The sequence below is a fragment of the Catenibacterium sp. AM22-6LB genome (genome assembly GCF_003435615.1).
Lineage (GTDB): Bacteria > Bacillota_I > Bacilli_A > Erysipelotrichales > Coprobacillaceae > Catenibacterium > Catenibacterium mitsuoka_A.
Genome location: NZ_QTUM01000009.1, coordinates 1 through 50,755, shown reverse-complemented (window position 1 = coordinate 50,755; position 50,755 = coordinate 1). Strand labels below are relative to the sequence as shown.

Genomic DNA, 50,755 nt, shown 5'->3' with positions numbered 1-50,755 from the left:
AGAGCGCCTGCTTTGCACGCAGGAGGTCAGGAGTTCGATCCTCCTAGGCTCCACCAATTTAATTAATCATATACATGGCGGGATAGCTCAATTGGCTAGAGCATTCGGTTCATACCCGGAGTGTCGGGGGTTCAAATCCCTCTCCCGCTACCATTTGATTAAAAAGTACTCTGATAGATGAGGACCCTTAGCTCAGTTGGTTAGAGCCACCGGCTCATAACCGGTTGGTCGCTGGTTCGAGTCCAGCAGGGTCCACCAAATTACATATCGCGGGATGGAGCAGTCTGGTAGCTCGTCGGGCTCATAACCCGAAGGTCGTTGGTTCAAATCCTTCTCCCGCAACCAAGATGGTCTGGTAGTTCAGTTGGTTTAGAATGCCGCCCTGTCACGGCGGAGGTCGCGGGTTCGAGCCCCGTCCAGACCGCCATTTTGGTTCCGTAGCTCAGTCGGTAGAGCAGAGGACTGAAAATCCTCGTGTCGCTGGTTCGATTCCGGCCGGAACCACCATTAGAATGATGCAGGTTTACCCAAGCCCGGCTGAAGGGATCGGTCTTGAAAACCGACAGAGGATTAACGTCCTGCGGGGGTTCGAATCCCTCAACCTGCGCCATTGAATGTTACTCAGGAGAAATCCTGAGTTTTTTATTTTCAGAATATGTAAGAGATTACAGTATTGTTTCTGTTCTGTTATAATATTGTTATCACATGTAAGGGAGATTATATAATGGATCAGTCAAAAAGTATTAATGTTAGATACTCGATGTTGCAGGGCATTTACTTTGTAGGTTTCTGTACAGTTATGGGTTATGCTGCAGTATATCTAGGGTCAATTGGCATGAGCTCATCTTTAATTGGGATTGTACTTGCAATCGCAAATATTCTAACAAGTATTGCACAACCTGTACTTGGAGGATTTGTAGATAAGTCAAACATTTCTATGAAGAAAGTCTTAATGATCATGTTTGGTCTTTGTAGTATTCTATCTGTATTACTTATGTTTGCAAGCAGGGTTACATTCTTAGCTGCTGCTTTGTTTGTTGCAGTCTCTACAATACTCTATACAACAATGCCTTTAGTTAACTCACTTGCTTTTGCATTCCAAAAGCAGGGCATTGACGTTAAATTTGGTGTAGCACGTGGTATTGGATCAGTCGCTTATGCTCTTGCGTCTCTTGTATTAGGAAACGTTGTAAAGGCAGTAAGTCCTACTTTAATGCCTCTTGCTTATATTGTCATCTTCTTAGGTATTTTACCTCTTATTCGCTCATTTAAGATGCCAGAAGCTGAAGTAGATGAAGTTATTGAAGAAAAAGTAGTAGAAAAAGAAAGTACAGGTGCTTTTATTAAGAAGCATCTTAAATTCATGATTTTCTTAGCTGGTTTTATATTAGTTTATTTTGATCATACAATCATCAACAATTTCTTTATTAATGTAATTAAAAACGTTGGTGGTAATACTGGAGATATGGGAAATGCAGTATTCTTGGCTGCAATGTTAGAACTTCCTACTATGGCTTTATTTGAAAAGTATAAGAATAAAATCAATATCAAAAATACAATCATCATTTCCGCAATATTCTTCTCACTTAAACATACTTTAACTTATTTTGCGACAAATATGGTCATGATCTATTTAGCTCAGGCAACTCAAATGCTGGCTTATGCATTATTTATTCCTGCATCTGTTTATTATGTAGATAAATTATTTGATGCAAAGGATGCAGTTAAAGGACAGGCACTCGTTACTACAAGTATGACCGTATCTGGTGTACTAGCCAGTTTCTTAGGTGGTATTTTACTAGATAGTATGGGTGTTTATGAAACATTATTTTTAGGTTTAGTATTAAGTGCAGTAGGTACAATTGTAATGATTGTGACTGTTGAGAACGTAAATAAGAAGGGGGCTTAAATGTGTTAGATGTTTTAAAAACAAGAAGAAGTATTAGAAAATATACAGATGAAATGCCTAGAGATGAAGATCTTGAAAGAATTGTAGAAGCTGGTTTATATGCTCCTACTGGTATGGGCAGACAGGGCGTTAAGTTTGTAGTAGTAAAGAATAAAGAAATGAGAGATCATTTATCAAAGTTGAATGCTGGTGTTATGGGGAGTGATAAAGATCCTTTCTATGGTGCACCTGTTGTTATTGTTGTTTTATCAAAGAAAGAATATCCTACATATATCTATGATGGATCACTTGCGATTGGTAATATGCTCAATGAAGCGCATGGCTTAGGACTTGGTTCTTGCTGGATTCATCGTGCGAAAGAAGTATTTGAAGGTGAAGAAGGAAGAAGACTCCTTAAAGAATGGGGCATTGCAGAAGACTATGAAGGCATTGGAAATGTTATTATAGGATTTGCAGATGGTAAGGCTCCAGAAGCAGCGCCTTGTCTTGATCATCGTGTGATTATAATCGAATAATGAAATAATCCTCCTTGCGGAGGATTATTTTTTTATCGGAAACAGTGAAAGGATACCGGCTGCACCGACACCAAAACTGATGCCAATGGGTAAATAATATGGAAATTTGTTGTTGTCTTTTTTCATGACAATCACCTCAAAAAGAGTATATCATATTGATGTAAAATCAGATGTTTATTGTGGAAATAATGCCTTAAGAATATCCTCTAATCCATTTTTATCGATAGATTTACAGATGATATCGGCTTGTGCCTTTAATTCATCTACGGCATTACCCATAGCTACACCTATCTGACATAACTGAATCATTTCAATATCATTAAGACCATCACCAAATGCATAGGTATCATTGATATCTAAACCATAATGTTCGATAACCTTCTTAATGCCCACTGCCTTACTCATTGTAGGAGAAAAGAACTCAAATGAATTATCACTGCCATGCTGGTCATAACTAATAGTAGTACCAAACTTGCCATCTAAATAGTCGCTTACTTTTTGTTTGTCTTTATTTGTGACATTGGCTTCTATCTTAATGGCACGTTTTAAGACATCATCACGGTCAAAATCCATAGAGAACATCTCTTCCATGCCGAGGTTCTTAAAGAACGTATAAAGCTCTTTATAACGCTTATCAATATAAATATGATGTGCTGTTTCAATCATATAATCACAATTCAGTTCTTCAAGCATATCAACTGTCTGAGTCGCAAGTTCTGTATCCATTCTCTCTTCAAAGATAGATTCACCATCGATTTCGATATAACCGCCGTTATATAAGACATAACCATTAAAACCCAAATCAAGGAACTGCTGGTTAATCATGGCTTTAGGACGACCACTGCAGATAAAAAGCTTATGCCCATCATTTTGAATTCTTTTAAGTTCTCTTTTTACACCTTCAGGTACTTCGTGAACTCCATAAGTGTTATCTACAAGCGTACCATCAATATCAAAAAATAATACTTTCTCTTTCATATGTATCTACTTTACCTCTGGTCTTAATATTTCTACAAATTCAAACTCATTGTTGTCATATGTATAATGAAGAATACAGCAATTAGTAAAACCTCCAGAGTTAAAAATAATGTTTGGATCATTAAAAGCACTAAAGAAACACATGGAAGCCCCTGCATGACTGACTGCAAGAACAACATCATGATCTTCTTTATTCATCACTTCAGTTAATGTCTTTACAACTCTTTGCCTTACTTCTTCTGTTGTTTCACCACCATAATGGGGAAATAAGTCATCATATTTAAAATCATCAAAATGAGGATTTAAATCTTCACTTTCCCCTTCAAAAAGTCCAAAACCTCTTTCTTTAAGCCCTTTAAGTCTTGTATAAGGTACTTTACCCTCTGTTACTATTTCTAGCGTGTCAGAGGCTCTTTCAGCTGTACTAGAATAATAATGATCAAAAGGAATGTCCTTAATCAACTCTCTTGCAGCTTCTGCCTGCTTAATACCTAGTTCAGTAAGTGGAGAATCACATGAACCCTGGATTCTTCTTCGTACATTAAATAAAGTTTGTCCATGGCGCATCATATATAAATGTTTCATAATAAATATAACCCCTTTCATTGGAAGATAAGTTAATTATATCTATTATTTAAGAAAAAATTAAGGTGAAAGTACACAAATAATACACTTTTCTTTGTTAAGATAGTGCAATAGATTAAGGAGTGGTGGATATGAATGAATTAAAAGGCCTCTCACAACAAGAGGTACAAGAAAGAATAGAACAAGGACAGGTGAACTATACAGGTCAGTCTATTTCTAAAACTAAAAAGGAAATTGTGAGACAACATACTCTTACATATTTCAACTTTCTAAATATATTTTTAGCTGTTTTGATTGTGATTTCAGGACAGCTGCAGAACTTAACTTTTATTGGAGTTATGGTAGCTAATACAATATTAGGTATCATTCAGGAGTTCAAGGTTAAGAAAACTATTGATAAGCTAAGTGTTGTTACAGTAGAAAAAGTTAAAACACTTCGTAATGGTCAGCTGATTGATGTACCTGTAGAAGAACTTGTTATGGATGATATTATTTTCTTGACAGCTGGCAATCAGATTGGCACAGACTGTAAGGTTGTAGAAAATCATGCATTAGAAATCAATGAATCTCTTTTGACTGGGGAATCAGTACCTGTTAAAAAGAAGGAGAACGATGAAATCTATGCAGGAACCTTCGTTGTGGCAGGAAGTGGTTATGCAAAAGTAATCCGTGTAGGGAATGCGAACTATTCTACAAAGCTAGTGAACCAAGCAAAACATAAGAATCTTGCGTCTAGTGAGATGAGAGATTCTATTGAGAAGATTATTAAGGTTATGAGTATTATTATTGTGCCAGTCGGTCTATTACTCTTTAGAGCACAATATAAGGCCATGCCAAATGACTTTAATACCGCATTAGTTAAAACAGTAGGTGGTGTTATAGGTATGATCCCTGAAGGACTTGTCCTTCTTACTTCTTTATCTTTTGTATTAGGTGTTGGTCGTCTTGCAAAAAAGAAAGCTCTTGTTCAACAGATGGAATCTATTGAAGCATTAAGCAGAGTAGATGTACTATGTCTTGATAAGACAGGAACTATCACAACAGGTGAACTTAAAGTTAAACATATTGTTCCTATTAGTAATCAATATACGCGTGAGATGATTTGCGATATTATGGGTTCATTTGCTTTCTTAGTAGATGATATCAACCCAACTCAGAAAGCTTTAATGAATTACTTCACTAAAAATGATAAATATCATAAGAAATCAGAAGTACCATTTTCTTCAGAACGTAAATATCGAGCAATAACTTTTGATGATAATCGTTCTTTTGTATTAGGTGCTCCTGAATTCTTGACTGATAATAAAGAAATCTTAGATCAGGTCAGTGGTTACTCTGAATTTGGATTACGTGTATTACTGTTAGGAGAAGCAGATTATTTAGAAGAGGGACATTATCATTCTCTTACTCCAGTTTGTCTTATTACTATTAGTGATATCATTAAAGAAGATGCACATGATACATTTGATTATTTCAAATCTCAGGGTGTTTCTATTAAAGTCCTTTCAGGAGATAACCCTCTTACAGTTTCTCGTGTGTGCACCCTTGCGGGGCTTGATAACGCAAATAATTATATGGATGCTTCGACTCTCCCTGATACTGTAGAAGAAATGAAACAAGTATTAGGAGAAACATGTGTCTTTGGACGTGTTAAACCAGAACAGAAACAATTGATTATCAAAGCTTTCCAAGAAAATGGTCATGTTGTTGGTATGGTGGGTGATGGTGTCAATGATGTCCTTGCAATTAAAGATGCAGATTGTGGTATCGCGATGGCCAATGGAGCAGATGCGGCTAAGCAGGCAGCACATATTGTATTATTAGATTCTAACTTCAGTTCAATGAAGGAAATTGTAAACGAAGGTCGTGTCATCATTGCGAATATTGAAAAGGTCAGCTCACTATATCTAACTAAGACTATTTATTCTACAATTCTTAGTCTGATCTTTGGATTCTTCTGCTTAACTTATCCATTTACGCCTTTCCAGCTCTCTTTAGTAAGTGGTATGGCAATTGGATTACCATCATTCATTATTACTCTTGAACACGATACAACAATGAGTTCTAAGGGCTTCTTAACACATGTGATTCATACAGCACTTCCATGTGCTTTAAGTGTTGTAGTGCTTGTATTATTTAATTTCTTATTAAAATGGATGTTCTTCTTAAATGCGAAATACTTTTCTACATATAGTTTCTTAGTGACTATATTTATTAGCTTTATTGTATTATTTAAGGTTTCTAAACCACTCAATTTTTTAAGAAAGTTTAATATTGGTTTAAACATCCTGCTTACTATTGGCTGTCTTTACGCAATACCAACTTATTTTTATATGTATCCTATCACGGACTTACGTGTTATTATAGTAGTGGTTTTTGAATGTGTTGTTGCTTATTATTTAGTGAAACTCATTACAAAAGCATTAGATAACATAACTGAATATAGACGTTGGAAGAGGGAGAAGCATGGATAAAAAATATTTTTTCTTTGATATTGATGGCACTTTGACAGATATTAAAACAGGTATTCCGGTACCGAGTGCATTAGAAACAATTAAAAAATTACAGGATAAAGGACATTTTGTCGCAATTGCAACAGGACGTGCCTATTATAAAACAAAAGAAACTGCTAAGATGCTTGGTATTCATAATCTTGTATCTAATGGTGGGGCAGCACTTATTTATAATGATGAACTTGTTACTAATAGTCCATTAGATAGAGAAAAGGCTTTAGCTCTAATTCATGAAGCAGATGAAAAAGGCTTTGGAATATTAGTTGCTGTTAATGATAGTATTGATGTAGTGATGAAGGATGAACGCTTTATTGAACAGGTAGGAGAAAGACAGGAACCAACTCGTTATATTCTTGATAAGTCATTAAACTATGATGATTTGAAGGATATCTATAAGATTTATATTGCGATTCCAGAAGACAAAGAAGAAGAACTTACTTTAAGAGATACAGTGGGGCATATCCGCTTTGTACCGCCTTATCTTACTTATCAGCATGATGCAAAAGAAAAAGGCATTATCAAGATGATGGAATACTTAAAGGCTGATATTAAGGATGTTGTAGTTTTTGGGGATGGTGAGAATGATCTTGTTATGTTCAAGAAGGAATGGACATCTATTGCGATGGGCAATGGTGTAGAAGACTTAAAGAAAAAAGCAGATTTTGTCACAAAAGATTCTACAGATGATGGTATAGAATATGCATGTCGTCATTTTGGATGGATTGATTAAGAAGGAGTAATCCTTCTTTTTTTATATATAACACAAATACATGTATAGATAATTATAAAACAACTAAATAAACTTCTGATATTAATAAGAATACTTGTATACAATCTATGAATAATGTGATAGAATAGATTCAACCTTCAAAAAAGGAGTTGATGATATGGATCAGAATATAAAGGATTGTTTTAAGAAATCATTGGATGAAACAGCTATTCCTGGTGAACTTTATAAGAAGTATTCTGTAAAGAAAGGCTTACGTAATGAAGATGGTACTGGTGTATTAGTTGGTTTGACAAATATATCAGATGTAGTGGGGTACAAGAAGGTTGATGGTGAAAAAGTTGATGACTATGGTACATTGTATTATCGTGGTATCAATGTAAAGGATATTATCGAGAATGGAAAAGGTCGTCGTTTCTTATATGAAGAAGTCTGCTTCTTGATTCTATTTGGTTATTTACCAAATAGAGAGGAATTAGAGCACTTTAAGAAGATGATTAGCGATCGTTACACCTTGCCTGAAAGATACCTAGAATTAAATATTTTGGGTTATCCAGAGAAGAATCTAATGAACAAGCTACAAAGAGAAGTATTGATGCTTTATAGCTATGATGATGATCCAGATAATGTAGGTGTATTAGAAACATTAGATAAGGGAATTGATTTGATTGCGAAGATTCCTGTTATTGTCAGCTATACATATCAATCAAAAGTACATCATTTTGATAAGGGATCTATGATTATTCATCATCAGAATTATGATTATTCTATTGCTGAACAGATTTTATATTTATTAAGAAGAGATGGTACTTTCTCTAATAAGGAAGCAGAAGTACTTAATACTGCACTTATTCTACATGCTGATCATGGTGGAGGTAACAACTCTACATTCACAAATGTTGTTATATCTTCTACTGGTACAGATATCTATTCAGCTATTTCAGGGGCCATTGGTTCATTGAAGGGTCCAAAACATGGTGGGGCCAACTTAGCGGTTAAGAAGCAGATGGAACTTGTTATTAACGAAATTGGTATACAAGCTTCAGAACTTCGTATTAGACAAATAGTCCAGGACATCTTAGATGGGGACTTTAATGACCATACAGGACTTATTTATGGTATTGGACATGCTGTATATACATTAAGTGATCCACGTAGTGAAATCTTAGCTAAACAGTGTGAAGAATTATCATATGAAAAATTCAGACATGATGAATATGAATTTTATAGAAAATTCTCTGCTATTGCGATTGAGGAAATCTATAAGAGAAAAGGTATCCATGTCTGTACAAATGTCGATTTCTATAGTGGTCTAGTTTATGATATGCTAGGTATTCCTGAAGACCTTTATACATTACTCTTTGTAATTGGTAGAACAGTTGGATGGGTTGCTCATAATATTGAATCTAAGCTTTATAGTGGACGAATTGTTAGACCTGCCACTAAATTCGTGGGAGAACTTAAAGACTATAAGAATATTGAAGATAGATAGGGAAAATGCGACGAAAACCGCATTTTTTCTTTTGCTTTCAATAAAAAACACTACACTTTTGAACCAATAAATGTTACTATCTTTATAAGGATGTTGTCCTCTTAAGGAGAAATATATGGTTGTTTCCTATTTATTGACAATATGTGGTTCTTTAATCATAATTATTGGAGCTGCTGTATTTATTATTGGAAAACACAGCAAGTGAACTACTCCGGCTTAATTTTAAAATTAAGTCGGAGTTTTTAGTTTCTTAGTATTTAAGTTTTTACCTAATACTAGTTGATCCCTATTGTTATTGCGTGTCTACTTCGCCTCTATCGTATAGGATACTTGTATCCACAACCATTTATATCTGCATTTAGTACATTCTCATCAGCAATTCTATACTGTCCACGATTTATTCTCTTTCTACTGAAATGGTCTTATCCCAAAAGCTGGCCTTTGAGGTGTACGATTCTTCCTATGTTGCAAGTATGATGCCATTTGATTTACAGAGATATTCAAGCTTATCTTGAAGTATCTTATAGGGGATATCATATTACTTTTACCTATATTGGAATACTTCTGAAATGTTTCGTTATAGCCCACGATAAGTGTTCCTATATCATTATCAAGACAGTAATTAATCACAATGTGTGCTGTAGTCTTTGATTCTATTGTTGTGCTTACGCACTATTTTTTTGGTCATCTTATTGTCATAGTTCTGTTTTTCCTTGATGGACTCTAATCGTGCATTCTCCTGTCAATTTTATATATCTTATACTCTCTTTCATTCTAGACTACTTAATTATAAGCACAAAAAAAAGCGCCGAAGCGCTTTTTGATTATTTTACTTTATGAATCCAGTTGAACTTATCTGGAAGTTTACCCCATTGGATACCTGTTAAAGTATCATATAATTTCTGAGTTAATTCACCAGTCTTGAAGTCATTGATAAGAACTTCTTCACCCTTATAACATAATTCACCAACTGGAGAAATAACTGCTGCAGTACCTGTACCCCAAGCTTCTTTTAAAGCACCAGTACGTCCTGCTTCCATTAATTCATCAACACTTAGATGACGTTCTTCTACTTTATAGCCCCAGTCACGAAGAATTGTAAGCATAGAATCTCTTGTAACACCTGGAAGTACTGAACCTTCAAGAGGTGCAGTCACTACTGTATCGTTGATTAAGAACATGATGTTCATAGAACCAACTTCTTCAACATACTTTCTTTCCTGACCATCTAGCCATAATACCTGAGTATAACCATGTTCTTCAGCTTTTACCTGAGCAGCAAGTGAACCGGCATAGTTACCACCACATTTAGTGAAACCAGTACCACCCTTAACAGCTCTTACAAATTCATCTTCAATCCAAATCTTAACTGGTGCAACACCTTCAGGATAATAGTTTCCAACTGGTGTTAAGATAATAACGAATTTATATTTATTTGCTGGATGAACACCAACACCTGGTTCAGTCGCAAACATGAATGGACGAATATATAAAGAAGTTTCAGGTGCAGTAGGAATCCAATCCTGTTCATACTTAACAAGAGTTTCTACAGCTTCTACGAAGTCTTCTTCTGGTAATTCAGCCATACATAAACGTTTGTTTGAGTTTCTCATACGTTTCGCATTCATTTCTGGACGGAATAACTGAACATTTCCTTCTGGATCACGATAAGCCTTTAAGCCTTCAAAAGTTTCCTGTGCATAGTGAAGGACCATTGTAGCTGGATCCATCTGAATTGGAGCATATGGTACAATACGTGCATCATGCCATCCTTTTTCAGAATCCCAATCATATACAAACATATGATCTGTAAAATATTTACCGAAGCCAAGATTTGACTGATCTGGCTTTTCTTTAAGAGTCTTTGCTCTTTCTACTTTGATTTCCATTATTAAAATCCCCCTTTAGAATTGTTCTCATTATAGTACTATCATTTGCTAGATGCAATACAAAATGAGGAAATAATACAAAACAATTTATATTATTTATGGAAAACGGAAAAATAACACTAAATCACTTTAACTTGCAAACTCTTTTCTAATACTGTAAGAGCTGCTTTTTCTAGGTTTTCATCAAAAGAAGCACATCCTTTTGTATCTACTTCAATTAAAGCCTCAGGAAGAGCACTCTTAATCATAATACAATTAGAAATGACACAAATATCAGTCACTACTCCTACTACTCTTACTTCTTCGTAAGCTGTATCCTTTAATAAGTTCGCAAGCATTAAAGATGGGAAAGTATTCTTTTCAATCACTGTATGATTTCTACTTAAAGACTGCAATTCTCCATAAAGTTCATGTCCTTTTGTCTGTGAGATACAATGAGGTACAGGTAAATTCTTACCTTCCTGTGTCTCTAGATAGTTATTAAAGTGTGTATCTTTAGTAAACCAGACATCTTCACCTTCTTCTTCATATTTCTTTACTAATGAAATGATATAAGGGGCAATCTTGGTTGCTTTTTCAAATCCAAGTGCACCATCCACAAAATCATTCTGATAATCTACAACAACTAGTAGTTTCTTGCTCATGGTTAAACCTCCTTTTTTAATTATTATAACGCACTTTGATATGTTATAATAGAGCACAGAGAGGTGTTTTTATGGATAAGAATTTATTGGGTATGTATGATTTAAAAATTGAAAGATTAAAGAAAGCATTAGAAAGAAATAACATGACTTGTAATGTATTTAATACAGAAGAAGAACTGCATGATTATTTTAAGACAATTTTCAAGGACCAAAAGGTAGTGGCAGTAGGTGGTTCTATGTCACTTGATGAAATGCATGTATTAGATTTAGTACGTGCAAGTGATGTGAAGTTCCTTGATCGTTATGCTAAAGGATTAACTAAAGAAGAAATCAACGCAATACATCATGAAGCATTTAATGCGGATATTTATTTAACGAGTACCAATGCAATGACAACAGATGGCTGTTTATATAATATTGATGGCAATGGTAATAGAGTGGCTGCAATGATCTATGGGCCTAAGGATGTTTATGTAGTTGCAGGTGTCAATAAGATCTTTGAATCAGAAGAAGAAGCTATTGACCATATTAAAAACGTGTCAGCACCGGCAAATGCGATTAGATTACACCGTCAAACAGGATGTGCTGTTGCTGGTAAGTGTGTCAATTGCATGTCAGATCAAAGAATTTGTGCATCTTATGTCAAACTTGCACACCAGGGAAACAAGGATAGAATCCATGTAATTATTATGAGACAGGAGTTAGGTTATTAATATGAAGGCAGGAATACTATGTCCTATCTCTGCACTACCATCATCTTATGGTGTAGGAGATTTTGGAAAGAACGCATATACATTTGTAGATCAGCTAAAGAAATCAGATGTAAAGATCTGGCAGATCTTACCACTTAATCCTTTAGCATATGGGAATTCACCTTATCAGCCATATTCATCTTATGCGGGTGATGAACTTTATATTGATTTAGAAGATTTAGTTAATGATGGTTTACTTGAAAAAGGTGAATTAAAAACATTTAATAAACAGGCTGAAACAGTGGAATATGAAGCTGTACGTGCACATAAAGAAGACTTATTAAGACTCGCTTATAAAAGATTTGAATTTAATGATGATTTTAAGCAGTTTGTGGAAAACAATAAATGGGTTGAGGGTTATGCATTATTTCGTACTTTTAAATTAACAAATGAGGGAAAGCCATGGACAGAGTGGCATGAGGAATATAAGGAGTTCCCTAAACATCAATCTTTTGAACTATTACCTTTTGAGAAAGAAATCAATTATCAGGAGTTCTTACAGTATTATTTCTTCAAACAATGGTATGCATTAAAGAAATATGCGAATGATCAGGGTATTATGATTATAGGGGATATGCCTATCTATGTAGGATTAGATAGTGCTGATTGCTGGTTAGATCAGGAAGACTTCTTATTAGAGGAAGATGGCACACCTTCATTTGTAGCAGGTGTACCACCTGATTATTTTAGTGAATTTGGACAGAGATGGGGTAACCCTATTTATGACTGGGATCATCTAGAAAAGACAAATTTCAAGTTTTGGATTGATAGAATTCATAGTGCGAATAAGCTTTATGATGAAGTACGTATTGATCATTTCCGTGGATTTGATACTTATTGGAAGATTCCAGCATCAGAACCTACTGCAGTAGTAGGGGAATGGGTCGAAGCACCAGGCTATGCACTATTTGACAAATTATTTGAAGAATATCCAGATACACATATTCTTGCAGAAGATTTAGGCTTATTAAGAGATGAAGTGTATGAACTAAGAGATCATTATAATTTCAAGGGAATGTATATCTTCCAGTTCCATTACAAAGATGAATTTGATTTTGATAAGGTTGTTGTTTATAGCGGTACACATGATAATGATACATTAATGGGATGGTATGATAATCTTGATAAAGATAGCTTAAAGGATGTAGAACTCTTATTAGATGGTTATAAGGAACGTAAATTACATCGTCAGATGATTCATTATTGTATGGATTTACCTGCTGAATCTGTCATTATTCCAGTATGGGATCTTTTAGGAGAACCAGAAACATCACGCTTTAATACTCCAGGTACTATTGGATCTCCTAACTGGGAATGGAAGATGTCACGCTTTACAGAATTCAATAAAGAAATGAAATTCATGAAGAAAATCATTCATGATACGAATCGAGATGAAACTCTATGAAAAGAGCCATTGTATTAAGTGGTGGAGGATCTAAAGGAGCCTATGAAGCAGGTTTCTTACTTGCTGCAAAAGAATTAAACCAACATTTTGATATTGTGACAGGAACTTCTATTGGTGCGCTCAATGGTGCATTAGTTGCTATGGGAGACTATGAAGGATTAGAGTATACATGGAATATATTAGATATGGATCATGTCTTTAATAATGCACCTGATTTGACTGATTTAAAAGATGACTTTATGACAACTTCTTTATTTAATAAGGAAGAGGGAAGTAACTTGTCAGAACTTAAAGAATCCATTGCGCAGCAGACATCTCTTGCACAATCTTTTTTGAAATACTATTTCAAAAACAAAGGGGCTGATAATACCCCTTTTGTAGAACACTGCCGTGGACTTATGGATGAAGAACGCTTATTATCTTCACCTATTGATTTTGGTATATGTACAGTGCAGTTTCCAAGCATGAAAGCATGTTATAAGACTAAATCAGAAATGGAAAGAGGTCATATGCTTGACTATTTACTTGCAAGTAGTGCCTGTTTTCCAGTCTTTCCAATGACAGAAATAAATGGTAATAAGTATATTGATGGGGGATTTAGTGATAACCTTCCTATTGATCTTGCTTTAGATATGGGAGCTGATGAAATAGTCGTAGTGGATATGCATCTTATTCCAGTTCATCCACAATATATCAATCGTCCTTCTATTCTTTATTCATGTCCACCAGTTGATTTAGGTGGTTTTATGGACTTTAATAAGGATGCACTAGAAAGAAATAAGCGTTTGGGCTACTTAATGGCTTATAAGTTATTTGGAAATTATGAAGGCAATCAGTATACTTTTCTTCCTTCAAATCAGACAGTATTTCATGATTACTATAAACAATTATTGATGATGGAAAAAGAAATGAGAGGATTCTTTAATAGTAATTCTTCAGAACTGACATCTTTATTATTAGAAGCCAATCATCAAATGATCTTAAATCTCAAAGATTATACATATATTACTTTAGATTTTATTGGAGAATTAATGGGTTTTGATGATTTAAAGGTTTATGCGTTTGAAGAATACAAAAATATGATTCGTAATGCATTTGAGAAATATATGGAGAAGGATTATTTCCCTCAGGAACTAAGTCTGACAAAGGTGAATCTATCTTTCTTACAAAATCATCTCAATAGAGAATCGATTGTGGGATTCTTTCTACACCAAATGAAATACAAGGAAGCAATGGATATGAAGTCGTATTATACGTTCTGTAGAAAGGAATTAATGATGGCTTCATTGATTTATATATTAATGGGAGGTGGATCAAATGAACATCATTAAAAGGAAATGCCAGAAAGAAGATATAAAAGAAGTTGTTTCTCTTTTTAATGAAGTGATTGAAACAGGACTTTATCTTGAAGAAGACACACCTGTTCTTGATGATTTTATTGAATCAGCATCATATTGTGGTGTGATGCTTGATGATCATCTATTAGTAGGTGCGTATTTGATTAAATCTTTGGGAACCGGACATTGTAAGCATATTGCAACTTGTTCTTATGCAATTAAAGCTGACTATAAGAAAGAACTAGATAGTCTGATTAAGGACTCTTTAGAACAAGCATTTAAAGCTGGATATGCAATTATGCAATTAAATACAGTCACTAAAACATTAAAGACAGTTTTAGATGCAGTAGGCTTTAAGAGTTTAGGAATGATTCGTGATGGCTTTAAAACGTCTAAAGGTGATTATGAGAACACTTATGTTTTATATCGTACTCTAGATGAATCTATTTTAGAATGTAAGGAAAAACAGGACCCTATGTCTATTGAAATCAGTCATATTTCTAAGAAGATTCAAAACAGAGGAATTTATTGGATTGTATCAGAAGTCAAACATTGTCGTATACAAACAAAAAGAGAATACTCTACCTTCGATTATCGTGATCTTCATTATCAATCAGAAGAAGATATTAAAAAATTTGTAGAAAATATTTTCCATAAGTATTATATTGAAAATGAAAAAAATCATGATACTGTGCATGTTTTATCCGTTCATACATCTAAGGATGATGCAGTGGCTGAATGGATCAAGAGAGATGATCTAGAATTACAGAAGCAGATGACAAGCATGCATGGTTTTTCAAAGGGAGTTAAATAATGACGGAACTGAATTATAAAAGAATTGGAATTTATCTTCTTGGATTATTAATTTTAGGCTGTGGTATTGATCTCAATACAAAGACACAATTAGGTGTGTCACCCATCATCTCTGTAGCCTATAATATCGCCTATCTCACTCATATTCCTATTGGTGTAATGACTTTTATCTATTATGTTTTACTTGTCATTATTCAATGGATTTTACTAGGTAAGAAGTTTGATTATTTTCAATTCTTACAGATTCCAGCCAGTCTTGTCACAAGCTTTATTTATTCAATTATTTGATGGAGTTATTCCCGTCGCTTCTCGCTTTCCAGCTCGTATAGTTATGCTTATTCTTGCAATTGCAATTACGGGTATTGGTGCATCACTCACTGTAGGTATGAAAATAGTACCTAATCCTGCAGATGGCTTAGCAAGTGTTATTGGAGAAAAGTGTCATAAGGGATTTGGGTTTGGTAAGAATCTCTTTGATGGGATTTCCATTGTAATATCTCTTATTATTGGCTTTGTCTTTACAGGTGGTATTTTGGGTATTGGTCTAGGAACCGTGATTTCTATGATTTTTACAGGTCGCGTTATTGCTTTGCTTGAAACAAGTATTTCTAAACTCTACTCTTCTGTCACAGAAATAGAATTTGTTGAATAAAGAAGACTTTATAGGCAAATATGCTCATCTATGCATATCTGCCTTTTTTTGTACTGAGCAGGGCACTAATTCAGTCGCAGATAGTCCGATCACAGGTAATTATCGCCAAGCGCAGTGAACTACAAGCCGATACCATAAAGGTTGAAGTGAAGGAAATACGTATCATACCTTAGGTAGATGTAAATGGCGCATTAAATATCATGCGTAAAAGTAGCGTTGTGGATGTAAATATTCTATACAGTAGAGGCGAAGTAGACACGCAATAAGAATAAGGATTGCCTAGCAATAGGTGGTCAATCTTCTTAAACGGATGCGTAAGCATCCTAGAAGCCTTGACTTCAAATACGGAGTATTAAGTCGAGGTAGTTCACTATTAATCCTAAATTTTGGGTAAAAGAATAGGGGGTAGACCTGGCTTGGTCAATCCCCTTAATTACTATCAAAGTTAGTTTGAAATTATCACGTAAATGTAGCGCCGTATACGAGACTTGTTACATACGGTGGAATGGGAGACGCAGTAATATTGATTAATCTTAGAATTGATACTATTTCTCGTCTACTCTATTATGATTAATTATCTAAGTCTTCACCGTTAGTTGCAATGACTTTTTTATACCAATCAAAAGATTTTTTCTTTATGCGTTTAAAAGTACCGTGACCATCATTATCTCTATCAACATAAATGAAGCCATATCTCTTTTCCATTTCACCCGTTCCGTTAGAAATAAGATCTATACATCCCCAAGTTGTATATCCCATTAAATCAACACCATCTTCATTCACTGCATCTTTCATTGCTTGAATATGTTTATTTAAGTATTCAATACGATAGTCATCTTGAATAGAACCATCTTCTTCAATCTTGTCTTTGGCCCCTAAACCATTTTCAACAATAAACAATGGCTTTTGATAACGATCATAAATTTCGTTCATAGTAATTCTTAATCCCAAGGGATCAATTTGCCATCCCCAATCACTTGTATCTAAATATGGATTAACAACTGAAGCAAAAATATTGCTTTCTGTTTGTTTTCCCTTATCAGGATTAGCACTAGAAACACGAGATGAGTAATATGAGAAGCTAATAAAATCTACTGTATTTTCCTTTAAAATATTTACATCATTCTCTGCAAATGGTATTTCTGCATTTCTTTTTTCAATCCATTTTAAGGCATAGTTTGGGTAATAGCCTCGTGACTGCACATCAATAAACATATAACTTTCTCTATCATCACAAATTGATTTCCAATAATCTTCAGGATTACATGTTTCAGGATAATAAGAACCCGCAGCAAGCATACAACCTATCATATTTTCAGGATTTATCTCATGAGCTAATTTTGTAACTAGAGCACTTGCAACTAATTCATGATGTGCGCAGGTAATCATGGCTTGGGTTTTATTTTCACCTTCTTTAAATCTTAACCCTGCTGCTACAAATGGGAAATGAAGAATCATATTGATTTCATTAAAAGTGAGCCAGTATTTAACTAAACCATTATATCTTTCAAACAATACTTTGGCTAATTTAACAAAACAATCAATCATTTCTCTATTACGCCAGCCACCAAATTTATGAATTAAATGCATTGGGCAATCAAAATGATTAATTGTGACTAATGGTTCAATCCCATATTTTTTACATTCTTTAAAAATATTTTCATAAAATAATAATCCTTTTTCGTTAGGTTCCAACTCATCACCAAGAGGGAAAATTCTTGTCCAGGCGATAGATAACCTAAAAGTTTTAAAACCCATTTCTCCCATTAAAGCAATATCTTCCTTATAGTGATGGTAAAAATCAACGGCTTGATGACTTGGAAAATAATGATCATCGATTCGATCTATCCACTTTTCTCCAGTCCCAATTGCATAACGATCTGATCCATGGGGCATTAAATCTACATTGGCTAAACCACGATCATCTTCAAATATGCCACCTTCAACCTGATTCGCAGCAGTGGCACCTCCCCACAAGAATCCTTCTTTAAATCCCATATTTAGTTCCTCCTCTATTTATTTTGCCACAAACAATTATAACTATCTCCATATTGTTTGGCTTCCTGTCTATAGAATAGAGGATGAGATTGAAGAAAGCAAAAAAGTTTCCATTTTGGAAACTAGTTTTGTAATTCTAGTAATAGAATATCTATCATGTACTTAATGATATATTCACTGTATTTTTCATCGAGCAGGGGAACGATTATTTGTTTTTGACATAATGTAATACTTTCATTACATGTAATTAGCCATTGATCAACATGAGATTCTTTTATACGTTTAATGACACGCTTATTATAATGGAAAGAATGTCCATTTGTACTTAGTACAATTAAGATATCATTATCTAGAAAATGATAATCCTTGGTAAAATCAGCATCACATATAATTGTCTGAATATCATATATCTGAAGTTCTCTTTGGATATTATAACAAACAGATCTGACATCACCGTGTGCATATAAATATACTTTATTTGCTTGCTTGATATCTTGTATAAGTTTTTGAATTAACTTCAAATTAATATGATTGATCATATATTGGATATTTTGAATAAAATCTTTAGTAAAATACATCACATTTGTTTCAAAACTTTGATGTGGGTTTAAGAATTTTTTTCTTTTTGAGATTAAATCTAAATATTGAATACACGCAATTTTAAATTTTTCATAGTTTTCATAATCTAATTTTCTTATGCATTTTGATACTTGGCCTTTTGAAATTAAAGATTCTTTTGAAATGTCATCAATACTTAGATTTGGAATTCTATGGATATTCTTTTTAATATAGAAGCATAATTCAAGCAAAGTTGTACTTGAAGAATGACTATTTAAATAATCGTTTACTTTATCTATAATCATTGTATCAACTCCATTCATACATAGTTTATCACAAATGATCTTGAGTGACTATAAGCAGGGGACAGTGAAGCATTATCAGTATAAAAAAGATTTTGGTGAATAAAAAAACACTTTAAAGGCAACGGTTACAGTATTATAATGATTACTAGGTTAATTAGGAGGATAATTGATATGGTAAATATTATGTTATGTTGTGCTGCAGGTATGTCTACAAGCTTACTTGTTGAAAAAATGAAGAAAGAAGCAGAGAAACAAGGTATTGAAGCAAATATCTGGGCAGTCGGTGCGAATGAAGCAAAAGCAAACGGCGCTAAAGCAGATGTTGTATTACTTGGCCCACAGGTAAGATATCTCGAAGCAACTGTTAAGAAGGAAGTAGCACCAACTCCTGCACAGTTAATTGATATGCGTTCATATGGTCGTATGGATGGCGCTGCAGTATTAAAGCAGGCTATGGACTTAATTGAAGCAAATAAGTAATGAAATCCGCATTTGCGGATTTTTTTGTTTTATAATGGTAATAGAGGTGAGCATGATGGAAACAATATCTATTACCAATAGAGGGTCTATACGTAAGTTTGTGGATGATGTATTTATTGATACAATAGAAAATATCTATGCTTTATGTGATTTGAAAATATCTTATTATGGTGTAAGTATCGCATATAAGAATACTGGTCAGTTGAAGAAATATAAGAGAGGAAAAATATTACATAACTATCTATCAAATAATGAACTAGAAAGAATCAATTCCTTTTCAGTACCAGATGATTTTGTGACAGTAGCATTTGATTATCTCCTCTCTATTTCGATTAACTATAAGAATAACTATATAATAGCTACATTTGATGAAAATATAATCAATCATGAATATATTGAGGAAATCAAAATAATATTAGATACATTCATGGAAAAGCCATATATTCAGGAAATATATACAATGGATAAAGAAGAAACGCCATTATTATATGCCAAGGGAATTAAAAAAGATTTCAAAACATTAAAAATACTTTCAAGTGAAGTAGTGAAGGAGGAAAAAGCATGAATCTTCTTGTATTAGGAAATGGCTTTGATTTACTACATGGGTTGCCAACAACTTATAAAGATTTTATTAATTTTACTACGTTATTTCGCATGTCATTAGAAAAGAATGATATATATCGTCGAGATTATGATTCGCGTATGATAGATTTTATTCTTCATCTTTCTCTTGAATTATCCAATGAACTAGAATCTCTTATTAAAGATAATCTTTGGCTTATTCATCTAGAAAAAGAAACAATAGGAGAGGGCTGGAAGGATTTTGAAAAAGAGATGTCTGAAGTCATTCAAAAGCTTGATGCAATCAGAGTTGAATGTGATATGCAGTTTAAATCAGGGCAGAAGGTCGCAAGAGTCAATGAGTATTTAGGCACATCTCTTCTTGATTTCTGGGGAGATCGTTGTTCTTTTTCCTCTATGGAGCCTATAAAAGAACTAAGAGATATCCTCGCTCACGATCTCTTACGTCTAACTAGGTGTCTAGAAATATATCTAGATGCATTTGTGAATCATCTAGACACTCCAAAATATGTAGAAAAACTACAAGTATTGAATATAGATAAAGTATTAAGCTTCAATTATACGAATACATATGAACGTCTCTATGGTAATTCAGAAGTAGAATACGATTATATTCATGGTAAAGCAAATCTTGAACATGATATAGAAACATGTGATCTTGTCTTAGGAATAGATGAATATTTGACAGGAGAACGTAAAGATCAGGATAACGAATACATTGAATTCAAGAAATTCTACCAGCGTATATTTAAAAGGACAGGATGTCGTTATCTCACATGGCTTAAACAATCCCAGGAAGAACGCCTCAATATCTATATCTTTGGCCATTCTCTAGATGTCACTGATAAAGATATATTGAGACAACTTATTCTTGCTCGTCATGCCCATACAACCATATTCTATATTCATAAATCAGACTTAAAGAATCAGATTAAGAATCTTGTCAAGGTCATAGGGGAGGATGAATTGATTGAACGTGCCTATGGCTCTCATATCACAATACATTTCAAGAAGGTATAGAAAAAAGACTCCAATTAGGAGTCTTATTTAATATCGCTGAATAAATCAGTTGAATATACGTTGTTGTCAATTAATTCTTTAAAAGAAGCTTTTACAACAGGTGCATCTTCTTTATAAGTCACACCGAACCATGAATCTTGTACTTCTAATACCTTAACACTTAATTTGTTTTCTCTTAGAAGTTCACCAATATAGATAGGTAATAAATATTCATCCTTTAGTGGATCCTTGATGTTTTCAAAGAATTCTACAAAACCTTCTTTTAAAGTATTTACGAATTCAGGAGTTAATCCCCAGAAGTTCATAGATACATTTACGTTAGGATCAATTTCTCTGTCTCCTACACGTGCTCCAGTAGAAGTCTTTTCAATATTCTTAGTTTCTTCTACATCAGTTAAGTATCCTTCATCATTGACTGCACAGATACCTCTCGTTACACCACCATTATCACTTAAAGTATTCTTTAAGATAAATCCTGCCATCGCAAGATGATCTGGCTTTTCAGGTGTATAGTCTAATAAAAAATCATGAATCTGTACAAATGCTTCCTTACCATAATAGTCATCTGCATTAATAACTGCGAATGGTTCATTAATTAAACCATCACATGCAAGTACTGCCTGTCCAGTACCCCAAGGCTTAGTACGTCCTTCGGGACATTCAATACCTTCTGGTAATGCCTTTAAATCCTGGAATGCATATGCAATTTCTACATCATACTTCTTAGCAACTTCTTCAATACGATTCCCAATAACTTCTCTGAAGTCTTCTTCAATATCCTTACGGATAATAAAGATAATTTTGTTGAAACCTGCTTTGATTGCATCATGGATTGAATAATCCATAATAATTTCACCATTAGGTCCAACTGGTTCTAACTGCTTGATTCCTCCACCAAAACGTGAACCAATACCAGCAGCCATAATAACTAAACTTGTTTTCATTAGATACCTCCACTTTTACCCTTTGTAAAAGCATTCAATCATTTTTTACCAACGCCATAATACACTATTTATATTCGAAAATCAAACTATTACAGTTAATCTACTCAATTTTATTAAGAAATTCTTAAGAAATTAGTATTTTACTAAGCAATACTAAGGAAAAGAAAAAAGCCTCACGAATGAGGCTTCAGGTTATTAGTCTAAATCTTCACCGTTTGATTTAAACGCTTTCGCAATCCAATAGAATGATTTCTTAGGTACTCTTCTTAAGTCTAATAGTTCTTCATCAGTTCTATTAACATATACAAAACCATATCTCTTTGCAATCTGGCAGCTAGAAGAAGGGATGTCAATAGGACCCCAAGTGATATAACCTAAGCAGTCAACACCATCTTCTAGAATCGCATTCTTCATTTCCTGGATATGATTACGATGATATTCAATTCTATAATCATCATCTACAGTATCATTTTCATTTAATGATTCTCTAGCACCCATACCATTTTCTAATACGAAGCAAGGAAGATCATATCTTTCACTTAAAGTATTCATAACCCATCTAAATCCAATGGCATCCTTTTCCCAGCCCCATTCAGTCGCTTCTAGGTGAGGGTTCTTTACTACATGCTTTTCTACAATATCATTGAAAGGTGTAGTCATATCAAATTCACCTTCAGTAAGTGTATTAGAACGATAGTAAGAGAAGCATAAATAATCACATGTATACTTTAATAACTCTTCATCGCCTTCTTCAAATACAGGGAACCAACCTCTGTTCTTTAAATATGCTGTATAGTATCTTGGGTATTTACCATTAGCCTGTACATAGCATACCCAGTCATTGACTAAATCATAAGCCTTCTGACAGAATAAGTTATTCTTTGGTGTATCAGTTGCAGGATAGAAGTTAGTGATAGTAGTCATACCACCAAACTTAGCATCTGGTACTAATTCTCTTAAAGCCTTAACAGCTTTACAATGTGCAATCATAACATTATGTGCTACCTGATAAAGATGTTCAGCCTTAGACTTTCCTTCAGGTATAATTTCTGCATTTGAATAGATTAAGTTACATGAATGTAGGTTCTGTTCGTTAAATGACATCCAGTGTTTAACTCTATCACCAAAACGTTCCATACAAACTCTTGCATAACGTTCAAATAAATCAACAACCTTACGTGATGCAAAACCGTTATATTCCTTTACTAAATGATAAGGCATATCGAAATGAACTAATGTAATCATTGGTGTAATACCATTCGCAATCAATTCATCAATTAAATTATTATAGAACTGTACACCTTCTTCATTGACTTCATCATCACCGTTAGGAATAATACGGCTCCAGCAAATAGAGAAACGGTAGAAGTTGAATCCCATTTCTTTCATTAACTGAATGTCCTCTTTATAACGATGATATTCATCAATTGCTACCTTCCAGTCAGCATGTCCTTCTGGTGTAGGTCTTACATCATAAATTGATAAACCTTTTCCGCCTTCATCCCAGGCACCTTCAGTCTGGAATGATGATACTGAACCACCCCAGAAAAAATCTTTTGGTAATTTCTTTTCCATTTATTCGTCCTCCTTAATGGTACAAAAATATTTTCACATAACTATTTAGAGAAGTAAATATGTACGGATAGAGTTTTAATTTTGTTTCAAAAAAGAGTGTTAAAAATCAAGTTTATTGAAAATACGTTTCATGATATAATTGAATCAGGTGATAAACAATGAGTATAATGACACAATTAGAATTCGCATTAGATTTCACACATGCTGAAGTGGAAATTGCCCATTACATATTAAATCATGGTGAAGATGTATTGAATCTATCTATTAAGGAACTTGCAAAAAGAACATATACATCTCCTGCCACAATAGTGAGACTATGCCGTAAACTAGGTCTAGAAGGCTACAATGACTTTAAAATAAAGTATTCAGCAGAACTACAATATACACTTACTAAAACTAAAAGAATCGATGTTAACTTTCCTTTTGGTCCCGAAGACAACTATCCTCAGATTGCTTATAAGTTAGGTACAATGAGTAGGGAAGTGATAGAAGATACAATTAAATTAATAGATTTTGATGATTTACGACATGCAATAGAACTTATGAATCAATATGATTCTATAGATATATATGGAAATGGTAACTCCATGTTAGAAGCATTAAGCTTCCAGCATAAGATGACACGTATTGGACGTAACGTAAATATTCGTACACTAGAAGGAGAACAGATTTTTTTAGCTTATAACTCTTCTTCATCACATCTTGCAATGATTCTCTCTTATTCAGGAGAAACAGCTGAAATCATCCGTATTGCCCAGACATTAAAAGAGAAGGGGACAAAGATGATTGTAATCACTTCTCTAGGAGATAATCAGCTATCACATTATGGTAATGTGATATTAAGGGTTGGTTCAAGAGAGAAAATCTTTACTAAAATAGCACCTTTTGCTTCAAATCTTTCTATGGACTATATTTTAAATCTTATTTTCTCATGTATATTCCAACGTGATTATAATAGAAACTTAGAGAAAAAAGTCAGTTATGATAAAACAAAGGATGCAAGACATCCGGCTCGTTCTCCAGTAAATGACATCTAGTGTAGGAAAATGTAATGCTTTTCATTTCCAAAAAATGAGTATATAATGGTTTTGCTGTGTAGGATATGCCCTGTGGCTACCTTTTTAGGAGCTAACTTAATATTCTGCTGGCAAAATTCTATTTACGTCATATTGCGTATGCAAATGACAGTGGAGGAAACAAATGAATAACAAAAAAACAAAGAATCTTACTTTACTTGCATTATTTATTGCGATTGAAGCAGTTATGGTCATGGTACCATTTTTAGGATTTATCCCTATTGGACCTTTAAGAGCAACATTGCTTCATGTTCCAGTTATTATTGCGGCTATTGTATTAGGTACTAAGCAGGGATGTCTTATTGGTCTTGTATTTGGTTTATCTTCATTATTAATGAACACAATGCAACCAACTGTTACATCTTTCGTCTTCTCACCATTTATTAGTGGATCAGTACTCAGTGCAGTTATTGCGATTGTCCCAAGAGTAATGATTGGGTTTGTATCAGGTTCTATTTATCAATTACTTAAGGATAAACAGCAGACTATTGCGACTGCAGTGGCTGCATTCTTAGGTGCTTTAACTAATACTGTACTTGTATTAGGTGGTATCTGGGCATTATTTGGTACATCTTATGCAAAAGCGATTGGACAGGATGCAAGTAAACTTGGAAGTTACTTCTTAGCTGTATCAAGCACACAGAGCCTACTTGAAGCTTTTGTAGGTGTAGTGATTGTGGTGATTGTCACAAAACCTCTCTTCGCTTTAATGAAGCGTGGATAATTTATAAATGAAAAGAGGGTATTAATAGATGAAAAAATTGATTATAGGGATTACTGGTTCTATTGCGGCATTTAAGACTGTACAGTTCATTAGTGATCTAGTGAAAGAAAAATATGAAATTGAAGTCATGCTCACTCCAAGTGCAGCTAAGTTTGTCACACCAACTTCTATTTCTGCTCTCACAAAGAAGAAAACATATATTGATGTCTTTGATGATGATCCTGGATGTATTACACATGTAGACATTGTCAAGGATGCTGATCTATTTATGATTGTACCAGCAAGTGCAACTACAATTGCGAAATGTGCAAATGGTATTGCGGACAATATGTTAACAGCTGCTTTTCTAGCAGCCACATGTCCTAAACTCATTGCACCTGCAATGAATGTACATATGTATGAAAATAAAGCCACTCAGCGTAATATCCAGACTCTAAAGGATGATGGTGTCTTATTTGTAGAACCAGCTGTAGGACTTCTTGCCTGCGGTGATACAGGTAAAGGTAAACTTGCAGACTATGATCACCTTCATTTAATGATGGAATATGCACTTAGCGATCATCCATTACAAGGTAAAAAGGTATTAGTCACTGCAGGACCAACTCAAGAATCTTTAGATCCTGTACGTTTTCTTACAAACCATTCATCAGGTAAAATGGGATACTCAATTGCCCGTGCAGCATTTATACTTGGCGCCAAGGTACGATTAATTCATGGACCTACATCATTAAAGCCAGTGCCTTATATCATCAATCAATCTATTACAAGTGCCCAGGATTTATTTGAATGTGTAAAAAGACATCATACACATTATGACTATATTATTATGTCAGCTGCAGTAGCTGACTATACACCTGTAGAAACATCTACAGAAAAGATTAAGAAAAATGACAATGAACTTATTCTTAAACTAAAAAAGAATCCAGATATCCTTGATTATATAGGGCATCATCAAGTTGAACATCAAGTGATATGTGGATTTGCGATGGAAACACAAGATTTAATTGAAAATGCATCAAAGAAATTAAATAAAAAACAATGTGATCTGATTATTGCGAACCATCTTAAAACAGAAGGTGCAGGATTTCAGGGTGATACAAATGTTGTTACTATTATTACTCAGGATTCTATGAAGGATATCGATAAGATGTCGAAATCAGATCTAAGCTATATTCTTTTAAAAGAATGTATGAAAATAGGAGCTAAGAAATAAGAATGCTATTGGTTATAGATATCGGTAATACAAATATTACTATTGGTGTTTACAAAGAAAATCATTTAGTAGGTCGTTTTCGTATGACAACACGTATGGAACGTACATCAGATGAATATGGCTTAATGCTTCATTCATACCTTCAAGCATCTCACTTGAATGTTGAAGATGTGAAAGATGTTATTATTAGTTCTGTTGTACCAAAGATTAACTATTCTTTCTCAAGTTCCATTATTAAATACTTTCATATTAGACCACTATTTGTTGGCCCAGGTGTGAAAACAGGCATCAATATTCAAATTGATCATACATCTACTCTTGGTTCAGACCGTTTGGTAGATGCAGCAGGGGCTTATTATACTTATGGTGGTCCATGCTTAGTTATTGATTTTGGTACAGCGACTACCTATGATGTTATTACAGAGAAAGGTGTTTTCATTGGTGGTGTAATTGCACCAGGCATTGGTATAGAAGCCGGTGTTCTTTCTTCTATGGCAGCTCAGCTTCCAGAAATTGAATTAGTCAAACCGCAGCATATTATTGCGAAAAACACAGTTACTGCAATGCAGGCTGGGGTTGTTTATGGTTATATTGGTAAGACTGAATATATTATCAAGAAGATTAAAGAAGAATATGGACAGAATCTAAAAGTAGTATCTACTGGTGGTTTAGGCAAGCTTATTGCGAAAGAAACTGAATTAATTGATATTTATGATCAGGAACTTACGTTTAAAGGTCTAAAGATTATATATGATAAGAACAAGAAGGATCGTCACTGATCCTTCATTTTTTTTACAAATCTTATTGACACATATATTATTATTTGGTATTATAAATAAGCACTCCTCGAGTGTTAGTGAGGCCGCATTCGTATAATGGCTATTATATCTGCTTGCCATGCAGAGGACGCCGGTTCAACTCCGGCATGTGGCTCCAATTTTTAAAACTTCATATGCCGCATTCGTATAATGGCTATTATATCTGCTTGCCATGCAGAGGACGCCGGTTCAACTCCGGCATGTGGCTCCAATTTTTAAAACTTCATATGCCGCATTCGTATAATGGCTATTATATCTGCTTGCCATGCAGAGGACGCCGGTTCGACTCCGGCATGTGGCTCCATTTAAAATTTTATATGCCGCATTCGTATAATGGCTATTATGTCTGCTTGCCATGCAGAGGACGCCGGTTCAACTCCGGCATGTGGCTCCATTGAAATCAACTAGGTTAACGCCTAGTTTTTTTTCATCTTACAATACGATTTCTACAACTTAATAGGATAAGATGTTTAAATATAATCTATTATGTTATTATTTCTTTGACGGAGGAAGACTATGAAGACAAAAATTGAATTGATATCAGAAGAAAAAGTTGAAGAAACAATAATCAGATGTCATAAGATGACAGATGAAATACAAAATATAGTCTCTTATATAGAAAATGAGAAGAAAATCATAGGATATAAAAGGGGAACTGCTTATCCTTTAAATATAAATAGTATTTATTATTTTGAGAATGTTGATTAGAATGCTTTTTGAATACCCATAATCAACAGGTGGCGATTTAAGAGATGAATCCGAAGCAAAAACACTCAGGATATAGACTATCTGTCTATGACTGATAGGAAATGATCTCTGTAGGTATTCCTTGATTTTATCCATGACAGTCTTTCCTATCTTTCTATGGTTAAATCTATACTCCTGTTCATTCAGGAATAAAGGCATCTCTCTTTTGGTTATTCCATGATATATCCCAGTGATATTATTCTTAATATTACCGATTATTATGTTTAACCAGAGTAGTCTATGATTCTTTTATTCATAGCTAATCTTCTCATTCTTTACCTGTATTTCTTCATTTGGTGTATTAAAGCCTTTCTCACCATCAGTATTAAGTAATGCATCATGTGATAATACACAGCACTTTTCTATTATTTTTCTTAAGTGACAGACCAGTATAATCATTGATGAGTCTTAACTTAATAAACCGGGGGATAGTTATTCTCTTTATCTGTAGATAGAATACCCAAAACAGGTTGCTGCTCACTTGCACGACCTGCATTCAAGAACATATGAAGTCTTGGTCTTTCCTACACGTTTGACTAGGTAATACTTATGGCATCCGCAACGATCACATGAGAACCCATCAGGCCATTTCATGGATTTGAAGAATTCAATACAGTTATTGATTTTATTAAAATAGTTCTGAGTGAACTTATATAGAGAAGCTTTCCTTAGCTTTAATACTTTGTTTGACATGTGATTATGCTTCCATCTGACTTCTGATCTAATTCTAGAACAGATGGAAAATCTATGTGTCTGGTTCAGCTTCATGAAGGCCGTTTAAGCGGTGCTTATGATATTTATTTTTCACTAACCTGTGGTTTGTGGGTATTCAAAAACATTTTTCTATTTGATTTTATGTTTTGATAGATAGTTATAATTACTTTAAGATTGTAGAACTTTTAACTAGCACTTGTGCATTATTCATATAAATAAAGCGTTGTAAGATAAGGCGTTATCACATTGTAATCAGATATATAAATAAAGTATTATAACATATTGACAATCCAGTAGTTTAGGACTACTATAAAAATATAGAACAAAGTAGCCAAGCTAAAGGAGGAATGGTTATGTTGAACAAAAAGTTTTTATTCACTACACTGGCAGCTGTGAGCATGGCAGCTTCAATGATGTTAGCTACGCCAGTAATGGCAGCAACGAATGATGCAGGCGACAAGGACGCACAAAATGGAATTGTAAAAACAACTTACGAGGACAAAAATGGCACATGGACTGAAGGTATGATTGGTGGTAATCCAGAAGGAGTTGAAACTTGTTGGTTGGCATATGGACCAAAGCGCCAATATCCAAGTGAAGGTGGAACATGGGAATATGGTTTCTGGAATGCTAAAGTTCGTTCTTACTACACAGTTAAAAGATGTCATGGTTCAACAGTTAAGTTGGATAGGAAGACATCACGTTCAGTAAATACTGCATCAGGTAAGAAATCTATCGCTGAATTATGGGCTATTCAATCTAATTCTAAAGACCGCTATTTCTATCGTGTTTGTAGGTAAACATCATATTTATTGTTTGATAGCTAAAAGACAAATTAGATTTTAGGCTTCGATGCTTGTCATCGAAGCCTGTTTTATTTACTAAATAGGATAATGGAGTTGATATTTTTATGAATAAACATGGCATTAGATTGATTAGTTTTATTTTAGCTTTATTTTCATTCATTATGATCTTTCAGAATTTAATGAATGACCAACAGCAATTACCTTTAGGTACAACAGAACAACTTGTTTTAAATATTGCTGAAACTGGTACTACGAAAGAACAACTTATTTCAGAGTTAGATAATATCACGAATAAGCACAATGCTACTCTAGTAAAAGTTGTTACTCCTAGTGATGAATATAAAAATAAGAAAGACATCATTTACTTTGGAAATCAGAAACCAAAAAGTTCTGACATTATTATTGATAATAATAATATTAAATGGTTAGATTCAAGTTTAGAGGGAAAATTAATTTCATCTAAAGATATTGGTAATAGACCTTTATATGGAAATTATGCAGTAAAGGGAAATCAAAATTTTAAGCAAGATATAGAAAACTGGGCTAATGATAACGGAATTACTATTCAATGGTTGAGAAAAGCACCGTTTATAAAAAGTTTGTATTACAATTTAGTGCACAATGGTGTTGGAAATGTTATTTTAACAGCATTATTATTATTCATTTCAGTATTATTAACATGGTTTATTTCACACTCAAAAGGAAGAAGTATAAGATTATTGGGTGGAGTAGACATTAAAAAAATTCATATTGAAGATACATTAACACTATCAAAAATGTTTATATCCAGTTATTTAATTTCACTCATAGTATCTTGGTTATACATTGGAATTACTAATGATTTTAAACAAATTACATTATTGTTATCTAAGGATATTATAACACTATTGGTATTGGTTGTTATTTCAGCATTGATTAGTTTCGGTATTTCAATGATTGTCAAACCAAAAACAGAACATCTTGCGAAAAGAGAAATTCCTTTCAAAAAATTCAGGATGCTCAGTATTGGCACTAGAATTATATCAATAATATTAGCTCTTTTGATAGTACCAAGCACCATAACATCTGCTTACATTTTACAGCAGTTATCCAATGATTATTCTTTATGGGAAAATATGCAAAACGATGTAAGTATATCTTTCAGCGATTTAGATTCATTAAGTACAGATAAAATGTTGCCATATGTTGATGATTTTTTTGCAAATATGGCAGATAATGATAATTTATCCTTATCTTTATCTATTGATAAATCTATACAATTAAGTGATGAAGAATACGGTGGTTATGACCACATAATAGTTACTGATAGATCATGGGTTGATTCTTTTGATATTGGAATAGAAGAAAATAAAAGTGGTGGAGAATTAAATAAAATTGAATTGAACAAATTAGATAAACCACTACAGGACTTTATAAGGGCTCAAATGCCTTTATGGACTAAGACAGAAGAAATCCAGCCTAGCGGAATTAACTTCTATGAATTTAGCGGAGATAAATTTTTAGCTTTACCGCCAAATGTTGGCTATGGTGGAAGCACTATACAAGCTAAAAATCCATTAGTTATATTAGTGGATAATCCAGTACAATCATTAAGCACACTAGGTTTTATGTTACCTGCTTGTTCAAGTGGTAATGTTGTTTTTCCAGATGAAAATTTATTGAGAGCTGAATTAGCAAAAACACCTGTAAAAGATTACGTTGTTTCGATAGATACTATTGCTGATGTTGCTTTATCACAAGCTCAAAAATTTGCAAAAGAAGCTGTGTTCTATGTGATAGCTTGTGTTCTAATTTTTGTATCTATGATCTTTGCAGGTATTCTTACCGCACAGTTATGGGTAAGCGAAAACAGAAAACGAATATTTACGTTACATACATTCGGAAAATCATACAAAGAAATAATAATGCAAACCTTTGTGCATGAATCATTTATTGCGATTATCACGGTAATTATTGGAGCAGTAATTTCTTTTGTTATAAGACGACCAGAAATTATTACAGTTTTATTAGTAAGCGTTATTATTTTGATTTTATATTGCTTGAGTAATTTTGTTGCTTATCATATATGTACTAGACAAACATTTTACAAAGTAGCAACAAGAAATGAGTAAAAAATGGGGTGTAAAAATGGAAATTAAAATAAATAGTATAAGCGTTGTAATCAAAGGGAAACGCATTTTCTCGAATATCACATACACAATGAATAGTGGAGATATGGTAGCTCTCACAGGTTCTTCTGGATGTGGAAAAACGACGTTATTAAATTGTTTAGGTTTAATACAGCCAATAGAAAGTGGTTCTATTTTGATAAATGGTAAAGATACTTCAAAGTGGAACGATAAGGATAAAATGAAATTTTGGCATAAATATGCGACATTTATTTATCAAGATTATGGAATTATCGAAGATGAAACTGTAGCATATAATATTACATTAGATAAGTCGAAAGCTAAAAGTAAAGCAGTGAAAAATATATTAGATAAAGTTGGTTTAAATGGTAGAGATTCTGAACTAGCAATTGTACTCTCTGGTGGAGAAAAGCAACGCATAGGTATAGCAAGGGCAATATTAAAAAATGCTTCTATTATCTATGCTGATGAGCCTACTGCTTCTCTTGATTCTGAAAATAGACAAATCGTGATTAACTTATTAAAAGAATGTGCTTCAAATGGGGCAATCGTTATTTTGGCTACACATGATGATAGGCTTGTTAGTGAATGTAATAAAGTCATAAGTTTAAATAAAAATAGAAATTAGGAGTAATGCTTATGAAAAAAATATTTTCAGTTTTATTGATCACAACTATCGTTACTACATTAGGTAGTCCTGTTTATGCAAGTAGTCAAAATCCAAGTGATTTACAAGAATGTATAGAGAATTCTATGTTCTATAATAATGAATATAGATTATTCAATGAATTTACATATCAAGGAATGGAAATCAATTTGTTACCTGAAACAACAATCACTAAAGAAGAAGCTCTTATTAAATATAAAGAAGCATATGACTACATAGCAGGAAAAGCTAGTGTATTAGGTATTGTACCAAATTTAGATAACTATGAATTTCAACAATATGTTAAAGGTTATGCTATACCAACTTCTACTAATAAGGAATTTAATGATAAACTAGCGGAATTTGCAGAATTTATAGATATTTATGAAAATGCAGAGTCTAATAAAAAAATCATTTCTTGTTTAAAAGAAAAAGAATTTAATTCTGAAGAACTTGAATTGTTATTACCAATAAGTAAGAGTTCAACTGAATTATCTAACAAAATAACTCCTAGTGATAATAGAAAATCAAATGGGTACGATTCTAATAAAGCTATTCAATATGCAAAGCAATGGTGGAATAGAACAAATAATACAGATTTTCCATATTATGCTAATTATTATAAGCAAGACACTAATTCTAATGATTACAATGATTTAGATGAAAATGCAGAGGGACAGTCTGCAATAAGAAGAGGTTGGAGCGACTGTACGAATTTTGTTTCACAATGTTTAAGTTATGGTGGTTTTAAATATAGAAAATCAGGATTGTTTTTACCGCATAGACAATCTAAAAATTGGTATTATGATAATGGAAAGCCATCACATACATGGGGTGGGGCTAATAATTTTTATCAGCATTGGAAATCCAGAGCTGGTATAGCAAAAACATCGGATTTACTTACAGCAGGAGATGTAATTTCAGTAGATTTTACCAAAGATGGAGATATAGACCATACTGCAATTATAACTTCCAATACTAACAATACAAATGAATCTAAATTGTTGACACAACATAGTATTGATAGAAGTGAATTTTTACCTACAGGAGATTATTTTTCTTTAGCATATCTATATAGTCAAGATTATAAAATATATGGATATGAAATGGATAAAGCACCAATAAAATAAAAAATGAAAGGAGCTTTTAAACTGGTTCAAAAGTCAAGGACAGAATGTTGACAGTCCCCGCTAAGGAGCTGTAACGAATAGATAGTATTTACTACTACCTTGAGCGTTACAGCTCTTTTTTTTTCATCTTACAATACGATTTCTACAACTTAATTGGATGTGATATTCACATGTATTATATTATGGTATCATTTTTGTAAGGGAGAAAAATATGAAGACAAAATTGAATTGATACCAGAAGAAAAAGTTGAAGAAACAATAATCAGATGTCATAAGATGACAGATGAAATACAAAATATAGTCTCTTATATAGAAAATGAGAAGAAAATCATAGGATATAAAAGGGGAACTGCTTATCCTTTAAATATAAATAGTATCTATTATTTTGAAATTGTAGATCAAAATTCTTTTGTGTACTGTGAGAAAGAAATATATGAATCTAAAATGAAACTTTATGAATTTGAAAAAGAAACAGAAGGTACATCATTCTTTCGTGCTTCTAAGTCACTTATTATTAATGCAGATAAGATTGATTCTATCAAACCTTCCTTATCAGGAAGATTTGAAGTTGTACTAAAAAACAAAGAGAAACTCATAGTATCTAGACAATATGTACGTGTACTTAAACACATGATTGGATTATAAGGAGAAGAAAAATGGATAAAAATGAAATGATACATACAATAACTATTCAATATTTTGTGATTTATACATTATCAATGTTTGCGACAATTTTGTTTTGTCATATAGATCAGCCTCAAATAAAAATGCTATCTGTATCTTATTTAGGAGAGGTGGCAGTCTTTTCTTTTCTTGCCTGCCTTCCTACGACTATCTATTATTCTAAGTCTCAAAATGTATTAGTGAAGACTATTCTTCATACAATACTCTTAGAAACCATTCTTTTAATTGCTGGATATCAAATTGGTATGTATGAGGATGTCTTAGGAGGATTACTTTTCTTTTTCACGATACTTGTAGTAGATATTTTAGTCAGACTATTTAATTATTTGAATGATTGCCATCTTGCAAATGAAATCAATAAAGCTCTTAAGAGTAGAAAAGGGTGAACGTATGAACAGTATTGAAATTAAACATCTTACTAAAAGCTTTGGTGATATTAAAGCAGTAGATGACTTAAGCTTTAGTGTAGAAAAGGGGACTTTCTTCTCTTTTTTAGGTATTAATGGTGCTGGTAAGAGTACTACTATTTCTATGATATGTGGTGAGCTTACAAGTGATGCAGGAGAAATATACATTGAAGGCAAAGATATTAAAACACATATGGATGAAGTCAGAACTACTATAGGTGTAGTTTATCAAACTTCTGCATTAGATGATGTACTTACAGTTTATGATAATCTAAAGTATCGCGCTGCTTTGTATGGTATTACAGGGAATTCTTTTAAGAAGAAACTAGAAGAACTCTCTATATTATTAGATTTCAAAGACTTTTTAAAGAAACCTTTAAATAAGCTATCAGGAGGACAAAGAAGACGTATAGATATAGCTCGTGCTCTTATTCATGGACCAGAACTTCTTATCTTAGATGAACCAACAACTGGTTTAGATCCTCAAACAAGAAAAACATTATGGAAAGTTATTGATAATTTAAGAAAAGAAAAACATATGACTGTATTTCTTACGACTCATTATATGGAAGAAGCAGCTGAAGCAGATCAAGTTGTTATTATTGATCATGGCCATCAAATAGCTTCAGGAACACCACATGAATTAAAACAGAAATATGCTTATGATTATTTAAATATCTATCATGTAAAAGAAGAGGATATCGAGTCTTTAGGACGTCCATATACATATAATAAGGATCATTATACAATCCGTGTCAATCATCCGGGTGTTGTGAAAGAAATGATTCTTCAAAAACCAGAATTATTTAATGACTTTGAACTCGTAAAAGGAAGAATGGATGATGTCTTCTTAAATGTAACAGGAAATAAACTCCCAGGAGGTGAACAATCATGAAACAACTTTATCATCTCACATTAAGACATACAGTATTATTTTTTAAGGATAAAGGACGTTTCTTAACAGCTTTGATTACACCAATAGTCTTAATTGTCTTGTATATGACTTTTCTAGGAACTGTTTATCATGATTCACTAGATAGTATAGTTAAGTATTATTCTGTATCACAAAAGACTATTGATGCTTTTGTGAATGGTTATCTCTTTTCTTCATTACTTGCGGTGAGTTGTGTCACAGTATCATTCTGTTCAAATATGATTATGGTACAAGATAAAGCAGATCATAAAATAAAGGACTTACTTATAGCACCTGTCAGTAAAACAACATTAGCTCTTAGTTATTTTATTTCTACTTTACTTATCACTATGATTATTAATATCACTGCGTTACTTGCATGCTTTATTGTATTAGGTACAAGTCACTTTGTCTTACCAGTAAAAGATATATTATATTGTTTGCTAGATATCTTTTTGCTTACTTTGTTTGGTGCTTCTTTATCATCTATTATTAATTATTTCCTCACAACACAAGGTCAGATTTCAGCTGTTAGTAGTGTAGTAAGTGCAGGATATGGTTTTTTATGTGGCGCTTATATGCCTATATCTCAATTTACACCTGCAGTACGTGTTATTATTAAGTTCTTACCAGGAACTTATGGAACAGCACTTATTCGTAAGCATTTATTAAATAGTCTATTTATTAAACTCAATACAAAGGTTCCTTCTACAATCATGAATGAAATTCATCAAAGTTTTGATACATCATTTACACTTATGGGACATACAATTACAACGAGTATGATGTATTTGATTATGATTGGTACATGTTTTATTTTATTGTCTGTATACATTTTACTGAATCAATTCAAAAAAAATATGTAAAATTGATGTAATTTGATACATAGGATTGAAAAATATGGGAAATAGTTTAAGATGTTTTTTGTGGAGGAATTATTAAGTATTACCATGAAACTCTTAAAGAAATTAATTATACTTATTGCGTTAGTTATTGTTTATGTATTTTCTAATGCAGTAAGTATTTATATATATAGTTTTAAAGATGAAGCAAGAACTGCAGATGTTGCGATTGTTTTAGGTGCATCTACATACAATGGTCATGCTTCACCTGTTTATCAAGAAAGAATTAATCATGCAGTTGTTTTATACAACAAACATCTAGTTAAGAAAATCATCACAACAGGAGGATATGGAAAAGGAAATCCTGTTAGTGATGCCTATAATGCAAAGCTTTATGCAATCAGTCAAGGTGTACCAGAAGATGATATCCTTACAGAAGACCAGTCAACAGTCACTTTAGAGAATCTCATTAATGCGAAAAAGATTATGGATGTTGAGCATTATAAGACTGCATTAATAGTCAGTGATCCATTACATATGAAAAGGGCCATGCTTCAGGCAAAGGATGCAGGCATTACTGCCTATACATCACCAACGCAATCTTCTAGATATCGCACAAGAGATACTAAGTTTAAGTTCCTTAAACGTGAAGTAATCAATTATATCGGTTATAAATGGTATCGTCTCTTTAAATCCCTTATCAAAGTATGATAGAATAGCATTAAGGGTTGAAGGGAGCTGTTTGTCGTGTTTATGATTAATACAGGATGTATATGCTGTGCAATTCTCGCATTAACATTCTTGTTTTATTATATAATTTGTACATGTCTTAAAGGATTAGGTGTTTATCGTATTAGTGCATTTAAGAATGTACCTCGTGAAGAAAGCCATTATTATGATAAGAAAAGAATCAGCCGTGCTCAAAGAAGTGCATTCAAGAAATGGTTTATCATATTAAGTATAGGTACAATACTATCATATTATGTTAGTCAGTACTTTGCTTATGCTGCAATAGGACTATGGGCACTTATATTCTTTAAAGATATCTTTGTGAAAAAAGAGAACTTATTTCGTAACTATCGTATCTAATGGCCTTATAGGTCATTATTTTTTTAGGTGACATTATGGAAAAACTATTACTTGTACTTATATGTATTTTAGGTGTTGTCATCATGGTCAAAGGTTTTGTGAGTCGTTTTCAATATCGACTTAAAGCGACCCACTGTTCTTTACAGACATCAGGAAAAATTATAGATATAAAACAAGAAGAATTAAATTTATACAGGATGACTATTCAATACTATGCAGAAGGGAAGTTTATTGAAAGAAAGCCTTCTATCACATACTTCCAGATGAAATATTTTAAAAACAATAAGAACGTCACAATAGACTATGATCCTACATCTTGTGATACATTTATTATAGAAGAAGACTTATTTCCTATACGTTTTACTAATTGTCTCATATTCAGTGGCTTTGTATTAGTATGCTGTGCTGCTTTATTTATTATCTGAGGTGAATTATGAAGAAAATAATATTACTGCTTCTAAGTGTATTTTTAACAGCTTGTACACCATCTTCAACTACAAATAAAAACTTTATCAATACTAAAGGAACAACCTTGGAAACACGTATTCCCACACCCAAAGGATATACACGAGAACAAAGTGATTTTGCACATTTCTTACAGACTTATCCATTAAAGGAAAACGGTAGTCCTATTCTTTTATATAATGGGAAAAAGAAGTGGGATCAAAGTGCTCAAATTGCGGTATTTAAGTTACCGATAGAAAATGAAAACCTCCAACAATGTGCCGACTCCGTCATGAGAGTTTATGCAGAATATTACTGGCATACAAAACAATATGATAAGATTCAATTTCATTTAAGTGATGGATTCTTATTATCTTATATTAAATGGAGAGAAGGGTATCGTGTCGTCATTAAGAATGATCATGCATCTTATGTAAAGAGTGCATCCTATGACGATTCTTATGAATGCTTTAAAAAATACTTGCGTATTGTCTTTGCTTATTCAGGAAGTGCAAGTATGGTGAGTGAATCAACACCTATCAAACTAAATGAAATAAGAGTAGGAGATGTTTTCTTAAAAGGTGGTTCACCAGGACATGTCGTGATGATTGTAGATGTTTGTACAAATAAAGAAGGAAAGAAGGCTTTCTTACTCGCACAAGGCTATATGCCTGCACAGGAATTTCATCTATTAAAAAATCCATTACATGATGATCCCTGGTATTATGAAGATGAAATCAAATATCCATTTGAAACACCTGATTATACATTTGAGGAAGGCAGTTTAAGAAGATTATGTTATTGATGAATGTTTTTAGTGGTCACAGAATAGATCCATTACATATTAAGGAAGATGATATTCACTTAGAGGATATTGCTCATGCATTAAGTCTTATATGTCGAGGGAATGGTCATATTAAATATTTCTACTCTGTGGCCCAGCATTCTCTTAATTGCGCAAAAGAAGCACAAAGAAGAGGATATAGTAAAGATGTTGTATTATCGTGCTTATTTCATGATGCAAGTGAAGCGTATATGAGTGATTTGATCACTCCTATTAAGAAACAGATGAAAGAGTATCAGATGATAGAAAATCATCTCTTAGAAACTATATTTTATGCGTTTCATATAAAATTAAATAACGAAGAAAGAAATATTTGGAAAGAGATGGATCATTTATTATTAGAAGCAGAATTAAAGGAAATGATGCCTTTAGAAGAAGATAGACCAACTGTCACACTTATAAGTGTTCCTGATTTAAAGGAACACTATTATCGTGAGATAGAAGCAGAATTTAAGGCTTATGCGCTACAATTATTGGAGGATTTATAATGAAGATTTATGTTACATATAAGTTTTTAACCAAAGAAGACAGAGATGCTTTTTATAAAGCAATCAAAGAGAATCATATTCAGGAATTATCTTTATCTGATGAAGGATGTCTCAAGTATTCTTATACACCTAAAGATGATACTGTTCTTTTTTTAAAGGAAGAATGGACATCTCAAGACTTACAGTTAAAACATTTAACTCAGCCTCATATGGACTTGTTGAAGGAATTAAAGAACCAATATCTGTGTCAAACAACAGTGCGTCATGGCACTGCTTGTTTAGAAACTGAACGTTTGATATTAAGAGAGTTTAAAATAGAAGACGCTGATGATATGTATCATCATTGGGCTAATGATGAAAAGGTCACTCGTTATTTGACTTGGCCACCTCATCAAAGTATAGAAGACACAAAGCAGTTACTTTCTTCCTGGATTCAGTCTTATGAAAAGGGTGATTCTTATAACTGGGGCATTGTCGTAAAGGATAAGAGTACACTCATTGGAAATATTTCTGTTACAAATATTGATCATAAAACAAACACAGCAGAAATTGGCTATTGTATTGGGCAGGCTTATTGGGGTCATGGATATGTTGCAGAAGCACTTAAAGAAGTTATTTCTTACTTATTTAAGGAAGGTTATGATTTAGTACGTGCAAGACATGATAAAAATAATCCTCATTCAGGTCGAGTGATGCAAAAAGCAGGTATGAAATATGAGGGAATCCTTAGAAAATCTGCAAAAAATAATCAGGGAGTTGTAGATGATGTTGTATACTCAATTCTTCCTGAAGAATTAGAATAGGAGACTATATGGAAGTTAGAGAAATATGTTTGGCACATGTCAAAGAAATATCGCAATTATTTAATGAAATATTCTCCAGGGAACCATGGAATGATGAATGGAATGAAGAGGATCTATCTATTTATATGCATGATTTAATAGGGAATCGCTTATCTCTATCTATTGGTTTATATGATGGAGATCAGCTTATTGGAATAGCCTTAGGTCGTATTAAACATTGGTATAATGGCAGAGAATTCTGGATTGATGAATTTGGAATCATGACGGATGAACAATCTAAAGGACTTGGAACTCAATTTATGGACTTAGTTGTAGATTATACGAAAAAAAGAGGAATAGACCGTATTATGTTGATTACGGAAAGAGAGTTTCCTGCGTATTACTTCTACCAGAAAAATGGATTTGAAGAACAATCATCACAGGTTGTCTTCATGAAACAATATTAAAGAATTAAGTACGTATTTTTCTGTACGTACTTTTTTGTCTTAAAAAACATATAATTTACTTTATTGATGACAAAATGTGACCTATAAATTGCGTATAATTACTATCATTTGCAAAATGGAAGCGCTATAATAGTGATGGTTAAAATGTATTGTAAGGAGATTGATAATATGAAACTATTAGAACCAATTAAAGTAGGTCCAATCACATTGAAAAATCGTATCATGTTCCCACCAATGACAACTGGCTATGAAGAACGTGACGGTTCAATTTCTAAACAGAGCTTCAACTTCTATAAACGTATTGCAGAAGGTGGTGTATCTTATATCGTACTTGGAGACGTCGCACCAGTAAATACTGTTTCTCCAACACCAAAATTATTCAAGGATGAACAGATTCCAGCTTATAAAGAATTAGCTGATGCATTACATGAGTTTGATTGTAAATTAGGTATTCAGATTTTCCATCCTGAATATGATGTTCAGGCTTTAGCTGAAATGTTTAAGAAGGGTGATATGCAGGCAGCTCGTGCTAAATTACATCATGATATGCTTCATTTCACTGATGAAGTAACTCCAGAAGCATTAAATACAATTCTTAAAAAGATGGGTGAATGCGTAAGACGTGCTTATGAAGCAGGGGTAGATGTAGTAGAAGTTCATGGAGACCGTTTAGTAGGTGCTTTATGTTCTACAGTATTAAATCATCGTACAGATGAATATGGAGGAAGCTTCGAAAATAGAACACGTTTTGCATTACAGGTAGTAGAAAGCATTAAAGAACATGCCCCTCATATCTGTATTGACTATAAACTTCCAATCATCACTGATAACCCATTAAGAGGTAAAGGTGGATTAAAGATTGATGAAGCTGTTGAATTTGCTAAAAAGCTTGAAGAAGCAGGCGTTAATATGATCCATGTTGGACAGGCTAACCATACAGGTAACTTGAATGATACTATTCCGGCAATGGGTACTCAGCCATATTGTTTCATGCAGTCATATACTAAGAGAGTTAAAGATGCTGTAAGTATTCCAGTATCTGCAGTAGGACGTATCGTTACTCCACAAAATGGTGAAGCATTAATTGAGAACGGTGTATGTGATATTGTTGGTTATGGACGTTCATTGTTAGCTGATCCTGATTATGTTAAAAAGATTGAAGATGGACAGCCATGCAGAATTCGTTTATGTATGATGTGTAATAAGGGATGTACAGACTCTATCCAAAACAGAAAGTTCTTAAGCTGTGTTCTTAATGCAGAAAATGGTTATGAATATGAAAGAACTATTACTCCTGCAGATGATAAGAAGAAGGTTGTTATTGTTGGTGCAGGACCTGCAGGCTTAGAAGCTGCAAGAGTCGCTGCAATGAAGGGTCATGACGTTATTGTTTATGACAAGGATACTCAAGTAGGTGGACAGTTAAATATTGCTTCTGTACCACCTAGAAAAGAAGAAATGAATCGTGCTATTCATTATCTCGCAAATGAAGTCAAAGTATTAGGCGTTGATTTACGTTTAGGTAAAGCTGTTACTAGCGAAGATATTTTAGCTGATCAGCCTGATGAAGTCATTGTTGCAACTGGTGCTTTTAACTTCATCTTAAATATCCCTGGTAAGGATATGCCTCATGTACAGGATGCTTGGAAAGTACTTTCTAATGAACAGTTCCCAGCAGGAAGAATCGTTGTTATCGGTGGTGGACTTGTAGGTGCTGAAGCAGCTGAATACCTTGCACTTAGAGGTAATGATGTAAGTATCGTAGAAATGATGGATACTATTGCGAAAGAAGAATCAACTACAATCCGTCCAGAAATGATGGCTGATTTTGAAAAGCATGGTGTTAAACAGTTTACTAATACTAAGGTAACAGAAATTACTGCAACTACAGTAGAAGCAGAAACTGCAGAAGGTAAAGTATCACTTCCATGTGATTATGTAGTATTTGCAGTAGGTGCACGATCTAACGCATTTGACATGACTGCATTAGAAGAAAAGAATATCCATGTTCAGGTTGTTGGTGATGCAAATAAGGTGGCAGACATCAATTCAGCTATTGAATCTGGTTATCTTGCAGCAAACGCTTTATAAGATGCTTGAGACAGGCTATGCCTGTCTTTTTGTGTTATAATACACTTCTCAAGGAGGTGAAATCATGGCACATGTTCCCACATATCTTGCAATAGATATTAAATCATTTTATGCATCTGTAGAATGTTTAGAAAGAGGACTCGATCCACTAGACACCAATCTTGTTGTTGCAGATGCCTCACGTACAGAAAAAACAATATGTCTTGCCGTCTCTCCGAGTTTAAAAGCCTATGGTCTTCCTGGACGTGCAAGATTATTTGAAGTGATTTCTAAACTAAAAGAACTCAATCATCAAAGAGAACCACTTGAGGGAAGTTCTTTTCTTGCATCAAATCTTAATAAGAATAAACATAAAGCTATAGATTATATTATTGCGAAACCTCGTATGTCTCTCTATCTTGAATATTCGACACGCATTTATTCTATATATTTAAAGTACTTTTCTCCTGATGATATTCATGTCTATTCTATTGATGAAGTCTTTATCGATGCAACACATTATCTTGATACATATGAGTTAGATGCCTTTCATCTTGTTCAAAATATAATTCATGATATATATAAAGAAGTGGGTATTACTGTGACTGCAGGAATAGGAACGAATCTCTATCTTGCAAAGGTGGCTATGGATATTGTCGCTAAACATAAAGAACCAGACGAAAAAGGGGCCCGTATTGCGTACTTAAACACGTATGCCTATAGAAAACTATTATGGTCTCATACACCTTTGACCGACTTCTGGAGAGTCGGTAAAGGTATCTCTAAGAAACTCAATAATATCGGGTTATATACAATGGGTGATATCGCAAGATGCTCATTAGAAGATGAAGAAAAACTATACAATCTATTTGGAGTCAATGCAGAACTGTTTATTGATCATGCCTGGGGTTGGGAACCTTGTACCATGCCTGCCATTAAGGCCTACAAGGCACCTTCTAAAAGTATTGGAACAGGTCAGGTATTATCATGTGCTTATGATTATAAGAAAACTGAAATCATTTTAAAGGAAATGATAGAATCCTTAAGCATGGATCTCTTTGAAAAGCATCTAGTGACTAATAAGCTTGTCCTTACAATTGGCTATGATATTGAGAATATGAAGGAATATCGTGGAGAAATCATGGAAGATCGTTATGGCAGAAAGCTTCCAAAGCATCTCCATGGAACAATTAATTTAGATAGATATACATCTTCTTATAAGCTCATGTGCGATGCCTTATTACGTTTCTATCACTCACATATAAATCATGCACTTACAATAAGAAGAATTCAGTTAACTGCAACACAGATAAGAAGTGATGATGATATTCCTATGACCTATAAACAGCTTTCTTTATTTGATGAAGAAAAGATAGAAGTGGATTTATCTAAAGAAAAGAAATTGCAGAGTGTCACACTTGATATTAAGAAGAAATATGGTAAGAATGCCTTACTTAAAGGCGCTGATCTTCAGGAAGGGGCCACAACTAGAGATAGAAATAAAATGATAGGAGGGCATAATGCATGAATTATGACGATATAATCAATATGAAACATCCTACTTCAATAAATCATCCAAGAATGTCCATGAATAATAGAGCGGCTCAGTTTGCACCCTTTGCAGCTCTTAAGACACATGTAGATAAAATAAGTGAAGCAGGAAGACTTACGACTCAAAAACGTATATTAGATGAAGATAAAAGACAAGTATTAAATAGAGTACTTAACAATCTACTTATTAATAAAAAAGAACATCCTTTTATCACGATAGATTACTTTCTAGAAGATGAGTATAAAGAGGGTGGGTCTTACGTAACAGTAAGAGGTCAGTTTAAAGATATTGATGAAATCAATAAAAGAGTGATACTACTAGATAAAACAGCCATTCTCATCGAAGATATTTATCATATAAGTATACTGAAGGATTAAGACTGATTCATTTCAGTCTTTTTGATTGTTTAGCACTCAAATATTGACAATGCTAATAAAGGTGTGTATACTGTCATTAGCATTTAAAATACTAGAGTGCTAAAGGAGCGTAAAAAAATGTCAGATAAGAAAGAATTTAAAGCAGAGTCTAAAAGACTCCTCGATTTAATGATTAATTCTATTTATACTCATAAGGAAATCTTCTTAAGAGAATTGATTTCGAATGCCAGTGATGCAAGTGATAAGCTTTATTATAAAGCATTACAAGAAAATATTTCTGGTTTCTCAAGAGAGGATATGGCTATCAACCTAATTGCTGATAAGGAAAACAGAACCCTTACAATTGCAGATGAAGGGATTGGTATGAATAAAGAAGAACTAGAAGAACATTTAGGTACTATCGCAAATTCTGGCTCTTTTGAATTCAAGAATGCCTTAGAAAAAGGTGTCAGTGATGTAGATATCATTGGTCAGTTCGGTGTAGGTTTCTATAGTGCCTTCATGGTGGCTGATGAAGTAGATGTTTATTCTAAGAAATATGGAGAAGATAAGGGTTACTTATGGAAGAGTGATACAAGTGATGGTTATACTATTGAAGAAGCTGAAAAAGCAACACATGGTACAACTATTGTACTTCATTTAAAGAAAGATACTGAGGAAGAAGATTACAGTAAATATCTTGATCAGTATGAAATCGAAAGACTTGTTAAGAAATATTCAGACTATGTTCATTACCCAATCAAGATGGATGTCACTACTTCTAGAAAGAAAGAAGACAGCGATGAATATGAAGATGTTGTAGAAAACAAGACTTTAAACTCACAGGTTCCTTTATGGAAACGTCAGAAGAAAGATATCACTAAAGAAGAATATGATGAATTCTATAAGGCAAAATTCAATGATTTTGAAGCCCCTCAAAGAGTGATGCATAATACTGTAGAAGGTGCTGTCTCTTATACTTCATTATTATTTATTCCTTCTAAAACACCTATGAACTACTATTCACAAGACTATAAGAAAGGCTTACAGCTTTATTCACGCGGTGTCTTCATCATGGATCATGCAGAAGATTTAGTGCCAGAACACTTCAGATTTGTGAAAGGTTTAGTTGATTCACAGGATTTAAACTTAAACATCTCTCGTGAAATGTTACAGCATGACAGAAAGATGAAAGTCATGGCTAATAAGATTGAAAAACGTATCCAGACTGAACTTGAAAATATGTTGAAGGATGATCGTGATGAATATTTGACTTTCTTCAAGAACTTTGGTATGCAGTTGAAGTTTGGTATCTATAACAGCTATGGTATGTTGAAGGATAAGCTTCAGAACTTACTTATGTTCTATTCTTCTGATAAGAAAGAACTTATTACATTAAAGGAATATGTAGAAGCTATGCCTGAAGATCAGAAGGAAATCTATTTTGCTTCTGGTGAAACAGTAGAAAAATGTGATTTATTACCACAGGTAGAATCTGTTAAGTCTAAAGGCTATGATGTGTTATATATGACTGATAATGTAGATGAATTCTGCTTACAGATGATGAGAGATTATGATTCTAAGACATTCAAGAATGTCACTCAGGGTGATTTGGACTTAGAAACAGAAGATGAAAAGAAAGAACTTGAACAGAAGACTGAAGACAATAAACCATTACTTGAAATCGTTAAGAAGGCTTTAGGTGATAAGGTACAGGATGTTAAGTTATCTCATCGTTTAAAATCTCACCCAGTATGTCTTGCAAGTGGTGATGGTGTATCATTTGAAATGGAAAAGGTATTAAACCAGATGCCAGATGCACAGGGTGTGAAAGCAGGAAGAATTCTTGAAATCAACCCAGATCACGATTTATTTAAATCATTACAGTCTGTATATGAAAAAGAACCTGTAAAGATTGATGAATATGCATCTATTCTATTTGATCAGGCACTATTAATTGCTGGATTCTCTATTGATGATCCTGTAGAATTCTCTAATAAGATCACAAAGCTTATGATTGAGGCTTCTAAATAACAATTCAATTTGATATAATGAGAGCAGAAAAGAGGGATTTTTATGAAATTATTCTTATCTGCTCTTTGTTTATGTGCGAGCGGATTATTAATATATGTTTCTTATAAATTGATTTATGCTTATACAATGATTGATCAGTTCCATGATGCATCATTAAAATGGATTGAAGCATTAAAAGAGAAGGATGAAGACTTAGAAAACATCCAGGCTATCTTATCTCAATATGAAAAACCAATTGATTTTATGTATAAGGTTTTTCATAAAATACACTCATTTGTGAAATAAATCATTTAAAGTTTGCGATTAACATAAATATATATAGAAAATGTTGTTTTTATATAAAAATATGAAAAATATCATTTTTATTGTTGACAATTAAAATCGTCTGACTATAATAAGACACATACATAAGAAAACTCAATGACAAAGAGAGTAGTTTAACTAGAAATCTAAGCGAGCTGGCGTAGGTGAGAGGTCAGTATGGAAAGTTAGATGAACCGCACTTTTGAGAGGATAATCTGAATACATAGGATTATCGGTATTCCGCCTTAAGGATAAGAGAGGATTTAGGAATAAATCAAGAAGAGTGGTACCGCGTTAATTGACGTCTCTTGCGAAAGCAAGAGGCGTTTTTGTTTTCTTAAATTAAAAAAAGGAAGGGCATATTTATGAAAAAATTATTAAGCGTAGTATTAGTTATGTTACTTGCTGTTGGAATGACTGGTTGTGGATCATCATCTAACGGTAAAACTGAATTATTAATTGGGGTATCTCCAGACTATCCACCATATGAATCTTACAACAATAAGAAAGAAATGGTTGGATTCGATATTGATATGACTAAGGAATTAGTTAAGATCATGAACAAGAATGGTGGTAACTATTCTTACAAATTTAAAGCTTTAAGCTTTGATGCTATTTCATCTTCACTCACTTCTGATCAGGTTGATTTAGGTATTTCTGGTTTCACTTATCATAAAGATTGGAAAAACATTCTTTGGTCTCATGCATATAACACTTCTGAACAGATTGCTTTAGTAAAAGGTGATTCTACTTTCTCAAAAGTATCTGATCTTGAAGGTAAAAAGATTGGTGCTCAGTTAGGTGCTACTGGTGTAGATGCTGCAAAAGATATTAAAGGTGCTCAAGTTACTACTGTAAAAGATGCTAAAATCTTAGTAGAAACTTTAAAATCTGGTGGATTAGATTCAGTTGTTCTTGATGGTGCAGTTGCTGAAAACTATGCTAAGAATGCTGGCTTAAAGATGATTGATGAACCATTAATCAAAGAAGAAAACATGATCATCACTAAAAAGGGTAACGACAAGTTAATGAAAGACGTTAACAAAGCAGTTGATGAATTTGTTAAATCTGATAAATACAACGAATTAAAAACTAAATGGGGTTGCTAATTTATTAATCACATAAGTGCAGATATGTTCTGTCTGCACTTAATTTTTTATTGTTAAGGAGTCAATGCGAATGAAAACAATTATGGATATTCTTACGCCGTCTAATATTCAATTCATGATTTTCACTGGTGCAAAGTACTCTCTATTACTTGCAATAGGGGCTTTATTCTTCGGTGTTATTCTTGGAATTATTGGTGCGGCTTTAAAACTTTCAAAACATTTTGTATTAAGAGCAATTGGAAATGTTTATGTAGAAATCTTCCGTGGCACACCAATGCTATTACAGATCATGTTCTTGTACTTGGCAGTACCTACTGTTGTTCAGTCTATTACAGGACAAAGATTCCAGGCTGATCCATATGTATGTGGTTTAATTGCTATGAGCTTAAATAGTGGTGCTTATCAGGTAGAATTAATTAGATCTGGTATTTTAGGTGTTGATAAAGGTCAATGGGAAGCATGTGAAACAATTGGTTTAAACTATGTTCAGACTATGCGTTATGTTATTTTACCACAGGCATTTAAACGTATCATTCCACCTCTAATTAGTGAATTTATTACATTAATTAAAGACTCATCACTTATTTTCACAATTGGTGCAGTAGAATTACTTGCCACTGCAAGTGTTATTGGTGCCAATACATTTAACTATCTTGTACCTTTAACTGCAACAGGTGCTATTTATTTAGTAATGACACTTTGTATTTCAGCCATCGCAAGATATGTAGAAGGGAGATTAGCTGTCAGTGACTAACGATATCATGATCCAGGTGGATCACATTACAAAAAAATTTGGTAAATTAAAGGCTGTAGATGATGTATCTCTTACTTTAAAGAAGGGTGAAATTGTCTGCCTTATTGGACCTTCAGGTAGTGGTAAAAGTACAGTACTTAGATGTATTGATCACTTAGAAAAGCCTGAAGCAGGTTCTATTTATATTGATGGTGCACTTTTAAAGGAAGGTACACCTGAATATAACAAGTTAAGAAGTAAAATGGGATTTGTATTCCAGCACTTTAACTTATTCCCTAATATGACTGTATTAGAAAACTTAACACTTGCACCTCTTAAGGTCATGGGTATGACAGAAGAAGAAGCCAATGCAGTGGCTATCAAGTACTTACAGAAAGTAGGTCTTGAAGATAAGAAGGATACTTATCCTAATAAGTTATCTGGTGGTCAGAAACAGAGAGTCGCAATTGCTAGATCTCTTTGTTTAAATCCAGAAGTTATGCTATTTGATGAACCTACAAGTGCATTAGACCCAGAAATGGTTATTGAAGTATTAGAAGTAATGCAGGATCTTGCAAAACAGGGTATGACAATGATGGTTGTAACTCATGAAATGGGATTTGCTAGAACTGTTGCAGATCGTGTGATTTTCTTAGAAAACGGAAAGATTGTAGAAGAAAATGATTCAGAAACTTTCTTCTCTCATCCAGAAAGTGATAGAGCGAAAGATTTCTTATCTAAAGTTATGCATTAGTTATTAAAAGGAGAAAGAAGACGTGTATTTAAAGGAATTTGATGTAGAAACATGGATGACGAACCATGAACAAAATTGTCAATACAATTTAGCTGATACATGTGTATCTGATATGTCTATTCATGAATTAGAGTCATTGATTCATAAAGATCTTATGAGTGATCTTATGCATATGCGTATGGATTATGGACCAATTACAGGCTCTGATTGTTTAAAAGATGCCATTCTTTCTTTATATAAGACAGGTACAAGAGATAATATTGCTATCGCTCATGGGGCAATAAATGCCAATGAACATGTAATGGATACTTTGTTAAATAAAGGAGACCATATCATTGCATTAACACCTTCCTATGAACAGTTCTATTCTTATCCTGCATCAATTGGATGCGAGTATGATCTAGTAGAACTTAATGAAGACAATAACTGGGAGCCTGTCATAGATGATTTTAAGAAGCTTATTAAGCCTGAAACAAAGATGTTTATATTAAATAGTCCTAATAATCCGACAGGTACTGTTATTAAACAATCTTTAATGGAAGAATTGATTGAACTTGCTAGAAGTCATTCTATTTATATTCTTGTTGATGAAATCTATCGTGGTATGAATAATACTCTATGTGATAGTATTTCTGATATGTATGAATTAGGTATTGCGACAGCCTCTTTATCTAAAGTCTATTCCTTTGCAGGACTTAGATTGGGATGGATCAAGGGACCTAAACAACTTATTGATGAAATCAATTTTAGAAGAGATTATACAATTATTTCTACTGGTCCATGGAATGATTATTTGGCTACAGTTGTATTACAACATAAAGATCTAATACTTGATAGAAGTAGACATATCATTCTTGAAAATAAGAAAATATTAAAAGAATGGCTTGAAAAAGAAGACTTAGTCGAATGTGTCATACCAGAAGATGGTACTGTATGTTTCTTACATTATTTATTTGATATGCCCTCAAAAGAATTATGTGAGAAATTACAGAATGACACTGGTGCATTCTTTGTGCCAGGTATGGCATTTAATAAGGAATACCATTTACGCTTTGGTTTTACTTCAGATTCAAAAGTAATCAAGGAAGGCTTAGAAACATTCTCTTCCTGGATTCATTCGCATATTACAGAAGCAGAATAAACTGCTTCTTTTTTGTGCGACAGGCAGTCGCTTATATGTCATGTCAACAGGGGCATGACATTTTCTA

General features: G+C 33.3%; 53 protein-coding genes, 10 tRNA genes and 1 other annotated feature. Of the genes, 53 read left to right on the top strand and 10 right to left on the bottom strand.

Annotated features, from left to right (window positions below):
* Window positions 1-76: 76 nt before the first annotated feature.
* The 8 genes from DW269_RS03740 to DW269_RS03705 all read left to right on the top strand — a co-directional run bounded on the left by DW269_RS03740 (window position 77) and on the right by DW269_RS03705 (window position 2,424).
* Window positions 77-153, top strand: a tRNA-Met gene (locus DW269_RS03740).
* A 28-nt stretch (window positions 154-181) separates the two neighbouring features.
* Window positions 182-258: transfer RNA gene (locus DW269_RS03735), tRNA-Ile, on the top strand.
* A 10-nt stretch (window positions 259-268) separates the two neighbouring features.
* Window positions 269-345, top strand: a tRNA-Met gene (locus tag DW269_RS03730).
* A gap of 4 nt (window positions 346-349) precedes the next feature.
* A tRNA-Asp gene (locus DW269_RS03725) sits at window positions 350-427 on the top strand.
* A gap of 4 nt (window positions 428-431) precedes the next feature.
* Window positions 432-507 (top strand) — tRNA-Phe (locus DW269_RS03720).
* A 10-nt stretch (window positions 508-517) separates the two neighbouring features.
* Window positions 518-610: transfer RNA gene (locus DW269_RS03715), tRNA-Ser, on the top strand.
* A 114-nt stretch (window positions 611-724) separates the two neighbouring features.
* Window positions 725-1,909, top strand: coding sequence for an MFS transporter (locus DW269_RS03710; RefSeq protein ID WP_117458608.1), 1,185 nt, complete (start codon window positions 725-727; stop codon window positions 1,907-1,909).
* Between the two features lie 2 nt (window positions 1,910-1,911).
* Entirely contained in the window at window positions 1,912-2,424 is a 513-nt protein-coding gene (locus tag DW269_RS03705) for a nitroreductase (RefSeq protein WP_117458607.1), read from the top strand.
* Window positions 2,425-2,598: 174 nt separating this feature from the next.
* On the opposite strand, the gene DW269_RS03700 is transcribed toward DW269_RS03705, so the two are convergent.
* The gene (locus tag DW269_RS03700) at window positions 2,599-3,402 is read right to left on the bottom strand and encodes an HAD family hydrolase (RefSeq protein ID WP_117458606.1); all 804 of its coding nucleotides are present in this window, start codon (window positions 3,400-3,402) and stop codon (window positions 2,599-2,601) included.
* Window positions 3,403-3,408: 6 nt separating this feature from the next.
* On the bottom strand, window positions 3,409-3,987 hold the full coding sequence (locus tag DW269_RS03695; protein ID WP_199410028.1) for a histidine phosphatase family protein: 579 nt from the start codon (window positions 3,985-3,987) through the stop codon (window positions 3,409-3,411).
* 131 nt (window positions 3,988-4,118) lie between these two features.
* Here DW269_RS03695 and DW269_RS03690 point away from each other — a divergent pair, with 131 nt between their 5' ends.
* The 3 genes from DW269_RS03690 to DW269_RS03680 all read left to right on the top strand — a co-directional run bounded on the left by DW269_RS03690 (window position 4,119) and on the right by DW269_RS03680 (window position 8,719).
* Window positions 4,119-6,461 (top strand): HAD-IC family P-type ATPase, encoded by a 2,343-nt coding sequence (locus DW269_RS03690; RefSeq protein ID WP_117458605.1) that lies wholly within the window; start codon window positions 4,119-4,121, stop codon window positions 6,459-6,461.
* Entirely contained in the window at window positions 6,454-7,230 is a 777-nt protein-coding gene (locus DW269_RS03685; protein ID WP_117458604.1) for an HAD-IIB family hydrolase, read from the top strand. The genes DW269_RS03690 and DW269_RS03685 overlap by 8 nt, the downstream gene beginning before the upstream one ends.
* A 157-nt stretch (window positions 7,231-7,387) precedes the next feature.
* Window positions 7,388-8,719, top strand: coding sequence for a citrate synthase (locus DW269_RS03680; RefSeq protein ID WP_117458603.1), 1,332 nt, complete (start codon window positions 7,388-7,390; stop codon window positions 8,717-8,719).
* Between the two features lie 824 nt (window positions 8,720-9,543).
* Here the strand turns inward: DW269_RS03680 and DW269_RS03675 are convergent.
* On the bottom strand, window positions 9,544-10,608 hold the full coding sequence (locus DW269_RS03675) for a branched-chain amino acid aminotransferase (RefSeq protein WP_006507057.1): 1,065 nt from the start codon (window positions 10,606-10,608) through the stop codon (window positions 9,544-9,546).
* Window positions 10,609-10,727: 119 nt separating this feature from the next.
* Window positions 10,728-11,252 (bottom strand): cysteine hydrolase family protein, encoded by a 525-nt coding sequence (locus tag DW269_RS03670; RefSeq protein ID WP_055234124.1) that lies wholly within the window; start codon window positions 11,250-11,252, stop codon window positions 10,728-10,730.
* Window positions 11,253-11,323: 71 nt separating this feature from the next.
* On the opposite strand from DW269_RS03670, the gene DW269_RS03665 reads away from it, so the two are divergent.
* The 6 genes from DW269_RS03665 to DW269_RS03645 are packed head-to-tail and all read left to right on the top strand — an operon-like array spanning window position 11,324 to window position 16,211.
* Window positions 11,324-11,965, top strand: a complete 642-nt coding sequence (locus tag DW269_RS03665) for a lactate utilization protein (protein ID WP_117458602.1) — start codon at window positions 11,324-11,326, stop codon at window positions 11,963-11,965.
* 1 nt (window position 11,966) lies between these two features.
* On the top strand, window positions 11,967-13,409 hold the full coding sequence (gene malQ / locus DW269_RS03660) for a 4-alpha-glucanotransferase (RefSeq protein WP_117458601.1): 1,443 nt from the start codon (window positions 11,967-11,969) through the stop codon (window positions 13,407-13,409).
* The gene (locus DW269_RS03655; protein WP_117458600.1) at window positions 13,406-14,740 is read left to right on the top strand and encodes a patatin-like phospholipase family protein; all 1,335 of its coding nucleotides are present in this window, start codon (window positions 13,406-13,408) and stop codon (window positions 14,738-14,740) included. The genes malQ and DW269_RS03655 overlap by 4 nt, the downstream gene beginning before the upstream one ends.
* The gene (locus tag DW269_RS03650) at window positions 14,727-15,560 is read left to right on the top strand and encodes a hypothetical protein (RefSeq protein ID WP_117458599.1); all 834 of its coding nucleotides are present in this window, start codon (window positions 14,727-14,729) and stop codon (window positions 15,558-15,560) included. Before DW269_RS03655 ends, DW269_RS03650 begins: the two co-directional genes overlap by 14 nt.
* On the top strand, window positions 15,560-15,847 hold the full coding sequence (locus DW269_RS12720) for a hypothetical protein (protein WP_199410026.1): 288 nt from the start codon (window positions 15,560-15,562) through the stop codon (window positions 15,845-15,847). Before DW269_RS03650 ends, DW269_RS12720 begins: the two co-directional genes overlap by 1 nt.
* Window positions 15,780-16,211: a DUF6198 family protein gene (locus DW269_RS03645; RefSeq protein ID WP_370446081.1), complete on the top strand. Its 432-nt coding sequence runs from the start codon at window positions 15,780-15,782 to the stop codon at window positions 16,209-16,211. Before DW269_RS12720 ends, DW269_RS03645 begins: the two co-directional genes overlap by 68 nt.
* Window positions 16,212-16,781: 570 nt before the next feature.
* Here DW269_RS03645 and DW269_RS03635 read toward each other — a convergent pair.
* Both DW269_RS03635 and DW269_RS03630 read right to left on the bottom strand, forming a co-directional pair.
* Window positions 16,782-18,209, bottom strand: coding sequence for a 6-phospho-beta-glucosidase (locus tag DW269_RS03635; protein ID WP_117458598.1), 1,428 nt, complete (start codon window positions 18,207-18,209; stop codon window positions 16,782-16,784).
* Between the two features lie 122 nt (window positions 18,210-18,331).
* Complete coding sequence (locus DW269_RS03630) at window positions 18,332-19,072, bottom strand: MurR/RpiR family transcriptional regulator (protein ID WP_158546301.1); 741 nt, start codon at window positions 19,070-19,072, stop codon at window positions 18,332-18,334.
* Between the two features lie 171 nt (window positions 19,073-19,243).
* Here DW269_RS03630 and DW269_RS03625 point away from each other — a divergent pair, with 171 nt between their 5' ends.
* Genes DW269_RS03625 through DW269_RS03615 form a run of 3 tightly spaced genes read left to right on the top strand, consistent with a single transcriptional unit; the run spans window position 19,244 to window position 21,154 of the window.
* Complete coding sequence (locus DW269_RS03625; RefSeq protein WP_022425378.1) at window positions 19,244-19,552, top strand: PTS sugar transporter subunit IIB; 309 nt, start codon at window positions 19,244-19,246, stop codon at window positions 19,550-19,552.
* A gap of 52 nt (window positions 19,553-19,604) precedes the next feature.
* A complete protein-coding gene (locus DW269_RS03620) occupies window positions 19,605-20,117 on the top strand; it encodes a hypothetical protein (protein ID WP_147321679.1) in 513 nt (170 codons plus the stop codon).
* A complete protein-coding gene (locus DW269_RS03615) occupies window positions 20,114-21,154 on the top strand; it encodes a bacteriophage abortive infection AbiH family protein (RefSeq protein WP_117458595.1) in 1,041 nt (346 codons plus the stop codon). The genes DW269_RS03620 and DW269_RS03615 overlap by 4 nt, the downstream gene beginning before the upstream one ends.
* 23 nt (window positions 21,155-21,177) lie before the next feature.
* Here DW269_RS03615 and DW269_RS03610 read toward each other — a convergent pair whose 3' ends face one another.
* Both DW269_RS03610 and DW269_RS03605 read right to left on the bottom strand, forming a co-directional pair.
* A complete protein-coding gene (locus DW269_RS03610; protein ID WP_117458594.1) occupies window positions 21,178-22,098 on the bottom strand; it encodes a sugar phosphate nucleotidyltransferase in 921 nt (306 codons plus the stop codon).
* A gap of 195 nt (window positions 22,099-22,293) precedes the next feature.
* Entirely contained in the window at window positions 22,294-23,673 is a 1,380-nt protein-coding gene (locus DW269_RS03605) for a glycoside hydrolase family 1 protein (protein WP_117458593.1), read from the bottom strand.
* Window positions 23,674-23,831: 158 nt separating this feature from the next.
* Here DW269_RS03605 and DW269_RS03600 point away from each other — a divergent pair, with 158 nt between their 5' ends.
* From DW269_RS03600 to DW269_RS03560, 9 genes are all read left to right on the top strand, one after another.
* The gene (locus tag DW269_RS03600; RefSeq protein WP_117458592.1) at window positions 23,832-24,710 is read left to right on the top strand and encodes a MurR/RpiR family transcriptional regulator; all 879 of its coding nucleotides are present in this window, start codon (window positions 23,832-23,834) and stop codon (window positions 24,708-24,710) included.
* A 163-nt stretch (window positions 24,711-24,873) separates the two neighbouring features.
* The gene (locus DW269_RS03595) at window positions 24,874-25,473 is read left to right on the top strand and encodes an ECF transporter S component (protein WP_022425282.1); all 600 of its coding nucleotides are present in this window, start codon (window positions 24,874-24,876) and stop codon (window positions 25,471-25,473) included.
* Window positions 25,474-25,501: 28 nt separating this feature from the next.
* Window positions 25,502-26,686: a bifunctional phosphopantothenoylcysteine decarboxylase/phosphopantothenate--cysteine ligase CoaBC gene (coaBC, locus tag DW269_RS03590; protein WP_117458591.1), complete on the top strand. Its 1,185-nt coding sequence runs from the start codon at window positions 25,502-25,504 to the stop codon at window positions 26,684-26,686.
* 2 nt (window positions 26,687-26,688) lie between these two features.
* On the top strand, window positions 26,689-27,465 hold the full coding sequence (locus DW269_RS03585) for a type III pantothenate kinase (RefSeq protein WP_117458590.1): 777 nt from the start codon (window positions 26,689-26,691) through the stop codon (window positions 27,463-27,465).
* An 82-nt stretch (window positions 27,466-27,547) separates the two neighbouring features.
* Window positions 27,548-27,622, top strand: a tRNA-Gly gene (locus DW269_RS03580).
* A gap of 18 nt (window positions 27,623-27,640) precedes the next feature.
* Window positions 27,641-27,715 (top strand) — tRNA-Gly (locus DW269_RS03575).
* Window positions 27,716-27,733: 18 nt separating this feature from the next.
* A tRNA-Gly gene (locus DW269_RS03570) sits at window positions 27,734-27,808 on the top strand.
* Window positions 27,809-27,823: 15 nt separating this feature from the next.
* Window positions 27,824-27,898: transfer RNA gene (locus DW269_RS03565), tRNA-Gly, on the top strand.
* Window positions 27,899-28,020: 122 nt separating this feature from the next.
* Window positions 28,021-28,212 (top strand): hypothetical protein, encoded by a 192-nt coding sequence (locus DW269_RS03560; protein ID WP_199409996.1) that lies wholly within the window; start codon window positions 28,021-28,023, stop codon window positions 28,210-28,212.
* A 288-nt stretch (window positions 28,213-28,500) separates the two neighbouring features.
* On the opposite strand, the gene DW269_RS12570 is transcribed toward DW269_RS03560, so the two are convergent.
* Both DW269_RS12570 and DW269_RS13180 read right to left on the bottom strand, forming a co-directional pair.
* Window positions 28,501-28,650: a hypothetical protein gene (locus tag DW269_RS12570; protein WP_158546300.1), complete on the bottom strand. Its 150-nt coding sequence runs from the start codon at window positions 28,648-28,650 to the stop codon at window positions 28,501-28,503.
* A 78-nt stretch (window positions 28,651-28,728) separates the two neighbouring features.
* Window positions 28,729-28,944, bottom strand: coding sequence for a transposase (locus DW269_RS13180; protein WP_158546299.1), 216 nt, complete (start codon window positions 28,942-28,944; stop codon window positions 28,729-28,731).
* A gap of 374 nt (window positions 28,945-29,318) precedes the next feature.
* Between DW269_RS13180 and DW269_RS12715 the strand changes: the two genes are divergently transcribed.
* The 24 genes from DW269_RS12715 (at window position 29,319) to DW269_RS03435 (ending at window position 50,688) form a co-directional block, all read left to right on the top strand.
* Window positions 29,319-29,765 carry a lactococcin 972 family bacteriocin gene (locus DW269_RS12715; RefSeq protein WP_199409998.1) on the top strand — a complete coding sequence of 149 codons (447 nt, stop codon included), beginning with the start codon at window positions 29,319-29,321 and terminating at the stop codon, window positions 29,763-29,765.
* Between the two features lie 110 nt (window positions 29,766-29,875).
* Window positions 29,876-31,882, top strand: a complete 2,007-nt coding sequence (locus DW269_RS03545; RefSeq protein ID WP_117458588.1) for a DUF6619 domain-containing protein — start codon at window positions 29,876-29,878, stop codon at window positions 31,880-31,882.
* A gap of 16 nt (window positions 31,883-31,898) precedes the next feature.
* A complete protein-coding gene (locus DW269_RS03540) occupies window positions 31,899-32,528 on the top strand; it encodes an ABC transporter ATP-binding protein (RefSeq protein ID WP_117458611.1) in 630 nt (209 codons plus the stop codon).
* Window positions 32,529-32,539: 11 nt separating this feature from the next.
* Window positions 32,540-33,676, top strand: a complete 1,137-nt coding sequence (locus DW269_RS03535) for an amidase domain-containing protein (protein ID WP_158546298.1) — start codon at window positions 32,540-32,542, stop codon at window positions 33,674-33,676.
* Window positions 33,677-33,904: 228 nt separating this feature from the next.
* Window positions 33,905-34,321, top strand: a complete 417-nt coding sequence (locus DW269_RS03530; RefSeq protein ID WP_233502455.1) for a LytTR family DNA-binding domain-containing protein — start codon at window positions 33,905-33,907, stop codon at window positions 34,319-34,321.
* Window positions 34,322-34,332: 11 nt separating this feature from the next.
* Window positions 34,333-34,746: a DUF3021 family protein gene (locus tag DW269_RS03525; protein ID WP_117458586.1), complete on the top strand. Its 414-nt coding sequence runs from the start codon at window positions 34,333-34,335 to the stop codon at window positions 34,744-34,746.
* Window positions 34,747-34,750: 4 nt separating this feature from the next.
* Window positions 34,751-35,662 (top strand): ABC transporter ATP-binding protein, encoded by a 912-nt coding sequence (locus DW269_RS03520; RefSeq protein ID WP_117458585.1) that lies wholly within the window; start codon window positions 34,751-34,753, stop codon window positions 35,660-35,662.
* A complete protein-coding gene (locus DW269_RS03515; RefSeq protein WP_117458584.1) occupies window positions 35,659-36,546 on the top strand; it encodes an ABC transporter permease in 888 nt (295 codons plus the stop codon). The genes DW269_RS03520 and DW269_RS03515 overlap by 4 nt, the downstream gene beginning before the upstream one ends.
* A gap of 60 nt (window positions 36,547-36,606) precedes the next feature.
* Window positions 36,607-37,233: a YdcF family protein gene (locus tag DW269_RS03510; protein WP_233502457.1), complete on the top strand. Its 627-nt coding sequence runs from the start codon at window positions 36,607-36,609 to the stop codon at window positions 37,231-37,233.
* 42 nt (window positions 37,234-37,275) lie between these two features.
* Window positions 37,276-37,611 carry a DUF3784 domain-containing protein gene (locus tag DW269_RS03505; protein ID WP_147321678.1) on the top strand — a complete coding sequence of 112 codons (336 nt, stop codon included), beginning with the start codon at window positions 37,276-37,278 and terminating at the stop codon, window positions 37,609-37,611.
* Between the two features lie 35 nt (window positions 37,612-37,646).
* Entirely contained in the window at window positions 37,647-38,036 is a 390-nt protein-coding gene (locus tag DW269_RS03500; RefSeq protein WP_117458581.1) for a hypothetical protein, read from the top strand.
* 8 nt (window positions 38,037-38,044) lie between these two features.
* Window positions 38,045-38,860, top strand: coding sequence for a DUF4846 domain-containing protein (locus DW269_RS03495; RefSeq protein ID WP_117458580.1), 816 nt, complete (start codon window positions 38,045-38,047; stop codon window positions 38,858-38,860).
* The gene (locus DW269_RS03490) at window positions 38,860-39,387 is read left to right on the top strand and encodes an HD domain-containing protein (protein ID WP_233502458.1); all 528 of its coding nucleotides are present in this window, start codon (window positions 38,860-38,862) and stop codon (window positions 39,385-39,387) included. Before DW269_RS03495 ends, DW269_RS03490 begins: the two co-directional genes overlap by 1 nt.
* Window positions 39,387-40,190 carry a GNAT family N-acetyltransferase gene (locus DW269_RS03485; protein WP_117458578.1) on the top strand — a complete coding sequence of 268 codons (804 nt, stop codon included), beginning with the start codon at window positions 39,387-39,389 and terminating at the stop codon, window positions 40,188-40,190. The genes DW269_RS03490 and DW269_RS03485 overlap by 1 nt, the downstream gene beginning before the upstream one ends.
* Window positions 40,191-40,198: 8 nt before the next feature.
* On the top strand, window positions 40,199-40,636 hold the full coding sequence (locus DW269_RS03480; RefSeq protein WP_117458577.1) for a GNAT family N-acetyltransferase: 438 nt from the start codon (window positions 40,199-40,201) through the stop codon (window positions 40,634-40,636).
* A gap of 168 nt (window positions 40,637-40,804) precedes the next feature.
* Window positions 40,805-42,727 carry a bilirubin reductase, long form gene (gene bilR / locus DW269_RS03475; RefSeq protein ID WP_117458576.1) on the top strand — a complete coding sequence of 641 codons (1,923 nt, stop codon included), beginning with the start codon at window positions 40,805-40,807 and terminating at the stop codon, window positions 42,725-42,727.
* Between the two features lie 64 nt (window positions 42,728-42,791).
* Entirely contained in the window at window positions 42,792-44,234 is a 1,443-nt protein-coding gene (locus DW269_RS03470; RefSeq protein ID WP_117458575.1) for a DNA methylase, read from the top strand.
* Window positions 44,231-44,635 carry a hypothetical protein gene (locus DW269_RS03465; protein ID WP_117458574.1) on the top strand — a complete coding sequence of 135 codons (405 nt, stop codon included), beginning with the start codon at window positions 44,231-44,233 and terminating at the stop codon, window positions 44,633-44,635. The genes DW269_RS03470 and DW269_RS03465 overlap by 4 nt, the downstream gene beginning before the upstream one ends.
* A 117-nt stretch (window positions 44,636-44,752) precedes the next feature.
* Window positions 44,753-46,648 (top strand): molecular chaperone HtpG, encoded by a 1,896-nt coding sequence (gene htpG / locus DW269_RS03460; protein ID WP_117458573.1) that lies wholly within the window; start codon window positions 44,753-44,755, stop codon window positions 46,646-46,648.
* A gap of 42 nt (window positions 46,649-46,690) precedes the next feature.
* Window positions 46,691-46,933 (top strand): hypothetical protein, encoded by a 243-nt coding sequence (locus tag DW269_RS03455; protein ID WP_117458572.1) that lies wholly within the window; start codon window positions 46,691-46,693, stop codon window positions 46,931-46,933.
* Between the two features lie 126 nt (window positions 46,934-47,059).
* Window positions 47,060-47,263, top strand: a binding site (T-box leader).
* Between the two features lie 53 nt (window positions 47,264-47,316).
* Window positions 47,317-48,060 (top strand): transporter substrate-binding domain-containing protein, encoded by a 744-nt coding sequence (locus DW269_RS03450; RefSeq protein WP_117458571.1) that lies wholly within the window; start codon window positions 47,317-47,319, stop codon window positions 48,058-48,060.
* 70 nt (window positions 48,061-48,130) lie between these two features.
* Window positions 48,131-48,814, top strand: coding sequence for an amino acid ABC transporter permease (locus DW269_RS03445; protein ID WP_040389868.1), 684 nt, complete (start codon window positions 48,131-48,133; stop codon window positions 48,812-48,814).
* A gap of 7 nt (window positions 48,815-48,821) precedes the next feature.
* On the top strand, window positions 48,822-49,547 hold the full coding sequence (locus tag DW269_RS03440; RefSeq protein ID WP_117458609.1) for an amino acid ABC transporter ATP-binding protein: 726 nt from the start codon (window positions 48,822-48,824) through the stop codon (window positions 49,545-49,547).
* A 22-nt stretch (window positions 49,548-49,569) separates the two neighbouring features.
* Window positions 49,570-50,688 (top strand): aminotransferase class I/II-fold pyridoxal phosphate-dependent enzyme, encoded by a 1,119-nt coding sequence (locus DW269_RS03435; RefSeq protein ID WP_117458570.1) that lies wholly within the window; start codon window positions 49,570-49,572, stop codon window positions 50,686-50,688.
* Window positions 50,689-50,755: the final 67 nt, after the last annotated feature.

Excerpts from the sequence above, each read along its gene's own strand:
- DW269_RS03615 (WP_117458595.1), top strand. The coding sequence starts at position 20,114 with ATGAATCTTCTTGTATTAGGAAATGGCTTTGATTTACTACATGGGTTG.
- DW269_RS03625 (WP_022425378.1), top strand. The coding sequence starts at position 19,244 with ATGGTAAATATTATGTTATGTTGTGCTGCAGGTATGTCTACAAGCTTA.
- DW269_RS03515 (WP_117458584.1), top strand. The coding sequence starts at position 35,659 with ATGAAACAACTTTATCATCTCACATTAAGACATACAGTATTATTTTTT.
- DW269_RS03600 (WP_117458592.1), top strand. The coding sequence starts at position 23,832 with ATGAGTATAATGACACAATTAGAATTCGCATTAGATTTCACACATGCT.
- DW269_RS03485 (WP_117458578.1), top strand. The coding sequence starts at position 39,387 with ATGAAGATTTATGTTACATATAAGTTTTTAACCAAAGAAGACAGAGAT.
- DW269_RS03650 (WP_117458599.1), top strand. The coding sequence starts at position 14,727 with ATGAACATCATTAAAAGGAAATGCCAGAAAGAAGATATAAAAGAAGTT.
- DW269_RS03490 (WP_233502458.1), top strand. The coding sequence starts at position 38,860 with ATGAATGTTTTTAGTGGTCACAGAATAGATCCATTACATATTAAGGAA.
- DW269_RS03670 (WP_055234124.1), bottom strand. The coding sequence starts at position 11,252 with ATGAGCAAGAAACTACTAGTTGTTGTAGATTATCAGAATGATTTTGTG.
- DW269_RS03655 (WP_117458600.1), top strand. The coding sequence starts at position 13,406 with ATGAAAAGAGCCATTGTATTAAGTGGTGGAGGATCTAAAGGAGCCTAT.
- DW269_RS03560 (WP_199409996.1), top strand. The coding sequence starts at position 28,021 with ATGAAGACAAAAATTGAATTGATATCAGAAGAAAAAGTTGAAGAAACA.
- htpG (WP_117458573.1), top strand. The coding sequence starts at position 44,753 with ATGTCAGATAAGAAAGAATTTAAAGCAGAGTCTAAAAGACTCCTCGAT.
- DW269_RS03610 (WP_117458594.1), bottom strand. The coding sequence starts at position 22,098 with ATGAAAACAAGTTTAGTTATTATGGCTGCTGGTATTGGTTCACGTTTT.
- DW269_RS03620 (WP_147321679.1), top strand. The coding sequence starts at position 19,605 with ATGATGGAAACAATATCTATTACCAATAGAGGGTCTATACGTAAGTTT.
- DW269_RS03480 (WP_117458577.1), top strand. The coding sequence starts at position 40,199 with ATGGAAGTTAGAGAAATATGTTTGGCACATGTCAAAGAAATATCGCAA.
- DW269_RS03685 (WP_117458604.1), top strand. The coding sequence starts at position 6,454 with ATGGATAAAAAATATTTTTTCTTTGATATTGATGGCACTTTGACAGAT.
- DW269_RS03680 (WP_117458603.1), top strand. The coding sequence starts at position 7,388 with ATGGATCAGAATATAAAGGATTGTTTTAAGAAATCATTGGATGAAACA.
- DW269_RS03495 (WP_117458580.1), top strand. The coding sequence starts at position 38,045 with ATGAAGAAAATAATATTACTGCTTCTAAGTGTATTTTTAACAGCTTGT.
- DW269_RS03455 (WP_117458572.1), top strand. The coding sequence starts at position 46,691 with ATGAAATTATTCTTATCTGCTCTTTGTTTATGTGCGAGCGGATTATTA.
- DW269_RS03585 (WP_117458590.1), top strand. The coding sequence starts at position 26,689 with ATGCTATTGGTTATAGATATCGGTAATACAAATATTACTATTGGTGTT.
- coaBC (WP_117458591.1), top strand. The coding sequence starts at position 25,502 with ATGAAAAAATTGATTATAGGGATTACTGGTTCTATTGCGGCATTTAAG.
- DW269_RS12715 (WP_199409998.1), top strand. The coding sequence starts at position 29,319 with ATGTTGAACAAAAAGTTTTTATTCACTACACTGGCAGCTGTGAGCATG.
- DW269_RS03545 (WP_117458588.1), top strand. The coding sequence starts at position 29,876 with ATGAATAAACATGGCATTAGATTGATTAGTTTTATTTTAGCTTTATTT.
- DW269_RS03690 (WP_117458605.1), top strand. The coding sequence starts at position 4,119 with ATGAATGAATTAAAAGGCCTCTCACAACAAGAGGTACAAGAAAGAATA.
- DW269_RS03465 (WP_117458574.1), top strand. The coding sequence starts at position 44,231 with ATGAATTATGACGATATAATCAATATGAAACATCCTACTTCAATAAAT.
- DW269_RS03520 (WP_117458585.1), top strand. The coding sequence starts at position 34,751 with ATGAACAGTATTGAAATTAAACATCTTACTAAAAGCTTTGGTGATATT.
- DW269_RS03445 (WP_040389868.1), top strand. The coding sequence starts at position 48,131 with ATGAAAACAATTATGGATATTCTTACGCCGTCTAATATTCAATTCATG.
- DW269_RS03665 (WP_117458602.1), top strand. The coding sequence starts at position 11,324 with ATGGATAAGAATTTATTGGGTATGTATGATTTAAAAATTGAAAGATTA.
- DW269_RS03540 (WP_117458611.1), top strand. The coding sequence starts at position 31,899 with ATGGAAATTAAAATAAATAGTATAAGCGTTGTAATCAAAGGGAAACGC.
- DW269_RS13180 (WP_158546299.1), bottom strand. The coding sequence starts at position 28,944 with ATGTCAAACAAAGTATTAAAGCTAAGGAAAGCTTCTCTATATAAGTTC.
- DW269_RS03710 (WP_117458608.1), top strand. The coding sequence starts at position 725 with ATGGATCAGTCAAAAAGTATTAATGTTAGATACTCGATGTTGCAGGGC.
- DW269_RS03440 (WP_117458609.1), top strand. The coding sequence starts at position 48,822 with ATGATCCAGGTGGATCACATTACAAAAAAATTTGGTAAATTAAAGGCT.
- DW269_RS03535 (WP_158546298.1), top strand. The coding sequence starts at position 32,540 with ATGAAAAAAATATTTTCAGTTTTATTGATCACAACTATCGTTACTACA.
- DW269_RS03635 (WP_117458598.1), bottom strand. The coding sequence starts at position 18,209 with ATGGGATTTAAAGAAGGATTCTTGTGGGGAGGTGCCACTGCTGCGAAT.
- DW269_RS03605 (WP_117458593.1), bottom strand. The coding sequence starts at position 23,673 with ATGGAAAAGAAATTACCAAAAGATTTTTTCTGGGGTGGTTCAGTATCA.
- bilR (WP_117458576.1), top strand. The coding sequence starts at position 40,805 with ATGAAACTATTAGAACCAATTAAAGTAGGTCCAATCACATTGAAAAAT.
- DW269_RS12570 (WP_158546300.1), bottom strand. The coding sequence starts at position 28,650 with ATGATTATACTGGTCTGTCACTTAAGAAAAATAATAGAAAAGTGCTGT.
- DW269_RS03695 (WP_199410028.1), bottom strand. The coding sequence starts at position 3,987 with ATGAAACATTTATATATGATGCGCCATGGACAAACTTTATTTAATGTA.
- DW269_RS03450 (WP_117458571.1), top strand. The coding sequence starts at position 47,317 with ATGAAAAAATTATTAAGCGTAGTATTAGTTATGTTACTTGCTGTTGGA.
- DW269_RS03505 (WP_147321678.1), top strand. The coding sequence starts at position 37,276 with ATGATTAATACAGGATGTATATGCTGTGCAATTCTCGCATTAACATTC.
- DW269_RS03500 (WP_117458581.1), top strand. The coding sequence starts at position 37,647 with ATGGAAAAACTATTACTTGTACTTATATGTATTTTAGGTGTTGTCATC.
- DW269_RS12720 (WP_199410026.1), top strand. The coding sequence starts at position 15,560 with ATGACGGAACTGAATTATAAAAGAATTGGAATTTATCTTCTTGGATTA.
- malQ (WP_117458601.1), top strand. The coding sequence starts at position 11,967 with ATGAAGGCAGGAATACTATGTCCTATCTCTGCACTACCATCATCTTAT.
- DW269_RS03700 (WP_117458606.1), bottom strand. The coding sequence starts at position 3,402 with ATGAAAGAGAAAGTATTATTTTTTGATATTGATGGTACGCTTGTAGAT.
- DW269_RS03595 (WP_022425282.1), top strand. The coding sequence starts at position 24,874 with ATGAATAACAAAAAAACAAAGAATCTTACTTTACTTGCATTATTTATT.
- DW269_RS03630 (WP_158546301.1), bottom strand. The coding sequence starts at position 19,072 with ATGATTATAGATAAAGTAAACGATTATTTAAATAGTCATTCTTCAAGT.
- DW269_RS03675 (WP_006507057.1), bottom strand. The coding sequence starts at position 10,608 with ATGGAAATCAAAGTAGAAAGAGCAAAGACTCTTAAAGAAAAGCCAGAT.
- DW269_RS03525 (WP_117458586.1), top strand. The coding sequence starts at position 34,333 with ATGGATAAAAATGAAATGATACATACAATAACTATTCAATATTTTGTG.
- DW269_RS03470 (WP_117458575.1), top strand. The coding sequence starts at position 42,792 with ATGGCACATGTTCCCACATATCTTGCAATAGATATTAAATCATTTTAT.